Source organism: Candidatus Accumulibacter cognatus, assembly GCF_000584975.1.
Taxonomy (GTDB): domain Bacteria; phylum Pseudomonadota; class Gammaproteobacteria; order Burkholderiales; family Rhodocyclaceae; genus Accumulibacter; species Accumulibacter cognatus.
On record NZ_JDST02000018.1, the window covers coordinates 1 to 57,671 of the forward strand.

General features: G+C 60.2%; 43 protein-coding genes (1 of these 43 running past the window's edge). 16 read left to right on the plus strand and 27 right to left on the minus strand.

What is annotated here, in order from left to right; genetic code table 11:
- The coding region (locus AW06_RS04185) for an SdrD B-like domain-containing protein (protein WP_034946066.1) at nt 1-2,349 on the plus strand (2,349 nt) is incomplete at its 5' end.
- Nucleotides 2,350-2,493: 144 nt separating this feature from the next.
- Here the strand turns inward: AW06_RS04185 and selD are convergent.
- The 4 genes from selD to AW06_RS04205 all read right to left on the minus strand — a co-directional run bounded on the left by selD (nt 2,494) and on the right by AW06_RS04205 (nt 6,867).
- The gene (selD, locus tag AW06_RS04190) at nt 2,494-3,606 is read right to left on the minus strand and encodes a selenide, water dikinase SelD (protein ID WP_046536734.1); all 1,113 of its coding nucleotides are present in this window, start codon (nt 3,604-3,606) and stop codon (nt 2,494-2,496) included.
- A 98-nt stretch (nt 3,607-3,704) separates the two neighbouring features.
- Nucleotides 3,705-3,911, minus strand: a complete 207-nt coding sequence (locus AW06_RS04195) for a cation transporter (protein ID WP_034946069.1) — start codon at nt 3,909-3,911, stop codon at nt 3,705-3,707.
- A complete protein-coding gene (locus AW06_RS04200; protein ID WP_273704368.1) occupies nt 3,911-6,187 on the minus strand; it encodes a heavy metal translocating P-type ATPase in 2,277 nt (758 codons plus the stop codon). The genes AW06_RS04195 and AW06_RS04200 overlap by 1 nt, the downstream gene beginning before the upstream one ends.
- Complete coding sequence (locus tag AW06_RS04205; RefSeq protein ID WP_034946072.1) at nt 6,184-6,867, minus strand: sulfite exporter TauE/SafE family protein; 684 nt, start codon at nt 6,865-6,867, stop codon at nt 6,184-6,186. Before AW06_RS04205 ends, AW06_RS04200 begins: the two co-directional genes overlap by 4 nt.
- Before the next feature lie 497 nt (nt 6,868-7,364).
- Between AW06_RS04205 and AW06_RS04210 the strand changes: the two genes are divergently transcribed.
- Nucleotides 7,365-8,786 (plus strand): ATP-binding protein, encoded by a 1,422-nt coding sequence (locus AW06_RS04210; protein WP_273704369.1) that lies wholly within the window; start codon nt 7,365-7,367, stop codon nt 8,784-8,786.
- An 18-nt stretch (nt 8,787-8,804) separates the two neighbouring features.
- On the opposite strand, the gene AW06_RS19875 is transcribed toward AW06_RS04210, so the two are convergent.
- The 12 genes from AW06_RS19875 to AW06_RS04270 form a co-directional block, all read right to left on the minus strand.
- A complete protein-coding gene (locus AW06_RS19875; RefSeq protein ID WP_273704370.1) occupies nt 8,805-9,524 on the minus strand; it encodes an energy transducer TonB in 720 nt (239 codons plus the stop codon).
- Between the two features lie 37 nt (nt 9,525-9,561).
- Nucleotides 9,562-14,958 carry a PilC/PilY family type IV pilus protein gene (locus AW06_RS04220; RefSeq protein WP_034946076.1) on the minus strand — a complete coding sequence of 1,799 codons (5,397 nt, stop codon included), beginning with the start codon at nt 14,956-14,958 and terminating at the stop codon, nt 9,562-9,564.
- Nucleotides 14,959-14,992: 34 nt separating this feature from the next.
- Nucleotides 14,993-15,469: a hypothetical protein gene (locus AW06_RS04225; RefSeq protein ID WP_138677731.1), complete on the minus strand. Its 477-nt coding sequence runs from the start codon at nt 15,467-15,469 to the stop codon at nt 14,993-14,995.
- Nucleotides 15,470-15,477: 8 nt separating this feature from the next.
- Nucleotides 15,478-16,524: a PilW family protein gene (locus tag AW06_RS04230; protein WP_273704371.1), complete on the minus strand. Its 1,047-nt coding sequence runs from the start codon at nt 16,522-16,524 to the stop codon at nt 15,478-15,480.
- Nucleotides 16,521-17,159 (minus strand): type IV pilus modification protein PilV, encoded by a 639-nt coding sequence (pilV, locus tag AW06_RS04235; protein WP_046535847.1) that lies wholly within the window; start codon nt 17,157-17,159, stop codon nt 16,521-16,523. The genes AW06_RS04230 and pilV overlap by 4 nt, the downstream gene beginning before the upstream one ends.
- Before the next feature lie 9 nt (nt 17,160-17,168).
- Entirely contained in the window at nt 17,169-17,726 is a 558-nt protein-coding gene (locus tag AW06_RS19880; protein WP_138677733.1) for a GspH/FimT family pseudopilin, read from the minus strand.
- A complete protein-coding gene (locus AW06_RS04245; RefSeq protein ID WP_046535848.1) occupies nt 17,720-18,184 on the minus strand; it encodes a type IV pilin protein in 465 nt (154 codons plus the stop codon). The genes AW06_RS19880 and AW06_RS04245 overlap by 7 nt, the downstream gene beginning before the upstream one ends.
- A 285-nt stretch (nt 18,185-18,469) precedes the next feature.
- Nucleotides 18,470-19,390: a 4-hydroxy-3-methylbut-2-enyl diphosphate reductase gene (gene ispH / locus AW06_RS04250; protein ID WP_034946085.1), complete on the minus strand. Its 921-nt coding sequence runs from the start codon at nt 19,388-19,390 to the stop codon at nt 18,470-18,472.
- A gap of 8 nt (nt 19,391-19,398) precedes the next feature.
- A complete protein-coding gene (locus AW06_RS04255; RefSeq protein ID WP_246148467.1) occupies nt 19,399-19,869 on the minus strand; it encodes an FKBP-type peptidyl-prolyl cis-trans isomerase in 471 nt (156 codons plus the stop codon).
- On the minus strand, nt 19,866-20,378 hold the full coding sequence (gene lspA / locus AW06_RS04260) for a signal peptidase II (RefSeq protein ID WP_034946088.1): 513 nt from the start codon (nt 20,376-20,378) through the stop codon (nt 19,866-19,868). The genes AW06_RS04255 and lspA overlap by 4 nt, the downstream gene beginning before the upstream one ends.
- Nucleotides 20,365-23,193 carry an isoleucine--tRNA ligase gene (gene ileS / locus AW06_RS04265; RefSeq protein WP_034946091.1) on the minus strand — a complete coding sequence of 943 codons (2,829 nt, stop codon included), beginning with the start codon at nt 23,191-23,193 and terminating at the stop codon, nt 20,365-20,367. Before ileS ends, lspA begins: the two co-directional genes overlap by 14 nt.
- Nucleotides 23,194-23,201: 8 nt before the next feature.
- On the minus strand, nt 23,202-24,125 hold the full coding sequence (locus AW06_RS04270) for a bifunctional riboflavin kinase/FAD synthetase (RefSeq protein ID WP_034946094.1): 924 nt from the start codon (nt 24,123-24,125) through the stop codon (nt 23,202-23,204).
- A 74-nt stretch (nt 24,126-24,199) separates the two neighbouring features.
- Here AW06_RS04270 and AW06_RS04275 point away from each other — a divergent pair, with 74 nt between their 5' ends.
- From AW06_RS04275 to AW06_RS04315, 9 genes are all read left to right on the plus strand, one after another.
- Nucleotides 24,200-26,656 (plus strand): heavy metal translocating P-type ATPase, encoded by a 2,457-nt coding sequence (locus AW06_RS04275; protein ID WP_273704372.1) that lies wholly within the window; start codon nt 24,200-24,202, stop codon nt 26,654-26,656.
- A 6-nt stretch (nt 26,657-26,662) separates the two neighbouring features.
- On the plus strand, nt 26,663-26,917 hold the full coding sequence (gene ccoS / locus AW06_RS04280) for a cbb3-type cytochrome oxidase assembly protein CcoS (RefSeq protein WP_273704383.1): 255 nt from the start codon (nt 26,663-26,665) through the stop codon (nt 26,915-26,917).
- 292 nt (nt 26,918-27,209) lie between these two features.
- The gene (gene ccoN / locus AW06_RS04285; RefSeq protein ID WP_034946300.1) at nt 27,210-28,640 is read left to right on the plus strand and encodes a cytochrome-c oxidase, cbb3-type subunit I; all 1,431 of its coding nucleotides are present in this window, start codon (nt 27,210-27,212) and stop codon (nt 28,638-28,640) included.
- A gap of 13 nt (nt 28,641-28,653) precedes the next feature.
- Nucleotides 28,654-29,268, plus strand: a complete 615-nt coding sequence (gene ccoO / locus AW06_RS04290; protein ID WP_034908591.1) for a cytochrome-c oxidase, cbb3-type subunit II — start codon at nt 28,654-28,656, stop codon at nt 29,266-29,268.
- Nucleotides 29,269-29,275: 7 nt separating this feature from the next.
- Complete coding sequence (locus tag AW06_RS04295; RefSeq protein ID WP_034946103.1) at nt 29,276-29,470, plus strand: CcoQ/FixQ family Cbb3-type cytochrome c oxidase assembly chaperone; 195 nt, start codon at nt 29,276-29,278, stop codon at nt 29,468-29,470.
- Nucleotides 29,467-30,366, plus strand: coding sequence for a cytochrome-c oxidase, cbb3-type subunit III (ccoP, locus tag AW06_RS04300; protein ID WP_034946106.1), 900 nt, complete (start codon nt 29,467-29,469; stop codon nt 30,364-30,366). Before AW06_RS04295 ends, ccoP begins: the two co-directional genes overlap by 4 nt.
- A gap of 179 nt (nt 30,367-30,545) precedes the next feature.
- Nucleotides 30,546-31,964 (plus strand): cytochrome c oxidase accessory protein CcoG, encoded by a 1,419-nt coding sequence (gene ccoG, locus AW06_RS04305; protein ID WP_034946109.1) that lies wholly within the window; start codon nt 30,546-30,548, stop codon nt 31,962-31,964.
- Nucleotides 31,961-32,515 (plus strand): FixH family protein, encoded by a 555-nt coding sequence (locus tag AW06_RS04310; RefSeq protein ID WP_034946111.1) that lies wholly within the window; start codon nt 31,961-31,963, stop codon nt 32,513-32,515. Before ccoG ends, AW06_RS04310 begins: the two co-directional genes overlap by 4 nt.
- A gap of 98 nt (nt 32,516-32,613) precedes the next feature.
- The gene (locus AW06_RS04315) at nt 32,614-33,294 is read left to right on the plus strand and encodes a TonB family protein (RefSeq protein ID WP_273704373.1); all 681 of its coding nucleotides are present in this window, start codon (nt 32,614-32,616) and stop codon (nt 33,292-33,294) included.
- On the opposite strand, the gene AW06_RS04320 is transcribed toward AW06_RS04315, so the two are convergent.
- Nucleotides 33,272-33,841 carry an NUDIX hydrolase gene (locus AW06_RS04320; protein WP_034946115.1) on the minus strand — a complete coding sequence of 190 codons (570 nt, stop codon included), beginning with the start codon at nt 33,839-33,841 and terminating at the stop codon, nt 33,272-33,274. The genes AW06_RS04315 and AW06_RS04320 overlap by 23 nt on opposite strands.
- Before the next feature lie 287 nt (nt 33,842-34,128).
- Between AW06_RS04320 and motA the strand changes: the two genes are divergently transcribed.
- Entirely contained in the window at nt 34,129-34,986 is an 858-nt protein-coding gene (gene motA / locus AW06_RS04325) for a flagellar motor stator protein MotA (protein ID WP_034946118.1), read from the plus strand.
- Nucleotides 34,987-35,018: 32 nt separating this feature from the next.
- Nucleotides 35,019-35,984, plus strand: a complete 966-nt coding sequence (gene motB, locus AW06_RS04330) for a flagellar motor protein MotB (protein ID WP_034946121.1) — start codon at nt 35,019-35,021, stop codon at nt 35,982-35,984.
- A 21-nt stretch (nt 35,985-36,005) separates the two neighbouring features.
- On the opposite strand, the gene AW06_RS04335 is transcribed toward motB, so the two are convergent.
- Nucleotides 36,006-36,614, minus strand: a complete 609-nt coding sequence (locus tag AW06_RS04335) for a glutathione S-transferase (protein ID WP_034946124.1) — start codon at nt 36,612-36,614, stop codon at nt 36,006-36,008.
- A 122-nt stretch (nt 36,615-36,736) separates the two neighbouring features.
- Here AW06_RS04335 and purB point away from each other — a divergent pair, with 122 nt between their 5' ends.
- Entirely contained in the window at nt 36,737-38,104 is a 1,368-nt protein-coding gene (purB, locus tag AW06_RS04340) for an adenylosuccinate lyase (RefSeq protein ID WP_034946127.1), read from the plus strand.
- Nucleotides 38,104-38,433: a hypothetical protein gene (locus AW06_RS04345; protein WP_034946130.1), complete on the plus strand. Its 330-nt coding sequence runs from the start codon at nt 38,104-38,106 to the stop codon at nt 38,431-38,433. The genes purB and AW06_RS04345 overlap by 1 nt, the downstream gene beginning before the upstream one ends.
- A gap of 95 nt (nt 38,434-38,528) precedes the next feature.
- Here AW06_RS04345 and AW06_RS04350 read toward each other — a convergent pair whose 3' ends face one another.
- Nucleotides 38,529-40,010 carry a DUF3999 family protein gene (locus AW06_RS04350; protein WP_171047259.1) on the minus strand — a complete coding sequence of 494 codons (1,482 nt, stop codon included), beginning with the start codon at nt 40,008-40,010 and terminating at the stop codon, nt 38,529-38,531.
- Between the two features lie 5 nt (nt 40,011-40,015).
- A complete protein-coding gene (locus tag AW06_RS04355) occupies nt 40,016-43,324 on the minus strand; it encodes a DUF2339 domain-containing protein (RefSeq protein ID WP_273704374.1) in 3,309 nt (1,102 codons plus the stop codon).
- A 200-nt stretch (nt 43,325-43,524) separates the two neighbouring features.
- Here AW06_RS04355 and AW06_RS04360 point away from each other — a divergent pair, with 200 nt between their 5' ends.
- Entirely contained in the window at nt 43,525-44,685 is a 1,161-nt protein-coding gene (locus AW06_RS04360) for an acyl-CoA dehydrogenase family protein (protein WP_034946133.1), read from the plus strand.
- Between the two features lie 74 nt (nt 44,686-44,759).
- On the opposite strand, the gene AW06_RS04365 is transcribed toward AW06_RS04360, so the two are convergent.
- The 7 genes from AW06_RS04365 to AW06_RS04395 form a co-directional block, all read right to left on the minus strand.
- Nucleotides 44,760-45,581, minus strand: coding sequence for a DUF547 domain-containing protein (locus tag AW06_RS04365; RefSeq protein WP_034946136.1), 822 nt, complete (start codon nt 45,579-45,581; stop codon nt 44,760-44,762).
- 65 nt (nt 45,582-45,646) lie between these two features.
- Nucleotides 45,647-47,794 (minus strand): bifunctional TVP38/TMEM64 family protein/FAD-dependent oxidoreductase, encoded by a 2,148-nt coding sequence (locus AW06_RS04370; RefSeq protein WP_034946139.1) that lies wholly within the window; start codon nt 47,792-47,794, stop codon nt 45,647-45,649.
- 160 nt (nt 47,795-47,954) lie between these two features.
- Nucleotides 47,955-49,526 (minus strand): methyl-accepting chemotaxis protein, encoded by a 1,572-nt coding sequence (locus AW06_RS04375; RefSeq protein WP_273704375.1) that lies wholly within the window; start codon nt 49,524-49,526, stop codon nt 47,955-47,957.
- 77 nt (nt 49,527-49,603) lie between these two features.
- On the minus strand, nt 49,604-53,857 hold the full coding sequence (locus AW06_RS04380) for a PAS domain S-box protein (protein ID WP_273704376.1): 4,254 nt from the start codon (nt 53,855-53,857) through the stop codon (nt 49,604-49,606).
- An 8-nt stretch (nt 53,858-53,865) separates the two neighbouring features.
- Nucleotides 53,866-55,071, minus strand: a complete 1,206-nt coding sequence (locus AW06_RS04385; RefSeq protein WP_034946142.1) for a PAS domain S-box protein — start codon at nt 55,069-55,071, stop codon at nt 53,866-53,868.
- Nucleotides 55,068-57,032: a PAS domain-containing protein gene (locus AW06_RS04390; RefSeq protein ID WP_034946145.1), complete on the minus strand. Its 1,965-nt coding sequence runs from the start codon at nt 57,030-57,032 to the stop codon at nt 55,068-55,070. The genes AW06_RS04385 and AW06_RS04390 overlap by 4 nt, the downstream gene beginning before the upstream one ends.
- Before the next feature lie 334 nt (nt 57,033-57,366).
- A protein-coding gene (locus tag AW06_RS04395; protein WP_273704377.1) for an indolepyruvate ferredoxin oxidoreductase family protein crosses the window boundary here: on the minus strand, nt 57,367-57,671 show its final stretch. It continues 3,250 nt past the right edge of the window; only the last 305 of its 3,555 coding nucleotides appear in the window; its start codon lies beyond the right edge, outside the window; its stop codon occupies nt 57,367-57,369.

The following is a 57,671-nucleotide window of genomic DNA, read 5'->3' on the forward strand; positions in this document are numbered from 1 at the left end:
CCGAAGATCGACATCGAGAAGACCACCAACGGGCCGAGCAACAGCAATGCGACTGCTCCCGACTACGACAACGAGGATGCTGCCAATGGCGCGGGGGTGCCGGTCCTGACACCCGGTTCGAGCGTCACCTGGACCTACAAGGTGACCAATACGGGCAACGTGGCGTTTGCGAAAAATGATGTGGCGATTGTCGACGACAACGGCACGACCGGGAACACAGCGGACGACCTCTCGGTGGCCAACGGCAAGATCACCTATCAATCGGGTGACACCAATACCAACAATCTGCTGGACCCGGGCGAGGCTTGGCTATACAAGGCGACCGGCACTGTCCAGAACCTTACGGCTGCGGGCGCCGCGACCACCTTCGACTTTTCGGGCAGCAGCGCTACGGACGGGAGCGACGGCAACGTTCGCACCTTCACCTCCGGTGCCCTGTCGGTCAAGACCAGCGCCTTCAGCCGCGATCAAAGCACCGGCACTTGGGCGCAAGCCTACCTCGGCAGCTACGGTGGCGGACTTGGCGTGACCGACAGCAGCGAGAGCGGCAGTGGCGACACGCATACGGTGGACAACCTGGGCGGGCGGGACAACTACGTGCTGTTCGAGTTCAATCAGAATGTGGTCGTCGATTCGGCCTTCCTGGGCTATGTCGTCGGCGATAGCGACATGTCGGTGTGGATCGGCACGCGCAGCGACCCGTTCAACAACCATGACACGATGCTCAGTGACGCCGATCTCACCGCGTTGGGATTCACCGAGGTCAATCTGACCGACCTCAGCTCGACCCGACTGGCCGACCTGAACGCGGGCAATGTATCCGGCAACGTGCTGGTAATTTCCGGCTGGACGGGCGATACCACGCCGGAGGATCGGTTCAAGATCGAGAATCTGACGGTTCGGCAATCCTCCCCGGGCGTTTATGAGAACAAGGCGACAGTGACGGCTCCGGGCGCTACTTCCGACTCCGACCTCAGCCATTACAAGAATCCGGCTGCGCAACCCATTCTGGCCTCGCTCGGCGACCGCGTCTGGGAGGATCTCAACGCCAACGGGGTTCAAGATACGGGCGAAAACGGGATCAGTGGGGTGACCGTCAAGTTGCTCAACTCGTCGGATGGCACTGTCGCTACGACCACCACCAATGCCAGCGGCAATTACCTATTCAGCAACCTCACTCCGGGTGACTACAAGGTACAGGTTGTCGCGCCGACGGGTTATTACGTTTCGCCGAAGGATCAGGGCGGAAATGATGCGACCGACTCCGATATCGATTCGACAACTGGCAAGACTGTTCTCACGACACTGATCAGCGGTGAAAACGACCTGAGCTGGGATGCGGGCCTCTACCGGAAGGCTTCGGTTGGCGACAAGGTCTGGGATGACATGGATCACGACAATGTCCAGGATGCCAGCGAACCCGGTATCAAAGGCATCACCGTCAAACTGATGAATGCCGCCGGCACCACGGTACTGGCCACGACCACCACCAATAGCAGCGGTAACTACCTGTTCAGCAACCTCGATCCAGGCACCTACGTCCTTCAGTTCGACAAGACCAATGTCCAGCACTATAACTACGGGCAGTGGAACAACATGAGCAACTGGAAGTGGGCGGTCAAGGACACGGGGAGCAATGACTCAATCGACTCCGACGTCGCCGGTGACGCCATAGCCACCACCAATGTCACCAAGACCAGCGCATTTACGTTGGTTTCCGGCCAGAATGACCTGACCCGTGACGCCGGCATCACGCCGATCGCCATCGACCTCGACGGCAATGGTATCCAGACCGTCAGCCGCGCCGATTCAGGTGGCAGTTTCGACCTTTTCGGCAATGGCGGTGCGGTCGCTTCGGGGTGGCTCTCGGGTGGCGACGGTTTCCTGGCGGTCGACAAGAACGGCAATGGCAAGGTCGACAGCATCAGCGAACTGTTCGGCGGCACAGCCAAGGGGGCGGGTTTTGCACAGCTCGCAGAATACGACAGCAATGGCGATGGTCTGGTCAATGCTGCCGACGCAGCCTTTGCCGATCTGAGGATCTGGCGGGACGCCAACGGCAACCACCAGACCGACGACGGTGAACTGATGACACTCGCCGAGGCCGGTGTGAGCGAGCTTGCCACCGCCTACACCGAGCTGCCGTTCCTGGACCGTCAGGGCAACGTGCACCTCGAGCGCAGCAGTGCCACGATGTCCGATGGGCAGACGGTGGACATGACCGACGTGTACTTCAGCGTGGCGGCTCAGGACGCTGCCGCTGCTGGCGTCACGCTGACCGGGATCGCCGAATTGCTGAACGCAAATGGTGGCCAAACGCCGGTCGACGCGGGGTGGTTGTTCTCATAGGCGCTGCAAGCTGCCAGCGCGCAGCCATCGCGCTGGCTAGCTGCATTCAAGCGGAGACAAGCGCGGGAGAATACCGCGGGCGTTTTTCCTTCGGCTGAAGTCGATGGGTTGCAAGGGGGGACACTGCAAGGTGTCCCCATTTTTTCAGCCGGCTTGGCTCTTGAGCACGGATACCTGCGGCTTGCCTTCGCAGATTTCTCCAATCACCGTGGCGTGGTCGAATCCCTCCTGCAGGAAAATCGCCAGGACTTCGGTGACCACTTCGGGCGCACAGGCGACCAGCAGGCCACCACTGGTCTGCGGGTCGGTCAGCAGTGCCTGTTCGGGGTCGCTGAATGATTTCTTCTGGAGACTGACGTGCTCGCCATAGCTCACCCAGTTGCGCCCGGAAGCGCCGGTGATACAGCCTTTTGCTGCGTAACCGAGCGCATTCGGCAACAAGGGCAGGGCCGTGAAATCGATCTTTGCCGCAACGCCCGAGGCCTTGCAGATTTCGACCAGGTGGCCGAGCAGGCCAAAACCGGTGACGTCGGTCATCGCGTGCACACCGGACAGGCAGGCGAGTGCACGACCCGGCGTGTTGAGCTGTGTCGTTGCGGCGATCATCGCGGTGTAGCAGGCGTGCGACAACAGTCCTTTCTTCAGCGCCGCGCTGAAGAAGCCCACCCCGAGTGCCTTGCCTAGAATCAGCTGGTCGCCAGGGCGGGCGCCGGAATTGCGTTTGAGGTTGTCCGGATGCACCAGACCAATGGCAACCAGGCCGTAAATCGGCTCGACAGAGTCGATGGTATGTCCGCCGGCAATTGGAATGCCCGCCCTGGTACAGATGGATTCACCGCCTTCGAGGATTCGTTTAATGGTGGCCAGCGGCAGCTTGTTGACCGGCATGCCAACGATTGCCAGGGCCAACAGCGGCACGCCTCCCATCGCATAGACATCGGAGAGTGCGTTGGTCGCGGCGATGCAGCCAAAGTCGAAAGGATCATCGACGATCGGCATGAAAAAGTCGGTGGTCGCCACCAGCGCCTGCTCGGCGCTGAGTTGATAGACGGCAGCGTCATCGCTGGTTTCGATACCCACCAGCAATTGCCGAGGCACGATCGCTGACGAGGTCTTGGCGAGGATCTGTTCGAGTACGCCGGGAGCGATCTTGCATCCGCAACCGCCGCCGTGCGAGAACTGCGTCAGTCTGAGCGCTGCGGTCGAGGGGACTTGCGGTGCAGCAGCTTCGTTGGTTCCGGTTTTTTTTCTGGACATTTTTCTTGACCACGCAGGGCGGATGTGCGGTGTCGCAGGCGATGGCGAAGACCATCTCTACGCGAAAACATTCATGAGTCGCTGAAGTGACTTTCCCATTAACTAGCGTCAAATCCCGCTTCTTCGACCACCTGCCGCAACTCCGCGGCGCTTACCAGCGCTGGGTCACAGGCGATGCTGGCTTGCCCAGAAGCGAGGGATACCTCTACCTGCTCGACACCGGGCAGCGCCTGGAGGGCTGCGGTGACACTCTGCACGCAACCCTGGCAACTCATTCCGGCTACCGCAATCACGATTTTTTCCATCAGACCTTCCGATTAGAGAGTCCGGCCACGGGCCTGTCTCCGGCGTGCCAGCGTTTGAGGAGCAGCGAGTTGGACACCACAGAGACCGAACTCATTGCCATCGCGGCGCCTGCGATCACCGGACTGAGCATTCCCAGCGCCGCCAGGGGAATGCCAAGCACATTGTAAATGAATGCGCAGAACAGATTTTGCCTGATTTTCCGTAGCGTCGCACGCGAAAGCAGGATGGCGTCGGCGATTCCGTTGAGATCGCTGCGCACCAGCGTCACGTCGGCTGCCGCGATGGCTGCATCGGAACCTGCGCCAATGGCGAAGCTGACGTCGGCAGCCGCCAGCGCCGGTGCGTCGTTGATCCCGTCGCCGACCATCGCCACCACAGCCTTGCCGGTCTTCAGCGCATTGACCGCTGCCGCTTTGTCCGCGGGCAGGATGCCGGCCTGGAAATCATCGATACCGGTCTCCTGGGCAATCGCCGTGGCGGTTCCAGGATGGTCACCGGTCAGCATCACGACGCGGATTCCCATGCCATGGAGGCGAGCCACGGCGGCACGCGAGGTCTCGCGCAGCGGGTCGGCGATGGCCAGGAGCGCTAGGGCCAGGGAGCCATCGTCCCCGGCACATGGGGTGCTGCGCTGCTCAGTCAGGACCACGACGGTCTTGCCGGTCCGTTGCAGAGTGTTGATCAGATCCTCGGGCAAAGCCAGGCCATGGCAGCTGTCCGGCGCAGCCAGCCGCAGCCAGCGCCCGGCGACCCGGCCTTCGACGCCACGACCGGGAATCGCCCGAAACTCGTCAAGTTCCGGCAAGATCGTCCCGGCGGCCTGAGCGTGCTGCAGGATTGCCCGCCCCAGCGGATGTTCCGATCCCTGTTCCAAGCCAGCAGCCAGCGCCAGCGCTTCCTCGGCAGACGTCGACAAAGGGACGAGATCGGTGACGACCGGTTCGCCTCGCGTCAGGGTCCCGGTCTTGTCGATTGCCAGTATGCTGACCTTCTCGGCGCGCTCGAGCGCTTCGGCATTCCTGACCAGGATGCCGGCTGCGGCGCCCTGACCGCTGGCGACCATGATCGCCGTCGGCGTGGCCAGTCCGAGGGCGCAGGGACAGGCAATCACCAGCACCGCCACGGCATTGACCAACGCGCTGCTGAAAACGCCGGAATAAGCCCACCAGGCGATCAAGGTAAGCAAGGCGATGGCGCAGACGACCGGTACGAATATTGCCGAAACCCGGTCAGCGAGTCTCTGCACCGGCGCTTTCGACCCCTGCGCTTCGGCCACCATGCGAATGATTCCGGCGAGCAGGGTGTGCTCGCCAACGCTGGTGGCCCGGCAACGCAGCATTCCCTCGCCGTTGGTGGTGGCGGCAAAGACGCGGTCGCCGCGGCGCTTGGCCAGCGGCATGCTTTCACCGGTGAGCATGGCTTCATTGACGTTCGACGAACCGTCGATCACCTCGCCGTCTACCGGCAGGCTTTCGCCGGGACGGACAATGAAGATGTCCCCTGGTACCAGCAGAGCGGCGTCGATGTCGAGCAGTTGTCCGTCGCGTTCGACACGGGCCATTCTCGGTTGCAGGCGGATCAGCGCCTCGATGGCCTCGCTGGTCTTTGCCTTGGCGCGTGCCTCGAGCAGCTTGCCGAGCAGCACCAGCGTGATCACTGCCGCCGAGGCCTCGAAGTAAACATGCAGGTCTGTAGCAAGCGACAGGGTGACGACCAGGCTGAAGCCGTAAGCCATGCTGGTACCGAGCGCGACCAGCACGTCCATATTGGCGCCGCCAGCGCGCAGGGCTTTCCAGGCGCTATCGTAAAAACGCCAGCCGATCCAGAATTGTACCGGTGTCGCCAGCAGCAGTTGCAGCCAGCGGGGCAGGAAATCCTGGTGGGCGTGAACGTCAGAATCGAACATGCTTAGCATTTGCGCGGCCAGCGGCAGCGTCAGTGCGGCCGAGATCCATAAACGACGCAATTCGGCCTGCTCGCTGGCGCGTTTTCTTGCCTTTTCTTCCGCCTGAGAACGATCATCGGCCAACCGGCCTGTGAAGCCGGCGCGCTTGACAGTGGCGATCAATAGCGCTGGCGCGACGACGCCGGGAAGGTAACGAACCGTCGCTTGCTCGGTCGCCAGATTGACCACTGCGTCTACCCCCGGCAGACGGTTGAGCATTTTTTCCAGCCGTGCCGAGCAGGCCGCGCAGCTCATGCCGGCGATGGCCAGCTCAAGAGTCTGCGGTGGCAGATCGCTGGGTAGCCGAGAATCGGAGCCTGATTCGCTCATCCGCTGCGGAGTACCCGTGGCGCCAGTCCCAGCACCCCGAGCAGTCCCCAGATGCCAAAACCGAGAATCAGCAGCCCGCAAGCCAGGCGAACCCCTCGTTTCATGGCATAGGCCTGGAGGCGGGCGGCGAGCAGGCCGGCGAGCAGCAAATTGGGCAGGGTGCCGACACCGAAGGCCAGCATCAGGCCGGCCCCATGCACCGCAGAACCGCTGGTGAGGGCAGTTGCCAGGGCACTATAGACCAGGCCGCAGGGTAGCCAACCCCATACCAGACCGAGCGGAAAGGCCTGCGCCACGCTGTGTGCAGGCAGATAGCGGCGGCTCAGCGGTTGCAGATGCCGCCACAGCTTCTGGCCGCAGCGCTCGCTGAATGCCAATACCCGGGTGACGCCCATCAGGTAGAGACCCAGCGCGATCAACATCCCGTTGGCAAGCAGATAAAGGACGGTGCGAACCGGCCATTGAGCGGAAAGGGCCATGCTGGCTTCACCGAGCGCACCAGCCATGGCACCGGCGGTGGCATAGCTGACGATGCGTCCGGTGTTGTATGCCATGTGCATGGAAAGGCTTGCCGGTGCACCCATCGACAGCGCGCCGACGATGCCGCCGCACATGCCGACACAGTGCGTACCTCCCAGCAGACCGATCAACAACAGGGCGAGATGGCTGGATTCAGGCATCAGTGTGAAAGTCGCATCAGCGACTCATGAATCTCCCCGCCTCACGCGCGGGAACGAAGGCGGGGTTTCGCGGAGCACTGCTCCGCGCCGCCGCAGCCAGCCCGCGACGCAGCGCGGGCCGTGGGAGGAGTAGGGGGTTGAGAGGAGAAATTCGCAGAGCATGCTCTGCGCCCATTGAACGATTCCGGCGTGCACATCGGAATGCGCCCTGAAAGGGAGGGAAAGAGTCATGACTTTCATGATCGGGAGTGCCTAACGTGCCTTCGATTGGCGCCAGAGTACGAAGTACGGAGGCGTCCGCTCCAACGACTGGTCGAACCAGGAGGTCATCATAAAATGGAAGCCTTGTTCTCAGCAAATTTTGATCGCAACTACCCGTTGCTTCTGCCGTACCTGCAGCGCGAGGGGCTGCAACCCAGGACCATAGAGGCTTACTCGCGCGCCATCCGCCGAGCCTGATCGTTGCAGCATGTGTCGATTGGCTCTACGATTGCGCCATGTCCAACCCTGAGTCATCCGCCGGGCGACCGCTGCGGCGTCCCTTGCTCACCCCTGACTCCCTGCCCGAGTTGCCTTCAGCTATTGAGGGCGTGGACGAGACGGTTTGGGTCGAGGTGATCCGCAAGATGGATGAGGTTTACAACGATCTCCTGCAATACGAGGTGGTCCTCGAACAGAAGAACGCCGCGCTCGAGGACTCGCAGCACTTCATCGAGAGCGTTCTGGCGTCGATGTCGGACATCCTGATCGTCTGTAACCGGCACGGTGCGATTCAGGAGGTTAACGATTCGCTGTGCCGCTTTATCGGGCAGGACGAGACCGTCTTGCGTGGGCAACCCCTCTGCAATCTTTTCGCCGATACCGCGTCGCAGCAACGTGCTCGCGATTTCTTCTCGCCGGCACGCCCGGCACCCGTTCAGGATTGCGAACTGCTGATCTGCGGCCGCGATGGCAGCCCACTTCCGGTCTCGCTGAATTGCACGCCACGTCTTTCGGGAACTGGCAAGCTGGTTGGGATGGTGCTCACCGGTCGCCCGGTCGGCGAGTTGCGGCGTGCCTATCACGCGCTGCAGCAGGCACACGACGATCTCAAGCGCACCCAGCAACAACTTCTGCAGGCAGAGAAAATGGCTTCACTCGGACGTCTGGTGGCTGGTGTCGCGCATGAGTTGAACAATCCGATCAGCTTTGTTCTCGGCAATGTTCTGGCCCTCCGGCGTTACACCGCGCGCTTGCAGACCTATCTGCAAGCGATGCACTCGGACCTTTGCACGCGCTCGACGAAACTCGAAGAATTGCGCCAGGAACTGCGCATTGACCGCATCATGGCCGACCTGCCGCCGCTGCTCGACGGTATGAGCGAAGGGGCCGAGCGTACGCGCGACATTGTCGATGGACTGAAGCGCTTTACGGCCATCGATCGCAGCGCTGCCGAGCCCTTCAACCTCGCTGAAGTCCTTGCGCGTGCGGTACGCTGGGTGACACGCGCGGATCCGCGCAATTTTCGGGTGACGATCGATCTGCCGCAGGAGTTGTCGGTCATGGGTTCTTCCGGCCAGATGCAGCAGGTGCTGATGAATCTCGTGCAGAACGCCCGTGACGCCTGCAGCAGCGGCGAATTACCCAGCCTCGAGATCAGCGCCGAGCAATGCGATGGCATGATCAGGGTGCACTTCGCGGACAACGGGCCAGGAATCACACCCGAGAATCTGTCGCGGCTGTTTGACCCTTTCTTCACGACCAAGCCGATCGGGCAGGGAACCGGGCTTGGCCTGTCGATCAGCTATGGCATTGTCGAACGCCACGGCGGTCGACTCGAAGCGGCCAACAGAGAGGAGGGCGGCGCTCGGTTCACCCTGACCTTGCCGCTAGCGAAGGCTGAAGCGACCAAGACCCTGGTCCACGGCCCGCAGTCATGATCCATGCATGGACGAAGACTATTCGAGTCTCGTTCCTTCGATTCCCGTGAGGGTGAAGTCAATCTTGACGATCATCCGACACTTCACTGCTTCTCCTCCTCGTTGCCCCGGTGAGAACGGTGTGATGCGGAAGGCTGCCCGGGCCGATTCTTCGAAAATGCCGGGGGGGTTGGCCTCCAGAATCTCCAGATGACGCAACTGGCCACTTTCATCGATCAATAACAATAAGCGAACCCACCCTTCAATGTTATGGACTTGAGCGTGCGGTGGATAGGCGGGTACCACGGAGATCAAGGGATACGGTTGTTCATCGAGTTCGGATGATTTGAAGAAATATTCCTTGATTGGGAGCGGAATCGTCGGGGAGGTATTGGGTGACCAGGCGGAATCCTGATTGCTGGCTTGAGCTATTTCCTGCGGAATCGATAGCGGGTCGTTTGCCTCTGTTTCTGTGAGTGGCGCTGGAAACCGAAGCTGAGTCTCAGGGGACGCACTGGGTGGGGCGGATAGCCACTGACCGTTGGCCTCGGCGATTGTGAACGGAGCTAATCGCGGGGCTGCTGTTTCAAAGGGTAGCGTTGGCTCGCTGCTTCCCGTCTTCGGGGAATTCTCGATTCGGATCTCCAGACGAGCGGGTGCTGTGGACAGGGTCGGGGCCCTTGCGGGCCCCAGGATGAAAAGCATCTCGGCATGCAGCAAGGCTGACAGCAGCAGCCAGCCTGCCAGTTGCCGTGTCATCGGCAGAGGCGCCTCCGGGATGGGAGCAGCTTACCGGTCATCTCTCGGGTTCCTGGAACCAGTAGGTACGCTGACCCACACCAAGCGTGCCGAGCAGATCGGCCTTGCAGTTGCCGTCACTGCAGGATTCACTAAAAATCTTCTTGTCATGGAAGATGGTGATGGTATCTGATGGAAAACCGCGTATCGCAAAATTGGAGGAAACGCGCGAATCGCTGCTGGTGATGCTACCGCTGTGGTCGGTATCAATCACCACGCTGCCTTCGAGAGCGTTCATGGCGTACGTCGTTCCTTTCCCAGGCGGCAGGCAGACAGATGCCGAAGCAAGCGGACTATAGGTTCCGAAACGCAGTACGTTGAAGAAGACCGTTGGGGCATTGACCACCTTCTCGCCGCCATCCACTCCGCCAGTTTCAAGTCTCATCACCCAGCCGAGTTTGTCGACAAGTGCAGTTTGCGCCACCGTCTGCTGTTCTGTGGTGCCAAACTGAATCAGGTTGTCAGTCAGATCATAGAAATCACTCGTGCTTGGGTCAGAAGAGTATTTGATGAGAGACCTCCCGGTCGTCGCCAAACCCGTATCGAAATCCTTGATCATGAACATCAGATCATGGTTATCGGTGCGCAAAGGATTTTCCTTGTCCCCAGTCCCGACGTATACCGCGTCAAAGCGCTGCCCCTGGTATTTCTGTTTCACTACGGCGGGAGGGAAGAAAATTCTTCGCCGCGGTGTTGCACCATTGGTCAGATCAGCAAACTTGGTGGCGGTCCAGCTTGACGGCGTGTCACTGTCGACATCGAAACGCCAGACGTTTCCACCCAAATCGCCAAGATACAATCGATCGGTATAACCATTTGAATCGAGATCGGTGTTGAGAGGAGCGGCATCCGAAGGAATGCTGAACAACATCCCGGACACCTGGGTGTTGGCTCCGGCACTGGCCGCCGGTGTGAAGCTCCTGATCAGTTCGCCGGTTCTGCCGTTCACAAAAAATACGCCGCGACCCATTGGTGTGCTCGTGCTCGTAATACTTTCGACCCTGACCGTGCCCGTCGGGGGCGTGTGTAATGAATCACTCACCGTATAGGTAAAGCTTCGGGCACCTGTGACCGTGATGGTTTTGGCGCCGTTATAGCCATCCGGCGTCGCGCCCGAGACCTGCACCGAATCACCCGTGGTGAAACCATGATCCACGGGGGTGGTGGCCGTTGCCGTCGTTCCCGATCGCGTGATCGTCACCGAGATCTGGTCATTGGCGACCGGATCATAACCGGCACCAAAAATCAGCACTGGGTCGGAACTTGCGCGCATCCTGGTGAAGGCCGGTGTGGACCAGGTTTCACCCAGTTCATTAAACCCGGAAGTACTATGGTCGATTTTCCACATGAACTTGGGTGCCGCACGGTCGGAAATGTCGAGAACGTAAACTGCACGGCCACCACGGCGCATGCCGAAGACCAGATAAGCCTTGTCGCTCGAGGTGATCTTGCCATCATCATCAAGATCCTCAAGGTAAATCCTCGGGCTGCCGTCGCCTGTGATGAGATGCTCGCCGACCGGGTTTTCATACATCGACTTGAGTTTCGGGATGTACTCTTCCGGCATGAAAGCCCATTGCTCCTTGCCCGTCGCCGTATCCACGGCATGCAACAGCCCATCATTGGACATGTAGAACATATCGGTGACCGGGGGAACGGTCGTGCCGTCGTATGTAAGGATGCTCGGGCTGGAATGCAGCACATCCCCATGTGGCCAGGTTCGCCATGTGGAGCAAACGGTTGTTGAATCGGCGTCCTTGCATCCTGCATTGGCTGGATCACCCCCACGGGCATGGTTGAGGATGGTTGCCCGCATTGCATCAGTCATCGAGGCGTCGCCCAGCAAATCCTTGGTGATTGTCGAATTGACTTCCGACATGGCATTGCTGGCGTTGGTCAGGAGTGGCTCGCTGCTGCTGGAGAGATGCGTGTAAAGCTTACGCGAAGAGGGCGTGGATCCGGACGCTGTCTTCAATACATATCCGGTTCCTCCCTGATTGGGTTTGCTACCGTCCGGAGCAGTCGTATCACTCCAGTAACTCACGGCCTCGTCCCGCACCCTGGCTATTTTCAGGATCCTGTCGAATTCCTCGATGTTTCTCAGGCCATCTGCGGTAAAGGTCGTTTGCCCGGTCAGGCAAAGCGGGATTTGAACGTTGTCGACGTCAAGACCACAAGCCGTGGCATTGCTGCTAAGCTTGAATTTCTTGACCGTACCTTCCCAGGACTGTTGCAGGCTGGGACGGAAGAAGGCCAGAAAAATGTCGTCCGAACTCTCGGAACGGTTGGTAGCCGAGATGGGCACGGTTGGCGCAGCAAGCGTCGGATTCCAGTCGCGGATAGTATCGATCGCTTTGGCCAGTGCAGTCGACAGTTCGCCACTGTCTTTTGCCTCGTAGAACGCGCCGCCGCCGCTCGTGGCGGCTTTTTCAAGGACAGGCGAGGAGCCACCGGCAAAACCCACCGTGTAGGTGGCGACTGATTGAATGCCCACAAGCGAGTCAGTGGCTGTGGCACCACCGGGAGACATGTCGCCATTGGCCATGAAATAGGTCAGCTCGTCCAGCCAGACATAATTGCTGGGGTAAGCAATATCTGTTGGGCCATACGGTAGGCCGGCATTTTCGAACTGCGTTGAGGGAGTGGCTTGCAGCGTCTTGATCGTGTCCGCCCGGTAAGGCGGGCCCTGGATGAGTGCCTGAACCTGGGTATCCGCCTGATTGTCGTTCTCGGGGCCGCCATCCGAAATCAGAACCACATAGTTCTTCTGGCAAACCGCAGGGGTCGAGCGATTCGGGTTGCTCATCATGGGCGAGTCGTATTTTCCTGCGACAATGGCTGAGGGGTCACTGTCGGCCGATACCGTGCCACCGCCGACGGCGGGGGTGGCATTGGTTCCGAACAGGGGGGGTTCTCCACGAAAGTACAGGTAAGCTTCGTACATCACTTCCGTCAGCGGGGTCGTGCCGGTGGCCACTACACTGTTGATTGCACGCGAGATGCTTACGCGATTGACATAATCGGAGTCCGTTTCGCTGGACCCCATGCGACGGATCGGATAGACGATATTGCCTCCCTGGCTACCTTGAGTGTTACGGATGGTAATGTCGTTGGGCAGTTTGTTGTAAACCATCAGGCCGAAGCGGATACCATTCGTTTTGGCGACCAGGTCAGTCAAGGCATCCTTGGCGATCTGCAAGCGTGTCTTGCGCCCGATCGGGGCACCTGTTGCCCCTTTCGCTCCGTATTTCCAGTTGAGGTAATTGACCGAGTACATGTCGACCGCATTGGGATAGCTCGCCGACGGGTCGGTTGGCGTATAGGCCGCCGTCGTTCCTGTGGCGGAGTTGGTGGCATTCCAGTCCTGGCCAAAAGTACGGTCGATGGCCGCAGTCATGAAGCTGTTGCCGGGATTGCCCGTCGTGCCGTTATCGGCCTTGCAGTCGTGCACAAGATGGTTGGTACCGGCAGCAAACGGATAGACGATGTAATCGGCTGAATCGCCTGGGGTGGTGGAAGATATGGTCTGATTGGTGCAGGCACTGGTGGGATTGGGGAGGTAGCGACATGCGGGAGAGCCTTCACGGACTTCGCAGGTGGTGGTGGTATCGGATTTGCTGGTGCACCCGACGCTGGTGCCATTCCCGCTGTTGAGTGCGGCATTGGGATAGACCGTGGAACCAATGGTGATATTACCCAAAGTCATGTCGCAGTAGTTGGGGCTGCTCCCGCCAGATGCACAGGCGCTGGCGCCCAGGACGTTGCCCTGACCAGTGCAAGAACCGCTGCAGGTGCCGCCATAGTAATAGGTGCCGGTCCCCTCAACCAGGATCGAGCTTCGGCCAGACCAACTGCAGCCATGGGGGTTGGCGGATGTGTAGGAATTGTTCAGGTTCTGTGGGGTACCGCAAGCGGCAGGCTCCGTGCTGCAATCGCTACCACTGGTGCCGGTGCTTTGGCAGGTGGCACCATTCTTGACCCAATACTTGATGGTGCCGGTGCCATCTTGCGGAGGGGTGCCCGAATCATGCGCCGAGTAAGCGCCCTGGTTACCATCCGTTCCTGGATCGGCATCGAGCACACAGGTACGCGTGCACAGCGTGGTGGTAATTGCGCCAGTCGCACTTAGCCTGAGCAGGGTCCCCGGCTGATCGTAATAGGCAGGAGTGCCGGTCATCTTACCGAAGGCCGGTGTTGGCGAGGCATCGCGATTGCCTTTCCAGGCCTTGTGCAAGGCCGTCGTGGTATCGGCGCTGATATCATAAAGTTTCAGCAATTCGACCACGACCGAATTCGTTGGCGACTCTCCTGCGAAATTCTGGAAATTGAACCCCCCCATGTCGGCCTTGAGATCAGTCCAGCCCGAACGCGAGGAGGTGCCTTGGGTGCGAATGGGTTGTCCCTGGTCGCCAATGTCGTCGCGACTGCTAAATGGCGCCGACCGCGGGTAACTGTCGCGTATTGGGTAGGGTGATCCGCCACCTGCGGTGCCCAGAAACTCGCTGCGTGCGCGGATTTTGCTGCCGATCGTGCCCACCACGCTGCCCGCCACGATCTCCACGGTAGCCGTCCGGGTGCCACCGAGGCTATTGGGGTAGGTGCTGTCGCCATTCATTACACGCCCGTTAATCAGGTCCAGATAGGGTTCCCAGCGTTGCCATGGCTGTTTTTCGTATTTCCCCGTATTGCGCGGATAGGGCGTTGGCGCAAAGACTGTCGAGGGGAGAAGCTTCTCCAGAGAATCATTACATTGGTTGTAGCTACGTGAATCAGCGAGCGGCCCATAGTCGATCCCCGCACGCACGTTGGCGGGAAAACCACTCTGCGCCACACCACCCAGCCAACGATTGAAGGAATTCGACCACAGTCGCTTGTCCGTTTCCGGGGTATCGGTTGGCAGCCAGTAGATCCATCCGGCATTTTTGTAGTTGCGATAGATATTGCGTACACCGGGATCGCCTGTTTCGGTGGCTTTGGAGTAAACCGAGGCGGCATCCTTCTGTCTTGCACGCTCAGCCGTATCCCCTGCCCAGTATCCGTATTTGGCGTTCACGTTGCCAGGATCCAATACGGTATCCGATATTTGGGAATCGATCATGTTGGAGTCGTTCCACAGATACTCCACATGCGAATCGTAGGCGCCGGGATACTCGCGCCATCCTTCCGGGGTGTTCATCGAGTCGGAAGTGTCGAGAAGCAGCAGTACCGCGGGTTCCGCGGTGCTGCCGGCGTAAGTCGTCGACAGATAGATGTCCGTATCTCGTGCCGAGGCAGTACTGGAGAACAGGGACAGTGGCAGCACGTTCAACGGGTTGGCCAATGCCGCAATCAGGGTCCACGCGACACGTCGTTGCCAGGGCCTGAGGGTATTCTGGGTCGGGTTGGGGGCTAGCATGATCGTGCCTCGCTTATCGTCATCTGGTGAATGATCAGGAGCAACCGCCGGGCGGCAAGATGCCGCGAATCCCCTGATTGACAATGGTTCTGCCGGCAAAAACCGGGTCTCTGGCATCCGCCCGAACGTCGAAATAGACGGCCTGCAGGGCGCTTGGACCCAGCATGTTGCCGCTGCCCACCCCGGCAAAGTCGGTGCACGCCACTTCGTTGGCGGTCAAGGTGACATTCGTCAGGTGGCTGAATTGTCGGGAAGTAAAATCGAAGTCATCGCTCAGATTGACGTCCAGGACGGCGCCATGGAAGAAATTTCCTCGGTTCCTGTTCATGAAATCCCAGATGGCGGCCTCTGCATTGGCCAGGTTCTGGGCCGAAATCTGGCTGGCGCCACCGATTCTCAGTTCGATGACGCCGGTGCGCAGCATGGAGATCACCAGCAGCGTCATGATCACCATCATGATCAGGCTGAACATCAATACCACGCCGGCTTGTGATTGAGCGGTTGTTTTCATGGGGATGGTCATGATGAGGGTAAAAATGCAAGCCGTTGAGCGATGTTGCGAACCTGAAAGGATTGCGTGAAGACATGTCGATGATAGTTGCAGGGCAGACCGTCCTCCTGGCAGTTCACTTCGGCAGTCCCGTCACCATCCAGATCGTAGGAGCGGCTGCGATCGTCATAGTCGTTGCTCGGCTTGGGCGAGCGAACCAACAGGGAGATCCTCGCTGTCACCACCCGCTCCGCAAACTGTGCGGCCGTCGGTGTCTCGGTGTAGGTCACCGGCGCACCCGTGCCGCCGGTGCCGAGACCATAGAGAATCCGTACCGCTTCGATACCTTCCGCGATAGCGACCTCGGACATGGTCGTGCCGGCAAGTTCCTGCCGTACCAATGTGGGAATTGGCTGGTTGCCGTCATCGGAGGCAAGACAGGCTCCGCCCGTACCGGTAGGACGACTGCAGGGGCGAAGATAGTATGCCCTGGCCTGATAGGGATAGATTGGCGCCTCGGTTCCACCCAGAAAAAGTCGTTTGGGCGGTGTCCCTAAACCGGCATATTGGTCGCCCCGGAACAGGATCCCGCCGCTTGGATCCGACTGCACATACAATGTCCCGGCGTTCAGGGCGGCAGGCAGCACCGCGATTCCCGTGGCTCCGCGCACCACGAGAATGAAGCTGCCAGTGAGGAAATTGGCCGAATTGATGCAGGACATGCCGGCAAGCGTGTCCGTACCGAGCGCTTGCGCGAAATTGATGGCCCAGTTGGTGCCACAATCGTTGGTAATGGCAATGGCCACCGGAATGGTCAGGTCGTTCGTGGCCATGTGGCCATAGAAGCCCGCCATACGAAGGTCGGCGCCAATGGTATTGAGTGCATAGGCGCCGTTCTCCTGCATGCGGGAGAATTCGTCATTGACCTTGAACACGCGGGTGGAATTGGCGAATAGACCGCCCAGGGCGAGCAGCAGGATGATGCCGATCGTCATGGCGACCATGACTTCGACCAAGGTCATACCGCGTTGTCGCGCATGTGCTGTGGGCCGAATGAACTTGCGCATGATCATCATGAACATCCCCAGGGTGCGGCGGCGTTCAACTGGCAGGTGACAACCGTGAGGGTGACCAAGCGGCGGCGCGCAGCAGTTCCGTAAAGTCCCGCGCCGCATGCCGAGGCCGTTGTGGCGTCAGGGGCGACGGTATCGCTCTCACCCTGCCATGCCACGCTGACCAGGAATACTGGTTGAGTGGCGGCGGGTCTCTCGATACATCCCCTGGCTCCGATGATGCCGCCAACACGATTGGTCGCAGCATCCTTGATTTCCGATTCACCAGCAAGCACGCCGTCCCAGGTGGCGAGGTGATTCTGCGCAATCTGCTGGCTGGTGCAGCTGGGACCGCTCAAACACTTGGCGTCGCTGGCAAGCGCCTTGTACGTTGCGAACAAGCCTCCTCGTCCAGGCATGCCCGTCCCTTCGGTGACCCCCGTCACGTAGAACGGGGCTCCGCCCTGATTGGCGCGAATTTTTTCGGCCATTTCCTGTGCCATGGCCAGCGCCTGTTGGCGTTGATAGGCCTCAAACCCAGCGCGCTGCCCCTTGAGCATGAGGGCTGCAATGCCGAGCAAAGCAATCATGAGGATGAGCAGGGAAATCAGCACCTCAAGAAGGGTGAATCCGCGCGTGGCCTGCTGAAAGAATTTCATGGCGCGTCCTCAAGGGCAACCGGCAACGCCGCTGACAGTCGTGACACGACCCGTCGGGCTGAACTCCAGCAGGCGTGCCGGTACGCTCGGGGAAATGAGCGTGGAACTGACGGTGATCCCCCGAATCCCCGTTTTTTCGGCGCCGGCATTATAGGTACGCACCCGGCCGTCTCCTCCAAAGCTCAGAACGTCGATCGAATTGTCCACATTCGTACCAACGCTGCAGACTCTGACGGTATTGTCGAGGGCCGGTCGGGAGATGAGGACTCCTTCACCTGCGTCCCACACCCCGTCGCGGTCGGCATCGTCAAAGACCTGCCAGCCACCAATCCACTGGGACGTAGTACGCGTGATGCCGACGCGGGTGCCGCGCTTGATCGCTTCGATGCGCGCCAGAGCCAGGTCAGCCGTGAGGTCCGAAGTCACTGTCCTGAGGCGTTGATTGGCGATCATTTCCTGAAAGGGAAGCGTGGCCATGCTCATCAGAATCCCGAGGATGACAATGACGACGATCAGTTCAATCAGGCTGAAGCCGTGATTCAGCCCTGGTTTGCTGGCCGTTACCATGGCTTGTCCGTGCCTGCCGTGTAGACATTATCTCCATCGGTGTCTCGCCACTTCAGGGTTCTGTTGTTGATCACCAGATTTCCGTCCCCAGCCATTCTGGCGCCTGCCTTCGGGGCCATGAACAGCAGGAAGGCAGGAGGCGTGGCCGCATTATTCACGCCGGTAAAATCGGGGTCGGCGTAGTCTGTGGCAACGTCTGTCGGAGTGCTCATGCCCAGTCCGCCAGCGCCGACACCGAGCAGGGTTGCGTATTGCCGATTGTCAAGCAGATACTGCTCCTGACGCTGCGCAACATCGAGCAAGAATTGCTGGGCGGCGGCACGATGGGCTCGACGGATATACTCGTTGTAGGCCGGTACGGCAATCGCCAGCAAAATGCTGATGATCGCCACAACCATCATTAATTCAATCAGCGTAAAGCCGGAACTGTTGGGTTCTCTTGGATGATTGATCATCATTTTGCCTGGGAGGTAACGTGTTGGGCATGGCCTCAAGCGGGTCGGGCGGGGCCCAGACACAGCTCATCATAGTCGAGGGTGGGCTGCGAGCAAGCACGGCACGATATACGGCGGCTTGTGGGAGATGAGTGGTGCGGGGGGTATCGTTCGGCTGAGATCGAAGGGCTGGCAGTGGTCGAACCAGGCATTTTTCGAGATCATATCCGACGTATTTAATGGCAAGAAAATCGTCAGCCGCCATCCCAATGAGCGAACCACCGGGTAGTAGTTCGCCCGGGGTGATGACTACTGTAGTTCGCGCGGCAGGGCGAAGGTCACGTTTTCTTCAGTGCCGTCGAGTTGGCCTACCTTGGCCGGGTCGCCACCCGACAGGCGATCAACGACCTCCTGGACCAGCACCTCCGGGGCGGAGGCGCCGGCGGTGACGCCAACCCGGCTGGCGCCAGCGAGCCAGGCCGGGTCAATCTGTTCGGCCTGGTCGATGAGATAAGCGCGGCTGCCAATCAGTTCAGCGACTTCACGCAGGCGGTTGGAATTGGAACTCGACCGACTGCCGATGACGAGGATGACTTCGGTGGATCTGGCTAGCTGCTTGACCGAATCCTGTCGGTTCTGCGTGGCGTAGCAGATGTCGTCCTTCTTCGGGCCGATGATCTCGGGAAAACGCGCCTTCAAGGCCGCCACTACCTGGGCGGCGTCGTCGACCGACAGGGTGGTCTGTGTAACGTACGCCAGGCGGGCCGGCGCGTTGACCTGCAACTGGCGCGCGTCGACGACTGTCTCGACGAGATACATGCCATCAGGGCTTTGTCCCATGGTTCCCTCGACCTCAGGATGCCCCTTGTGGCCAATCATCACGATCTCGCGGCCCTCCTTGCGCATCTTGGCGACTTCGGCATGCACCTTGGTGACCAGTGGACAGGTGGCATCGAAGACCTTGAGGCCGAGTGCTGCGGCCTCTTCACGGACTGCCTTCGAGACGCCGTGGGCACTGAATATGACTGTACTGCCGGCGGGTGCCTGAGCCAGTTCGTCAATGAAGATGGCGCCCTTGGCACGCAGATCGTCACAGACGAACTGGTTATGCACCACTTCATGGCGGACGTAGATCGGTGCACCGAGGGTTTCGATGGCGCGTTCGACGATGGCGATGGCGCGCTCGACACCAGCGCAGAAACCACGTGGATTGGCAAGAATGACTTGCATGCGGGGCCTCACATGATGGCGATGATTTCGACTTCGAAACGGATCGGCTTGCCGGCAAGTGGATGGTTGAAATCGAAGAGCGCACCGCTGTCGGTCAGCTCGCGCAGAAAACCGGCAAAGCTGGTTGACCCGTTCGGGGAGCTGAACTCGATCAGAGAGTTGACCCGAAGTTCGATTTCCGGCGGCAACGCACTACGGGCGATGCGTTCGACGAGGCGTGGGTTGTGGGATCCAAAGGCGTCCAGACCGGCAAGATGGAAAACGTGACGCTTGCCGGCGGCAAGGCCGAGCAGGCAGCTTTCGAGCGAGTCGGCAAGCTGGCCACTGCCCATCTGGAGAGTGGCCGGCGAGAGGTCGAAAGTGCTGACGTAATCTCCGCCGTCATCGGCAGAGAGGCGGTAGTGCAGCGTCAGGAAGCTGTCGGACCTCACTGTAGCGACGGCAGCAGGCAGTGAGTCGGCGTTTGGTATGTCGATCAAGACGGCTCCTGGTGGCGGGTGTGCATGGAATCGGGTGTGCCCGGTTTGCGCGCAAACTGGTCCCAAGCCATCAGCAGCGCACCGATACAGATGGCCGAGTCGGCGATGTTGAAGGCTGGCCAGTAGAAACCCGCAGCGTGCCATTGAATGAAGTCAACCACGGCGCCGAAGCGCAGGCGGTCGATGACGTTTCCCAGCGCACCGCCGAGGATCAGGGTGAGGGCCAGCGAGAGTCTGAACTCACCGCTGTGACGCGGCAGGATGCTGACGATCCAGACCGAGATGCACAGCGCCAGGACCGTGAAAAACCAGCGTTGCCAACCGCCGGCGTCGGACAGGAAACTGAAGGCGGCACCGGGGTTGAAGGTTAGTACCCAGTTGAAGAAAGGTGCGAAGTAGATCGAGTCGCCAGGTTGCAGCCATGCGAGAACCAGCCACTTGCTGATCTGGTCGACGCCGACAATGATGCCGGCTAGCCACAGCCAGCGGTCGATATTACGCGAAGGCACGGGTCTCGCCCTCACCATACAGGTTTTCGATGCAGCGACCGCAGAGGCCGGGGTGATCGGGGTGAACCCCTACATCCGGGCGCAGGTGCCAGCAGCGCTCGCATTTGGCATGGGCCAGTGGCGCACAGAGAAGCCGGTCATTGGCGTCGCGAATGACTTGGGTCTGCGAGCAGATCAGGACAAAGCGCAGGTCGTCCCCCAGTGAAGAAAGAATCTCGTACTTCTCGCCATCGCAGTAGAGGCTCACCTCGGCCTGCAACGGTGAACCGATTTTGCCAGCGATGCGCAGTTCCTCGAGGGCGCGCATGACTTCGGCGCGATAATTACGGATTTTGTACCATTTTTCGAGCAGTTCGCCTTCAGACGCCGGTGACGGCAGCGCTTGCCAGGTGTGCAGCATCACCGACTGTTCGCGGTCACCAGTCTGTAGTTGCCAGATCTCTTCGGCAGTGAAGCAGAGGATCGGTGCCATCGCCTTGGTCAGGCTTTGCAGGATGTGCCACAGAGCGTTCTGCGCCGAGCGGCGCGCCGGGGAAGCAGTGGCCGTGGTGTATAGGCGGTCCTTGAGGATATCGAGGTAGAAGCCGCCGAGATCCTCGGAACAGAAGGTCTGTAGCGACTGCACGACGCGGTGGAACTCGAAGCGTTCGTAGTCGGCTTCGCATTGCGCTTGCATTTGCCTGGTCATGGCCAGGGCGTAACGGTCGATCTCCAGCCATTCCTCAATCGGCAGTCCGTCGCGGCTGGCATCGAAGTCCGAGGTGTTGGCGAGCAGAAAGCGCAGCGTGTTGCGAATGCGGCGGTAGGCTTCGACGACGCGTTTGAGAATCTCGTCGGAGATCGACAGTTCTCCCGAGTAGTCGGTAGCCGCGACCCACAGGCGAAGGATCTCGGCGCCGAGGGTATCGGCAATCTTCTGTGGTGCGATCACATTGCCTTTTGATTTCGACATCTTCAGGCCCTTGCCGTCAACGACGAAGCCATGCGTCAGCAAGGCCTTGTATGGCGCGCGGCCGTCCAGCGCGCAGCCGATCAGCAGCGAACTCTGGAACCAGCCGCGATGCTGATCCGAGCCTTCCAGATAGAGGTCGGCCGGATAAGCCAGTTGGCTGCGATGCGAGCCGCGCAGGACACTCGAGTGTGTCGACCCGGAGTCGAACCAGACGTCGAGGGTGTCGCTCATCTTGCGATACTCGCTGGCTTCGGTGCCGAGCAGTTCGCTGGCGTCGAGCGCGAACCACGCTTCGATACCGGCTTTTTCGACGCGTTGTGCGACGGCTTCGATGAGTTCGCCGGTGCGTGGATGCAGCGCCGCCGTTTCCCGATGCAGGAAGAAGGGCAGGGGAACCCCCCAGTTGCGCTGCCGTGAAACGCACCAGTCGGGGCGTGTGCGCATCATCGCTTCGAGGCGCGCACGACCCCAGGATGGGAAGAACTGCGTTTCGTCGACCGCACGCTCGGCACACCAGCGTAGTGTCGGCTGCTCATCACCAGGCGGGGCCGAAGTCGTGCCGGGTGAGTTGGGGCGGTGCTCCATGCCGATGAACCACTGTGTTGTGGCACGGAAAATGATCGGAGTCTTGTGGCGCCAGCAGTGAGGGTAGCTGTGCTGGATTTTTTCGGACTTGAGCAGGTGACCGTTGCTGGCGAGTTCCTGCAGGATGAGCGGGTTGGCCTCCCAGACCGTCTTCCCTGCAAGTTCGCCAACGGCCAGCGCTGGCGTGCCGGCAACGAAGCGCCCGTCATCACCGACCGGATTGTTAACCGGCAGACCGTAGACCTTGCCGATCAGGTAGTCGTCGGTGCCGTGCGCTGGTGCGGTGTGTACCAGACCGGTACCGGCTTCGATGGTGACATGCAGGCCGCAGATGATTGCCACGTCGCGCGGCTGGAACGGGTGTTTGAGCAGCACCTGCTTGAGCGCGACGCCCTTCGCAGCGCCGATCACCGTGCCGGTCAACCCATAACGCTGCAGGCAGGCTTCGGCGAGCTCACGCACGAGGATCAGCGTACCTTTTGGGGTATCGATCAACTGGTAGTCGAATTCCGGGTGCGCACAGACAGCCTCGTTGGCTGGCAGCGTCCACGGCGTCGTCGTCCAGATCACCGCGAAAGCCGGCCCGCGCAGGTGCGTCAGACCGAAAGCCCTGGCCACCTTGTCGGAATGATTCGGATGTACTTCAAAGGCGACGTCGATCGCAGCCGAAGTCTTATCTTCGTATTCGACCTCGGCTTCGGCCAGTGCGGAACCGCAATCGAGACACCAGTTGACCGGCTTCAGACCCTGATAAAGGTAGCCCTTCTCGAGAATCCTGCCGAGCGCGCGAATCTCGTCGGCCTCGGTCTTGAAGTTCATTGTCAGATAAGGCTGGTCCCATTCTCCGAGAATGCCAAGGCGGATGAAATCCTTCTTCTGGCGCTCGATCTGTTCATTGGCGAAGGCCCTGCACAGCTCGCGTACACGGTCGGCTGGGACATGCTTGCCGTGCAGTTTTTCGATCTGGTGTTCGATTGGCAGGCCATGGCAGTCCCAGCCTGGGACATAGGGCGCGTCGAAGCCGGCCAGCGTCCTGGCGCGGACGATCATGTCCTTGAGGATCTTGTTGACCGCATGGCCAATGTGAATGTCGCCGTTGGCGTAGGGGGGGCCATCGTGCAGGACGAAGCGCGGGCGCCCCTGCGAGACCTCGCGGATGCGCTCGTAGAGCCGGGTCTGTTGCCAGGCGGCAACCCATTGCGGCTCGCGGCGTGCGAGGTCGCCACGCATCGGGAAGGGCGTATCGGTGAGATTGAGGGTTTTCTTGTAGTCGGCCATGTTGGTTCTCACAACTGGAAGTACTGTTTCACGGCGGCAACATCGCTGGCGATCTGCGCCTTGAGAGCGCCATAGTCAGGAAATTTCATTTCATCCCGCAACTTGTGCAGGAAGCGGACGTTCAGATGGGCGCCATAGATGTCGGCGCAGAAATCAAGAAGATGCACTTCAAGCAGTGGCCGTACCACTTGCTGGGCACTCGGCCGGTAGCCGAGGTTGGCGGCGCCTCGGTGTGGGCCACCTGGCAGGCCTTTGACTTCGACCGCAAAGACTCCTTGCAGCGGTGGTCGTTCGTGTTTGATGCGAATGTTCGCAGTGTGAAAACCGAGTTGTCGTCCGATCTGATCGCCGTGCATGACGCGTCCGTCGATCGAATAGGGACGGCCGAGCAGACGCGCCGCGTGTTCAAGCCGCCCGGACTGCAGGGCGTTGCGAACAGCCGAACTCGAAGCGCGCTCGCCATCGAGAGTGATGCTTTCCATGGACTCGACCTGAAAACCGAGCCTGGCGCCGGCGTTGCGCAGCGTTGCAAAGTCGCCGGCGCGCCCAGCGCCGAAGCGAAAATCGTCGCCGACAATCAGATGCCGGACGCGCAGCGCGTCAACCAGCACCCGTTCGATGAATTCTTCGGCGCTCAAGGCGGCGAAACGAGCATTGAAATGGCAGACGTGCACCATGTTGACGCCGTCGTCGGCGAGTAATTCAAGCTTCTCACGTAGTGTGGACAACCTTGATGGTGCCGATTCGGGTACAAAGAATTCGCGCGGATGTGGTTCAAAGGTGAGCACTGCTGCCGGTAGGCCGAAGCTTTTCGCCGCCGCCGTCAGACGAGCGAGCAGTGCGCGATGGCCAAGGTGCACGCCGTCGAAGTTGCCAACGGTCAGGACGGTGGCACTGGGCGCTATCTGTGAAAAACCGCGATAGACGAGCATCAGGAGCGAGTGGGAGCGGACAAAACATGCGATTATAACCAGTTTTGTCTTCTTCTCCTTGTTTAAGGTCGGCGATGAAGGTCAGCAATTGCTACCATTGCGGTCAGCCCATACCCACTTCAGTAGATCTTGCGGTCAACATCGACGGGCAGCCGCGCGCCATGTGCTGCGGTGGATGCCAGGCAGTGGCACAGACTATAGTAGACAACGGACTGACCGACTACTACCGTCATCGCGATACCTTGCCGAATGCGCCACACGAAGCTCTGCCGGAGATCGTCGAGAGCCTGCGATTCTACGATCACGCCGATTTCCAGAAGGGCTTTGTACGGGACCTCGACGGCGGTCCCGACAGTAGCGAGCGCGAGGCCTCGCTGATTCTCGAGGGGATCACCTGTTCAGCGTGCATCTGGCTCAACGAGCAGCAGCTTTGCCGCCTCGCGGGGGTGACTGCAGTCGATATCAATTACGCGACGCGGCGTGCGCGAGTGCGTTGGGACGAGAGGCGGATCAAGCTGTCGGACATTCTCGCGGCAATATCGGCGATCGGATATCGAGCTTATCCCTACGACACCGCGAGAAGCGAGGAACTGGCGCGCCAGGAACGGCGCGGCGCGCTGTGGCGAGTGTTCGTCGCCGGTTTCGGCATGATGCAGGTGATGATGTACGCCGTGCCGGTATATTTCGCGGGGGCCGGCGAAATGATGCCGGCGGCTGAACAATTGTTGCGCTGGGCCAGTCTGGTCCTGACAGTGCCTGTGGTCTGCTATTCGGCCGCGCCCTTCTTTCGCAATGCCTGGCGCGATCTCCGGCTGCACCGTGCAGGAATGGATGTGCCGGTGGCACTGGGAGTTGGGGCTGCCTTCGCAGCCAGCGTCTGGGCGACGCTGACTGCAAGTGGCGAGGTCTATTTCGACTCGGTGACGATGTTCGTCTTCTTTCTGCTGAGCGGTCGATTCCTGGAAATGACCGCTCGCCAGCGCGCGGTCAGCGTCACCGAGGCACTGGCCCGGCTGATGCCGGTGGTGGCGGCGCGAGTATCGGCGTACCCGGCGAGTCGCGACTTCGAACAGGTGATGGCCGCCGATCTGCAGCGTGGTGATGTCGTCCTGGTCAGACCTGGCGAGACGATTCCGGCGGACGGGAAAGTCATTGAAGGCGAGAGTAGTGCCAGCGAGGCGTTGTTGACGGGGGAAAGTGCGCCGGTGCAGAAACGCCCGGGTGTATCGGTCACTGCTGGTGCGGTAAATATCGAGAGCCCGTTGCTGATCGAGGTGACGCAGGTCGGCGATGCGACTCGACTGTCGGCAATTGTCCGTCTGATGGAGCGCGCGGCCTCCGAGAAGCCGCGTATCGTTGAACTGGCGGACCGCATTGCCAGCCACTTCATCGTCACGCTGCTGTTTCTTGCTGCGGCGGTGGCTCTCGCCTGGTGGTTCATCGACCCTCGGCAGATGCTGTGGATCACAGTTTCGGTGCTGGTCGTCACCTGTCCCTGTGCCTTATCGCTGGCCACCCCGGTAGCGTTGACGGTGGCCAGTGGAGCAATGGCCAGGATCGGCCTGCTGGTGACGCACAGTCATGCCGTTGAATCCCTGGCGCAGGCCAGTCATTTCGTTTTCGACAAAACCGGGACGTTGACCACCGGCGAAATGCAGGTGCTTGAAATACTGCCTCTTGGCAGACTCGATCAGCAAGACAGTCTGGCGCTGGCGGCGGCTCTCGAGCAGGCGTCGGAGCATCCGATCGCCGCCGCCTTGCGGCAGGCCACCGGGGGCAAGTTGCTGCCGGCGGTCGACGAGCCGAGCAACGAGCCGGGGTCCGGCATGAACGCCCAGAATGCCGGACGGTCGGTGCGTCTCGGCCGCCCGGACTATGTTCAGGTGCTGCATGGCAAGCCCCTGCCGGACGCTGCACAGTCTCTGCTTACGAGTAGCGATACGGTGATCGCGCTCGGCGACGAGTCGGACTGGATTGCACTGTTTCGCCTTGGCGACAAAACACGGCCGGAAGCGGCGGCGATGGTCGCGGCACTGCGTGCCGGAGGGCGACAGGTGGCGCTGTTGACTGGTGACGCTGCACCGGCTGCCCATCGTGTTGCGCAGGCACTGGGTATCGACGAGGTGCTGGCGAACGCGTCACCACAGGCCAAGCACGACTATGTGCGCCACTTGCAGGCCAACGGGGCGGTGGTGGCGATGGTCGGTGACGGCGTCAATGATGCCCCGGTATTGGCGCAGGCGCAGGTTTCGGTAGCCATGGGGGGTGGGTCGCAATTGGCACGCACACAGGCCGATCTGGTGCTGCTTTCCGAAAACCTGGATCATCTCTGGCGCGGCGTGGTCGTTGCGCGGCGTACTTTGCACGTGATTCGGCAGAATCTGTTATGGTCTTTTGCCTATAACCTGGTTGCCTTGCCACTGGCGATGAGTGGCTTCATTACGCCGTGGATGGCCGGCATCGGCATGTCCGGGAGTTCATTGCTGGTGGTTGCCAATTCGTTACGGCTGCAGAAAGGCTGCAAGGGCTGATCGATGATGGAAACGCTGTACTTGCTGATTCCGATTTCCGTGGCGCTGGTCTTCCTGATCGCCATTGCCTTTTGGTGGTCACTGCGCAACGGCCAGTTCGATGACCTCGAAGGGCCGGCCTACCGCATTCTGATGGATGACGATCGCTCATCAGATCTGTCATCGCAAGCTTCGGAGAACGTTACCAAGGGGGGACCGGATGGGGTGCCCGCCTCGGATAGTTGTAGGCCAGGCCCGGCGGCCAATCTGTGCGACTCTTGACGCAAGTCAAGAGGATTCTCCAACGGCTTGGGATAATTTATCCGTCGATGGTGGGTTTGCTGATGGATCCAATGCGTAGGGGGATGAGGGATGTTGCTTTGTTGGGGTGGGGGGGTGCGTTGCAACGCCCCCTTTTTTGTGCGGCATGATTCGCTGGCGAAGGCCGTGGCGCTTGATCTGTGTCAAATTGGAGCCCGAAAGGTTAGAATAGCATCCATATAGTCAATGCTCGGCATAAGGGCATTCAGGGCGGTGAAAGCCGGTTTCTAGTCAAAAACGAGGTGAGTCCATGTTGGAAGCTCAGTCAACATACAACTACAAGGTGGTGCGGCAGTTTGCCGTGATGACCGTCATCTGGGGGATTGTCGGAATGCTGGTGGGGGTGATCATTGCCGCCCAACTGGTCTGGCCTGATCTCAACTTCGGGCCGTATCTGCATTTCGGTCGCCTGCGGCCATTGCATACCAACGCGGTTATTTTTGCCTTTGGTGGCTGCGCCTTGTTTGCGACCTCCTACTACGTTGTTCAACGCACCAGCCATGCGAGGATCTTTTCGGATGGTCTAGCGGCGTTCACCTTCTGGGGCTGGCAACTGATCATCGTCCTGGCCGCGATCACCCTGCCGTTGGGTTTCACGTCGGGCAAGGAATACGCCGAACTCGAATGGCCGATCGACATTCTGATCACCGTGGTCTGGGTCGCTTATGCGATCGTGTTCTTCGGTACCATTGCCAAGCGCAAGGTCACCCATATCTATGTGGCGAACTGGTTCTACGGCGGCTTCATTCTCGCCGTTGCTCTGCTGCACGTGGTCAACAGCGCCGCCATTCCGGTCTCGCTGACCAAATCCTATTCAGTCTATGCTGGTGTGCAGGACGCGATGGTGCAGTGGTGGTATGGCCATAACGCGGTTGGCTTCTTTCTTACGGCAGGCTTCCTGGGAATGATGTACTACTTTGTCCCGAAGCAGGCCGGTCGCCCGGTCTATTCATATCGCTTATCGGTGGTGCATTTCTGGGCGCTGATTTTCACCTATATGTGGGCCGGTCCGCACCATCTGCATTACACGGCACTGCCGGACTGGACCCAATCGGTGGGCATGCTTTTCTCGCTGATTCTGCTGGCCCCTTCGTGGGGAGGCATGATCAACGGGGTGATGACCCTCTCGGGTGCCTGGTACAAACTGCGTGACGACCCGATCCTCAAGTTTCTGATTACGTCTCTGTCATTCTACGGCATGTCAACCTTTGAGGGTCCGATGATGTCCATCAAGACGGTTAATGCGCTGTCGCACTACACCGACTGGACGATTGGTCACGTGCATTCGGGTGCGCTGGGCTGGGTGGCGATGATCTCGATCGGTGCGATCTACTATTTGTTGCCGCGCCTATATGGCAAGTCCGAAATGTTCAGCGTCAAGCTGATTACCGTGCACTTCTGGGTATCGACAATCGGCGTCGTTCTCTATATCGCCTCGATGTGGATTGCCGGGGTGATGCAGGGGCTGATGTGGCGTGCGGTCAATCTCGACGGAACCCTGACCTACAGCTTCGTGGAATCGGTCAAGGCTTCGTATCCGTTCTGGGCGATCCGTTTTCTCGGCGGCTTTCTCTTCCTGTTCGGCATGCTGATCATGGCATACAACATGGTCAAGACGATCGCCAGTGGCCGTTCGGTCGATGATGCACGCGTCGTCCTCGTGCCAGCCGCTCATCACGCCTGACCGGAGAAACAATATGAAACTTACGCATGATGCAATCGAACGCAATGTGACCTTGATGGTGGTACTCACCCTGTTGGTGGTCAGCATCGGCGGCTTGGCCGAAATCGTGCCGCTTTATTTCCAGAAGTCCACCACCGAGCCGGTGGCTGGGCTCAAGCCTTACGATCCGGTGCGTCTGACCGGTCGGGATGTATACATTCGCGAAGGTTGCTTCCTTTGTCATTCGCAAATGATTCGCCCGTTCCGTGCGGAAACCGAGCGTTATGGGCATTATTCGGTCGCCGGTGAGTTCGTTTACGACCATCCGTTCCAGTGGGGTTCGAAGCGTACCGGTCCAGACCTGCATCGGGTCGGGGGCCGCTATTCGGATGAATGGCACCGTGCGCACCTGATCAATCCGCGTGACCTGGTTCCCGAGTCCAACATGCCTGCCTTCGCTTTTCTCGAGAAGGCGCCTGCTGATGCGAACAGCATCGAGGCCAAGATGCACGCCTTGCGCAAGGTTGGAGTGCCCTATACCGATGATGAAATTGCCGGGGCCAGAAAACAGCTGGAAGGAAAGAGCGAACTGGACGTACTCATCGCTTATCTGCAGGGGATGGGCATCGAAATGAAGAACGTCAAGTAATCAGCGCATGGACATCAACGATCTGCGAGCCATCGTAACCGTCGTTTCCCTGCTGACTTTCCTTGGGATAGTCTGGTGGGCCTACGGCGTGAAGGGCAACAAGAAGCGCTTTGAAGAAGCGGCAATGCTGCCGTTCGCCGATGAAGAGGCGGATCTGGCCGAATTGGGCCTGGACCGTAACGGACAAAGGAAAGCATCATGAACGATTTTGTGAATCAGTTTTGGAACTGGTACGTTATTCTCTTCGTGCTGGTCAGTATCATCGCTTGCGGTGTGCTGCTATGGATGCAAAGTGTTCCCACCGGTGGCAAGGGCGATACCACTGGGCATGTCTGGGACGAGACCCTGGAGGAATACAACAACCCGCTGCCAAAGTGGTGGATGTGGCTGTTCTACATTACTGTCATATTCGGACTGGTTTACTGCGCGTTCTATCCGGCGCTGGGCAGTTTCCAGGGCATGCTGGGCTGGTCGTCGAGTGGACAACTGACAAAAGAATTGGCCAAGGCGGATGAACAGACCAAACCACTCTACGACAAGTACATGAAAATGGACCTGCGGACACTGGCGGCCGATAAGGAAGGCAACGAGACCGGTAAGCGTCTGTATCTGACCTACTGCATGCAGTGTCATGGAGCCGACGCACGCGGCTCGAAGGGTTTCCCGAATCTGGCTGACCATGATTGGCAGTGGGGTGGCGAGCCGGAGGCCATTGTCCAGACGATCAGCGCCGGCCGGGTCGGAATGATGCCGCCACATGCCCAGATCGGGGCCGAAACCATCAAGGATCTTGCCAATTACGTGCGATCTCTGTCGGGGTTGCCTGCGGATTCACTGCGCGTGGCCAAGGGGCAGGAGGCTTTCAACAGCGTCGGATGTTCGGGCTGTCATGGTCCGGATGCAAAGGGCATGCAAGCCCTGGGTGCCCCGAATCTGACCGACAAGATCTGGCTCTACGGTAGCGCAGAATCGTCGATTATCGAGACCATTACCAAGGGCCGCACCAACCAGATGCCGGCCTGGAAGGATTTTCTCGGAGAAGAAAAGGTGCACGTCCTGGCCGCCTATGTGTTGAGTCTGAGCACAGGCAGCAAATAGTCAAGGTCGATCATCGCGGAGCGGCTCGGGCTGCTCCGCCCCTTTCTAGTTTGCGCTGCGCCGCTGCTTTGCTACAGAACCTGCAATGCGCTCTCCCTGATTCAAATCAACGCCATGTTCTCGCCAAAGAGGTAATATCAGCGTTCGATGTAATTCTGAAATAGATCGGAGCTGAGATCATGAACCAGATGGCCAGTGGCAAGGCCAAGGCAATTCCTGTCCAAGTTGATGGTTTGTATGAGAAACATCATACCGTTTATGCCCGGAGCGTAACCGGGTTTTTCAACAGTTGGCGGTGGGTGATGGTCTGCGTGACCCAGGCCTTGTTCTATGGGCTATGCTGGATCGAATGGGGCGGTCGGCAGGCGGTGCTCTTCCACATTACCGAACGCAAGTTTTACATTTTTGGCCTGGTTTTCTGGCCGCAAGATGTGATCTACCTGGCCGTACTACTGGTGATTTCTGCGTACGGGTTGTTCCTGGTGACGGCCGTGGGTGGTCGTCTGTTCTGCGGTTATGTCTGTCCGCAGACGGTCTACACTGAAATCCTGATGTGGATCGAACGTAAGATCGAGGGCGAACGCCCGGCGCGAATGAAGCTCGACTCGCAGCCGATGTCTCCGCGCAAGTTTCGTCTCAAGTTCATCAAACATTCGCTGTGGCTGCTGGTGGCCTTGTGGACAGGAATCACCTTTGTCGGCTATTTCACGCCGATCAAGGAATTGCTCAACGAAATCGCGGCTTTCGAACTGGGGCCATGGGAGGCTTTCTGGATATTGTTCTACATGGCTTTCCTCTATCTGATGGCCGGTTTCCTGCGCGAGCAGGTCTGCAAATACATGTGTCCGTATGCGCGCTTCCAGGGGGTGATGTTCGATCCGGATACTCTGATCATCAGCTATGATCCCGAACGAGGTGAGCCACGGGGGGGGCGTCGGAAAGGTACCGTAGCTTCCACAGCGAAGCCACTCGGCGACTGCGTGGACTGCAGCATCTGTGTTCAGGTTTGTCCAACCGGTATTGATATCCGTAATGGTCTGCAACTCGAATGTATTGCGTGTGCAGCCTGCATCGATGCCTGCGACCAGGTGATGGACAAGGTGGGTTCCCCGCGTGGACTGATCCGCTACTCGACCGAAAATGCCCTGGCCAAGCACTATACAGTCGGCGAGATGTTTTCCCACCTTCTGCGACCGCGGACGCTGCTGTACTCGAGCATCCTGCTGGCGATCGTTCTGGCAGCAGCGTGGAGTCTCGCCCACCGGGTGCCCTTGAAAGTGGATGTCCTGCGTGACCGTTCGACCTTGTCACGCGAGGCGGACGATGGACGCATCGAGAACGTGTTCAGATTGCACATTTCGAATACCGACGAAGCACCACATCGCTATTCGATCAACGTCAGCGGTATTGATGGTATCGATATTGTGGGTGAACGCAGCGTGGAACTCCCATCAGCTTCATCGAAGACGGTGGCGCTGTCTGCGCGTGTTGAGCCGGCGGCGGGCAAGAAGGGTTCGAATCCGATCTTCTTTGAAGTACGGGCCGAACAGAACGAAAAAATCGCCGTGCGTGAGAAGACGAGTTTCTTCCTGCCATGAACTCCAGACTGAATGTCGGCACCTCGGTGTGGTATCGCGAGCCGTGGCCGTGGATTTTGATGTTGGGTCCTCTGATCGTCATCGTCGCAGGTATTTTGACCACCTATCTGGCTGTGGTCAGCAGTGATGGCCTGGTAGAAGACGACTACTATAGGCAGGGCCTGACGGTCAATCAGCGCTTTGCACGCGATCATCGGGCTATCGAGCTGGGAATCGAGGCCGAATTGCTCATGGGTACCGATGGGAATCGGATTCGTGCGCTGCTACGCGGCAAGGACGGGGTCCGCCTACCGGAAACGCTGAAGCTGCGCATCGCTCACCCGACGCGTCAGGGTTTTGATCAGCAGGTGCTCCTACGTTCCTCCGGCGGAGGGGCGGTCTATACTGGAACCGTGAAGCCGTTTGCTGGCCGCTGGCACATTACGCTTGAGGACGACGGGCAGCAGTGGCGGTTGGTGGGCGAATGGATGGCCGAGAAGGAATCGGTTCTGCGATTGCCCGTGGCTGTCGTCGGAACGGGAACGGCAGCGACAAAGGGAAATTCCGATTAGAGTGGGAGGGTCAGAGCAGGTCGATGCTCGAATCGGCCCATTCTCGCTTGTGGTCTGCCTTGGTGGTGTCCGCTTTAGCACATGTGGGCTTGTTGACCATGGTCGTCGAAATTTTGCCATTGCGCCTTGCAGTGGCCACGAAGCCGATCCTGGCGGTGCTCAAGATGCCAAATCAGGCGCTGCCGGCGGATGTTGCCGTGCCGTTGCCTACCTCCATCCATTCGTCGGCGCGCCCCAGAACGGCGCCGCAGTCGATTCCTGTGCAACCTGTCCGCAAGGAAACGCGGGGGCGCCCGGTCGACCCGGCAGTACTGGCGTTCCCGGCGCACGGCAAAGCTGAGCGCTCGTCGCCATCGCCATCGCCATCGCCATCGCCATCGCCATCGCCATCGCCATCGCCATCGCCATCGCCGTCAGTGTCAGAGGGGGGAGCATCGCCCGCTGGTACGTCCAATGTACTGAGTGAAGGAGCCAGTGCCGACGACCTGCGCCAGTATCGTGTCGCGCTGGCGATCGCTGCACGCCGTTTCAAGCGATACCCGCCGGTGGCACGGGAGCGTGGCTGGGCAGGTCGGGTCGAGGTCGCGGTGAACCTGAGTTCGTGGCAGCCAAGCCCGCGATTCTCTCTGTCCCAGTCAAGTGGGCATTCCGAACTCGATGAACAGGCGCTTTCGATGATCGAACAAGCCTCGGCCATCACGACCTTGCCTGAAAGTCTCAGGGGTAAGGATTTCCGGGTATTGCTACCGATTGAATTCACCCTTTCGGATGATCGCTAACCCTGTGCCAATCTTGGTGAGGCTGCAGTGTTTCTTCATGGAACACGAACCGGCCCGCACTGCGATCGGAAAAATAGGCTTTCAGGCATAGGGTAACGCTCTGAAAGGCGAGATCCTGCCATGGAATGGCAACTTCCGAGAAGAGTGCTGTTTCGAGGGTTTCCAGGCCCGCAGAGAAACCGATATCGAGCAGTCGGGCACGGTAGAACAGGTGTACCTGGTTGATATGCGGCACATTGATCAGCGAAAAGAGTTGTCTGATATCGACCCGGGCACAGGCTTCCTCGAGCGTTTCACGGATGGCTGCCTGGGTCGTCGTTTCTCCGTTTTCCATAAACCCGGCAGGCAGGGTCCATAAGCCATAGCGAGGGGCAATCGAACGTCGGCACAGCAAAATTTGATCCTGCCATTCGGCAATACAGCCGACGACAAGCTTAGGGTTGAGGTAATGAATTGTCCCGCAGTGCTGGCAGACGTGGCGTGGCAGGTTATCGCCCTCCGGAATGATCAGGCTGACCGTTCGGCCGCACTGACTGCAGAATTTCATGGGTGGGACCCCTCTGGCGATGGTTTGATCATCCAGCAAGTTTATATGATTCGTACCGAGAAGGAATGCGTGCGCGAGTGGGTATTGCGCGGGAGCGGCGAGGACGCCTGAGAGATTGATCGTGCGGCAAGAACTGCCAGTCATGCGCCGAAGATGAGGTAGAGGTACCCCGAGAATTGGCTGCTGTGAGTGGTTCGCAATCTGGCTAGAATGCGGGACAATGACGGGCCTGGAGCTGCGACGTTCGCGGAACGTGCAATCACGAGAAGGACGGGAGGGGAGGGCGGATGTTTCTGATTGTTGGGTATGTGATCATTCTGGCGGCAGCACTGGGAACCTATTCGGTTCACGGCAGCCTGGCTGCCCTATGGGTACCGCTTGAATATGTCGCGATCGTTGGTCTGACGATCGGTGGCTTTGTCGCATCCAACGACATCAAGATCATCAAGACGACGGTGGGTGCATTGCCGGGGATCTTCAAGGGCTCGAAGTTTACCAAGGTGCTCTACGTCGATCTGTTGGCGATGCTCTTCGAGGTGCTGGCCAAGGTGCGCAAAGAAGGCCTGATGTCGATCGAAAGCGACGTCGAGAATCCGCAAAACAGCCCCATATTCAGCAAGTATCCGTCGCTTGTCGGTGATCATCATGTGATGGAATTCATTACCGATTACTTGCGGATGATGGTTGGCGGCAACCTCAATGCCATCGAGATCGAAAATCTGATGGATATAGAAATCGAGACGCACCACCACGAGGCCGAGACACCGGGGCATGTGGTATCCAAGGTCGCTGACGCCGTGCCGGCCTTTGGTATCGTCGTGGCGGTGATGGGGGTGGTCAACGTCATGGGCTCGGTGGGTGAGCCACCGGCCGTGCTCGGGAAGATGATCGGCGGAGCGCTGGTGGGGACCTTCCTCGGCATTCTCATTGCCTACGGTTTCGTTTCGCCGGTGGCCAACCTGCTTGAGCAGAAGGCACAGGACGGTGCGAAGATTTATCAGGTGATCAAGGTCGTCCTGCTGGCGTCGATGTCCGGTTATGCGCCGCAAGTGGCCGTCGAGTTCGGGCGCAAGACGCTGGTGGCCGGGGTTCGTCCGACTTTCAGCGAACTCGAGGAGGAACTCAAGAACCGCAAGGGCAAGTAAGCCATGCTATTGCAGATGTCCGGAGGAACTGAGTGAGCGACGATGTACGACCGATAGTCATCAAGCGCGTCAAAAAATTCGCGGCGGGTCACCACGGTGGTGCGTGGAAGATCGCCTATGCCGACTTCGTGACGGCGATGATGGCTTTTTTCCTGTTGATGTGGCTGCTGGGGTCGACTGCCAGTGGTGACTTGAAAGGGATCGCCGATTATTTTCAGAACCCGCTGAAGATCGCTTCCACGGGTGGTTCGGGGACGGGTGACAGTTCGAGTGTGCTCAAGGGCGGCGGCAAGGATTTGTCGCGCACCGCAGGACAGGTCAAGGGGGGTGACGTGGAGGCCAAGAGCAAGGCGGTGAACCTCAAGGAAACCAATGCCGAACTCGCGCGCAAGGAGTTCGAAGAGCGTGAAAAGATGATGCTCAGCGATCTCAAACAGAGTATCGAGAAATTGATCGAGAGCAATCCGGCGATCCAACAGTTCAAGAGTCAGCTTCTGATCGACATTACCAGTGAAGGTTTGCGAATTCAGATCGTCGATGAGCAGAATCGTCCGATGTTCGATACCAGCAGTGCCGAGCTGAAACCCTATACGCGGGTGATTCTGCGCGAGATCGGCAAGGCGCTGAATGCCGTACCGAACAAGCTGAGTCTGTCGGGTCATACCGACGCGGCGCAATTTGGTGGTGGCGAAAAGGGTTTCTCGAACTGGGAGCTTTCGGCGAATCGTGCGAACGCGTCCCGGCGCGAGATGATTCTCGGCGGGATGGATGAACACAAGGTGTTGCGCGTTGTTGGACTCGCGTCCACGGTATTGTTCGACAAGAACGACCCGCTCAGTTCGGTCAATCGCCGGATCAGCATCGTCGTTCTGAACAAAAGATCGGAAGAGTCGCTATTGCAGGAGGACGGCAAGGGTGACGCGGTCGAAGTCGGTACGCAGGGAATCGACAGCAAGAAGATGACGCCACCAGCCACCCCTGGCGGAAAACCCGGTTGATGCGCAGCAGCCAGTAGGCGGTCAGATTTGCGGAACAGTGTCCAGGAAAGCACGCCGCCGCATCAGCTTGTCGTAGAGACGCGCGAGGTTGGGATGCTTTTCCTGCCAGTCGATGTCGGGAAAACGGAATGCCAAGTAGCCGAGCGCACATCCGACAGCCACGTCAGCGAGCGAAAAATGGGTTCCCATGCACCAGGTATTGTCGGCCAGTTCGCCTGACATGAACTCCAGGCTGCGGATGATCTTGTCTTCCTGGCGTGCCACCCATTCGCTGCTCTGCAGCTCGCCAGGCCGCTTCTTTTCCAGAAAAACCAGTGCGGCCGCATCGCATACGCCGTCCGCCAAGGCTTCCCAACGTTTGACTTCAGTCCGTTCGCGATTTTGCCCCGGCATCAGCTTGTTGTTCGGCGCCACATTGTCCAGGTACTCGACAATCACCCGTGAATCGAACAGAACAGTATTGTCGTCGAGGACGAGTATCGGGATCTTTCCGAGCGGATTGACGTGGGCGACCTGATTTTCCGGTGTCCAAGGAGAGTCGAGTTCGAAATCGTAGTCGATCTTCTTCTCGGCCAGCACGACGCGCGTTTTGCGGACGTAGGGACTGGTCAGTGATCCGATAAGCTTCATTGGCTTCCTGAGGGTAATTGCTTGCACAAGATTATAGCATCGTGCCTGTATCCCGTTTACGGCTAAATCTCACTGACAGGTAGAATAGCAGGCTATCTGTGTACGCCTTAAGGAGTGCCTGCATGCCGGTGTTTTCCCTGACTTCTCTTTCCCCGCTGGACGGTCGTTATGCGGGCAGGCTTGATGCCCTGCGACCGCAGTTTTCCGAATACGGACTGATTCGGCGCCGCTTGCAGGTTGAACTGGCATGGCTCAAGGCGTTGGCCGCCGAGCCGCATTTTGCCGAGATTCCTGCTTTCTCACAGGGAACACTCGTCGAGCTGGATTCGTTGTTGGCCGATTTCGGCCCGCAGCAGGCTGGCGAGGTCAAAGAGATCGAGGCGGTGACCAATCACGATGTCAAGGCACTGGAGTACTGGATCCGGAAACGTCTGGCGAACAACGCTGAAGTCATGCGCGTTGCAGAGTTCATTCACTTTGCGTGTACCTCCGAGGATATCAACAATCTTGCGCACGCCCTGATGCTGCAGTCGGCGCGCGACGAAACGCTCCTGCCGATGCTTGACAGGGCGGTTGCCCGTCTCAGGGAACTTGCCCATGAGTTGGCTGACTTGCCGATGATGTCGCGTACGCATGGCCAGCCGGCAACACCGACGACACTCGGCAAGGAAATGGCAAACACGGCCTATCGCCTTGGCCGTGCCCGCTCGGCGATCGCCAGGGTGCAACTACTCGGCAAGATCAATGGGGCGGTCGGCAACTACAATGCGCATCTTGCGGCTTACCCGGACTTTGACTGGGAGAACTTTGCCAGAACTTTCGTTGAATCACTGGGACTGGAATTCAACCCTTACACGATTCAGATCGAGCCACACGACGCACTGGCGGAGTTGTTCGACGCCTTTGCGCGTGCTAACCTGGTTCTCATCGACCTGAACCGGGATGTCTGGGGCTACATCTCGCTGGGTTTCTTCAAGCAAAAACTCAAGGATGGCGAGATCGGTTCTTCGACGATGCCGCACAAGGTGAACCCAATCGACTTCGAGAACTCCGAGGGCAATCTTGGTCTGGCCAATGCCGTCTTGCGCCATCTTGCCGAGAAATTGCCGGTCTCGCGCTGGCAACGCGACCTGACCGATTCGACAGTGCTGCGCAATATGGGGGTCGCACTCGGCTATACGCTGCTCGCCTACGACTCGCTGTTACGCGGTTTGAACAAACTCGAAGCCGATACGGCCTGTCTGCATGCCGACCTCGATGCCAACTGGGAACTGTTGGCCGAACCCGTGCAGACGGTGATGCGTCGATATGGGGTTGCCAACCCCTACGAGAAGCTCAAGGAGCTGACCCGCGGCAAGCGGGTTTCGCGCGAGGACATGCGGCGCTTTGTCGAGTCTCTGGAAATACCGGCGAAGGCAAGGGCCGACCTGCTCGAACTGACACCATGGAATTACCTCGGGATGGCAGCCGAACTGGCGCGGAGGATCTGATGTCGCCTGCAGAAGGCCCCAGGAGTTTGGCAGAGCAAGCGCCAGCCGAAGTCGGCGAAAGGATTCTCTGCCCCAGTTGCGAGCGCCTGGTGCCTGCCGGTTCATCCTATTGCCCGTATTGCTGTGGCGAAGATGGTCGGCGTGGCGCAATCAAGCGTGGTGTGTTCATCGGCGGGGTCTTCGGCTTGCTGGCAGGTGGCCTGGCTGCCGCCGTCTGGTCTTCGATCGTCGGCCCCGAACAGACTACCGGCGAGCTGGTTCTGGCGATCACCCTGGCCTGCGGGGTGATCAGCAGCGTGCTTGGTGCGATACACAACCGCAATGGGTGAGCGATGCCAGTTTGCTGGGGGCTATTCTGCGTCGCACCCGACGCCGCTTGCTGAAGCGAAATTCGCAGGCCTGTCGATGTTCATCGTTGATCTCCTCAACGTTTCGACGCACTATTGTTCATCTGTCTGACAAGCCGCCACGCCATTCCGCCCAACACGAGCACGCCGAGCAGCAGAACGCCCCACAGGACGTAAGTGCGATTGCGCGCCGAGCGGCCGGCTTGCGCCGCGGCGCTTTCAGCAGCCGTGCCGGTGTTGCCGCTTTTTAGTTCGCCGACCTGAGCAGATTCCAGCTGGCCGAGTTCGTTTGCAGTAAAACCGGGTGCGACCTGGCTGAGCGGCTGGCTGGTCGGGCGGGCATCGGGGTGGCCAAAGTGCAGGCGATAGGGGGGCGTGCCGCCAGCGAGAAAAACCAGCGTCGCCGGTTGCCAGGTCAGGCCCAGTTCGGGCTGCGCCGTGGCCGCGGCATTCAGCGGACGGATCACCCACTCCTGCTGGTGGCCAGGGCGGATCGTCAGCGGACCGGAACGTCGGGTCTCGCCGTTCTGGGTGATCTGGTAGAAGGTGGCGCGAGCGCTCGGCTGAAAGACCCATTCCGTCGCCTTGCCGACTTGCCGGCTTGGCCGTTCGACGTAGGCCCCGAGCGCCATTGGGTAGACGATGTTGGCCTCGCTCAGCTTGACGCTGATCTGTTCGACTGGCATGGCGATGCTGGCCTTGTAGAGCAGATCCCCGGCCTGCTGTCCGGACACGGGCTTGAGCCAGAGGGTTTCGCGAAAAGGTTCGCTGCGTTGTCGGGTGACGACTTCAGCCTGGATGTCGGCAAAGAGGACAGGCTCGCCACGACGCCAGGTCAGGCGAGCGTAGCGGAATATCTGTGTACTCAATTCGAGACGGTCATGGGCCAGCATCTGGGCGTTGTCGTTGCTCAGCCAGCCAAGTTCGGCAGCGCCGATGGCGGACCATTGCCTCAGGTCGTTGCTGGTTTCCAGCCAGATCTGGGCGTTGTAATTGGCCCGCCCCTTCGGCGCACCGAAACGCAACGCTTCGATGTGCGCCGTAGCGGTTTCGTTGTCCTTGTCCTTGTCGTTGCCCTTTTCGACTGGGCCGAAATCGAGAATCAGGCTGTCGAGGACGGTACCGCCACGGTCATTCGCCTTGCCGGCATGCGCCTGTACTGACAGGACGCTCCCGTCAGAACGCGTCTGGATGTCGATATCGATGGCGGAAGAGCCCCCGGCTGCCATGCGCGTCTTCGAGTGAACGGGAAAAATTCTCGCCGCCAGCCAGGTCCGCAGCTCCAGTCGCTGCTCCGGCGGACGATGCAGGGCATGGGGCTGAGCAGTGCCCTGGGCATCGAAGACTCGCAGATCATCCAGGCCAGCAGTCCGGGCATGCAGATAGACCGACTGCGGCAGGCGCAGTGCAACCACGCCTTGTTTGCCGTTGACCTGCAAGGGCAAGGCATGAGAATAGTCGGCCGGCGTATCGCTTCCTGGCGGCGATGCAGCGCAACTCGAGGCCATGCACAGCAGGAACAGAAAGGCAGACGCGGTTTTGGCGGGAGCTTGATGCATGGTCGTCATTCGGTAGCGGTGGATTTTGCAGAGGGGAATGGCGCCAGGTAGCCGATGGCCAGCATGAGGATGCCCACACCGAGGAAGGAGATGATACGTTCGATGCCGCCCACGTTGGAGAGATCGACCATGAACAGTTTGAAGACCACCAGGGCCAGCAAGGCGGCACCGGCCATCCACAGCGCGCGCTGCCGCTGCCGCGCGGCAACACGCATCAGCACCAGCGCGCTGGTGCTCCACACCAGAGCCAGCATGGCCTGCACAAACTGCGAGTGGAACAGCGGCTCGGCACGATAGGGAATGGCGAGGAAGTGGGCGGCCGTACGCAGCAGCATCAGGTTGAACCAGGCGTAGGCGGCGACCATGAGCAGTTGCGGAAGGCGGGTTGTCAGTCTGGCCAGCGCACCACCCTCGGGTTTCCCGCGCAGCCGCCAGGCGGAAATGGCCAGCAGGGCGGCAAAGCCGGTGGTCAGATCGAGCGGATTCAGGATCGGCAGATAAGGTAGCGGAGCCATCACGCCATCCTGCGTCAGATTCCACACCACGACCAGCGCCAGCGAGTACAGCGCGCCGAGCGGCAGCAGCACGTCACGGTACCACCCGGCAACCGGCCACGTCGGCCAGCGTTCGTTGCGTGCGCGCGGAATCAGCAGGGCGAGGCAGGCCATCGCCACCCACGCCGGCAGATAGCGCGACCAGCCGATGGCAGCGGACCACCCCACCCCGGCCAGCAGTACGCCCTGTTCTGCCGAATCGATACGCAAACCAATCAGCACCAGGTTCTGCACCAGTGGCCAAAGAATCAGCCAGGGGCCGACCGTACGCAGGGTATGCAATGAACGCAGCACCTTGGGATGCTGAGCCGGCAGCAACCAGGACGCACGTTCACCGTCGCGCAGCAGCCATTCGCTGGCCAGCCACAAGGCGATCAAGACAATCCACACCGGCAGCCCCGGGATGTATGGCGGCGAGCCATGGAGCTGCTGGAATACGCCCAGCAGGACAAGCAACAAGGCCGGCCAGACGGCGGTGGCCAGCCAACGCAGGTCGGGCCATTCCTGACGGCGCGAAAGCCAGATAAAACCCGGCGTTCCGAGCGCCACCAGAACGCCATAAAGCGGATGGACACGCGGGTAGCCGGTCTCGACGAACAGGTTGTAGCGGGCCAGGATCTGCTCACCCCAGGCGTTGAAGATGCCGAGCACGAAAATAAACCAACAGAACGCGCTCCACCCGAGCAGCAGGCGGGAAATCCGAAGATGACTCGGGAGCGGCTGGCGATGAAAGACCAGACCGGTGCATGCCGCGCCGACAGCGATCAGCAGCGCGCCGAGAAAGTCGGTCTCGAACAGCTTGTTGCCCATTGGGCGGGATTCCCAGATCCGACCCGAATCCATCAGGACCAGGAAAGCGGCACCGACCAAGGCGTGCGGAACCAGCGAGAAAATGCGCGAAACACCCCAATCAAGCCGTCTGGCGATGACGAGAAGGAGACCAGCAACGGCCAGTGCGCTCAATACCAGCAGGTTGGTCATCTGCTTTCCGCCATGCAGCCAGATCTCGTTCCACGTACCGACGAGAAGCCAGATCGCGGCAAAGCCGAGAAAGATGGTGGATAGCCATGTCAGAATGACCATCGGCAGAATGGCATTCTTGCCCGCCGCTCCTTCGGTTTCCTCGAACACGCGGCTAGTCTCCTTGCGGAAACTGATCGCCATCAGGAAGGCGGTGATCGCAAGCAGCAGGAAACCAAGCCAGAGATTGGATTGGGCAGCGATTTCAGGCGCTAGCCCGTGCACCGAGCCAATGAAGGAGACCCAGGCGCCCAGCTGCACCAGCACGCCGAAAACCCAGGCCAGGGTCTGCTTTTGCCGCAACCCGACCCAGACGATGCCGGCCCCCTCGAGCGCCCAGGCGGCAGCCGTCCAGCGGCCATCGAGCGCAAACGGAATGGCCAGCGTGCCGAAGACAATGCCGAGCGCCAGGAACGATTCGACGAGCAGCTTGAGCGAATCAGCCCGCCGTCGCCAGAGCAGGAACGTCAGGCCGATGTAGAACAGCCCGAGCGCCAGCGCCGAGAAAGCCATCCCGAAAGCCGTTTCATGTACCAAGCCGTATTGCAGGCCGAAGGCCAGCAGCGGCGTGCCGAAGACCAGCGTCCCGTCGACATAGTGCCTGAGCCGTGGCGCCTGCCGGGTGGCGTAGAGAATGGCAATGGCGACATAGAAAACGAAGAACAGGACGAGAAAGGCCTGCACCGACAGGTAGTTCTCCGGCTGGTAGCGCAGCACCCCCCAGGTGGTGCCAACCAGGAAGGTAAACACGAAACCGAGCAGGTTGAGCAGGCGCCACGAGCGCTTGAGCGCAATCGCCAGGATACCGGCGTTGAGCAGGGCGTAGTAGGAGAACAGGGCGACGTGGCTGCCGTGCCCGGTCGAGGTCAGGATCGGCGCGGCGAAACCGCCAACGATGCCGAACACCGCCAGCCAGACGGCATCCTGCAGGACAGCCAGGAGACAGGTGAAAAAGGTCAGTAGCAACAGCAGGCCGAACGCCAGCCCCCCCGGAATCAGGTCGTAAAGCCGGAAGGCGGCAAAGGTGACGAGTATCAGGATGCCCATCGCTCCGCCCTGTACCGGCAGGCTGATCGATGGCCGCGAATGGCGAATGCGCCAGCCCCAGAGAAGCAGGCCGATGTCGGCCAGAACGATGCCGGCCAGTCGGAATTCGATCGGCACCGATACGCGCGCCGCGGCATACTTGAGCAGGAAACTGACGCCAAAGAAGAGGATCAGCAGACCGATCTTGGCCACCAGATTGCCGCCGAACAACCATTCCCGGGCCTTGGCCAGCCAGCGTGGCGGTGCGGGCAAGTCGCGCGCTTCGTCCTTGCACTGGTGGGTGGGCTCTGGTTCGGCAGGTGTGGCCTGGATCAGCGGCTCGGACTCGATGGCCGGCTCCTTGCCCCAACCCGGAAGGGGGGCGGAACCCGGGTCGGAGGCCGGATCGAATTCCATCTGGACGGCTGCGACGGGAGACTCAGCGGGAGCCGATGCGATCTTTGCTGCGCGTACGGGTTCGGAGGGTGCCATCCCGGCTTCGACCAGCGGCGTTTCGGAAACCTCGGGCGTCGCGGTCACAGCAGGCGAAATCCTGGCCTCTGCGTGCCGGTAGAGCCATTGCAGTTGTGCCTGAAGTTCCTTGACCTGGCGCTCCAGGGTCGCCAATCGGCTGCGCATGCCCAGGAGCAGAAACAACATGACGATCGGGCCGACCACGAAGAAGAGCGCGGCCATGACGAGCAGAGATTCCACGGACAGTTTCCGGTAACAACCTGCCCCGGATTATCACATAAGAATTAGGCCGCCTCTTCTTGGGCAAGGGGAATCCTGACAATCGCCGGCTTGCAAATCTGCAGGGCATTGCTACTCTCCGTCACGGGGTTCGCCTGCCGTGTGAACCGGGCGATAGAACCTCGGGTAAATACACGCCACGAAGACAGGAAAGGACTGCAATGCTCAACGCCCCAGACGAACACCAGGAAATTCGCGACGCCGTGCGCGACCTCTGCCGCCAGTTTCCCGACGAGTATTTCCGCCGCATCGACGAACAGCGCACGTATCCCGAGGCCTTCGTCGATGCGCTGATCGGCGCCGGCTGGCTATCGGCGATGATTCCCGAGGAATACGGTGGCTCCGGTCTCGGGCTGACGGCGGCGAGCGTGATCATGGAGGAAATCAACCGCAGCGGTGGTAACGCTGGCGCCGTGCATGGGCAGATGTACAACATGGGCACACTGCTGCGTAACGGCAGCCGGGCGCAGAAGGAAAAATACCTGCCGGGAATCGCCGCCGGCAGGCTGCGCATCCAGTCGATGGCAGTCACCGAGCCGACTACCGGCACCGATACGACCAAGATCAGGACCAGCGCCGTGAAGAAGGACGGCCGCTACCGGGTGAACGGCCAGAAGGTCTGGATCTCGCGCGTGCAGCACTCGGACCTGATGATCCTGCTGGCTCGCACGACGCCACTCGCCGAGGTGCAGAGAAAGTCCGAAGGCCTATCGATCTTCATCGTCGATCTGCACGACGCCATCGGCAACGGCCTCCGCGTGCGGCCGATCGCCAATATGGTCAATCACGAGACCAACGAACTGTTCTTCGACGATCTGGAGGTTCCTGAAGAGCAACTGATCGGCGAGGAAGGGCAGGGTTTCCGCTATCTCCTGGACGGACTCAATGCCGAACGGGCGCTGATCGCCGCCGAGTGCATCGGCGATGGCTACTGGTTCATCGAACGCGCCACACGCTATGCGAAGGAGCGGATCGTTTTCGATCGGCCGATCGGCCAGAACCAGGGCGTGCAGTTCCCGATCGCCGACGCACTGATCGAGATCGAGGCGGCGAACCTGATGCGCTTCAGAGCCTGCGCGCTGTTCGACGCGCTGCAACCCTGCGGCGCCGAGGCGAACATGGCCAAGTACCTTGCCGCCAAGGCCTCGTGGGAGGCGGCCAACGTCTGCCTGCAGACGCATGGCGGCTTTGGCTTCGCCAACGAATACGATATCGAGCGGAAGTTCCGCGAGACACGTCTCTACCAGGTCGCGCCGATCTCGACCAACCTGATCTACGCCTACGTGGCCGAGCACCTGCTCGGCCTGCCACGCTCGTTCTGAACACTCGGTGAGTTCCGCAGGCTGACTTCTGCGGCGCTGACTGGCGCGGAGCTTCTGCCCTGAGTGTTGCCAATTCAACCGGACTGGCGCGCGTCGTTCAGGCGCCAGTCGTAATCGAGAAACTCGATCTCGTAGTCGCCACTTGTGACTCTTTTGATGTCAGTCGCCGAGTCGGCAAGTACATTCGCATGGCGTGCCAGAGCCGCCTTGAGCGAAGTCATTCCCTGATGGCCCTGGGCAAAGTCCTTGCCGTACCAGTCGAAGATCCTCGAGATCTTCATTTTCCCGCTGGCGGCCTCGAAGCGATTGCGGCTGCGGTCGGAGAGGAAGCGACGCATGCCTTCTTCGAGCTGGGCATCCAGCTTTTCGGCGACGAAGGCGCTGGGTTGCAGCATGGGGCAGCCGATTGATGCGCAGACGACGGCGAAGTGGATTCTGGGTTCATCGAATTTTCCCGTGGCGCGAATCATGCCGTGTTCGACATCATCGAGACTGCGTTCCTGGTTTAGCAGGGTGAAAAACTTTTTCTTCCATGGGCTGCGAAAGGTGCTGCCAAGGTCCTTGATCGATTTCAGGTCGGGATACTTCTGCAGCACCAGTTCGACCGTCCAGGCGTTGTAGGCATTGATCAGGAAGGCCAGTTGTTGCCCTTTGCCCCAGCTTTCGTAGTCGCGTGGCGAAACCTCTTCCAGAGTCGTCAGATAGCGCTTGAGCGCTGCCCGGTCGGACTGCATTCCGGCGTAACGCACGGCCGACGAGTAGCCTTCCTTGCTGACCACCACATGCCGCACCAGGAGTTCGTTCCAGGATCGGTGAGTGTGATCGAAGGCCCGCACCGGCCCGGAAATGAACAGGGTTAGCCAGGCGGCCAGCCAGAGAAATCGTTTGCTCATCATGGCGCAATTCTCCAGTCTTTGCGATAGGGTTCAGGCCCGTATCCTGGTCAGCGGGAGCGGCAGGCTCAGCCTCCCCGTCGCCAGGCATGAAAACGTTCGACCCAGCGTAGCAGCGTCGCTGGTGCGTGCGCCTTTTTCCAGACGCCGGCGACGTACTTGTTGGCTTCGGCGAGGGTCGGGTAGATGTGGATGGTGCCGAGAATCTGGTTGAGGCCGATACCCTGTTTCATCGCCAGCACGTACTCGGCGATGAGGTCGCCGGCATGCTCGCCGACGATCGTCACGCCGAGGATACGATCCTTGCCGGGGACGGTCAGCACCTTGATGAAGCCATGGGCTTCACCATCGGCGATGGCGCGGTCGAGGTCATCGATATCGTAACGTGCGACCTCGTAGGCGATCCCTCTGTCCTGGGCTTCCTGTTCGTTGATTCCGACGCGGGCGACTTCCGGCTCGACGAAAGTCGACCAGGGAATCACCGAATAGTCGGCGCGGAATTTCCTGAAAGGTGCAAACAGCGCATTGACCGCAGCGTACCATGCCTGGTGCGCGGCCGTGTGGGTAAACTGAAAGGGTCCGGCGACATCGCCTGCGGCGTAGATGTTCGGGTAGCGTGTTTGCAGGAACTCGTTGATCTCGACCGTCCGTCCGCTCGGGATGCCCAGTTCTTCGAGGCCATAGCCCGTCAGATTGGCGCTACGACCGAGCGCCACCAGCAGGACGTCGAAGGCTATGCGCAGCTCTTTTCCCTCGTGCTCGGCGATCAGGATCTTCTCCCCCTGCTCGATGACGAAAGCCTTTGCCTGATGGTTCAGCAGCACTTGTACACCCTCCGCGCGAAAACGTTCGGCAACCATTGCCGACACTTCCGGGTCTTCACGCGGCATGATGCGCGGACCCCGTTCCACTTGCGTGACGCGCGCGCCGAGGCGGGCGAAGGTCTGCGTCAGCTCCGAGCCGATTGGCCCGCCACCGAGCACGAGCAGGCGGCGTGGCAGCTGGCGCAGATTCCAGACGGTGTCCGAAGTCAGATAGCCCATCTCTTCGATTCCCGGCATGGGCGGCACAAAGGGATGCGCGCCTGCCGCGATGACGATGCTGCGCGTACGAAGCGTCTGCATCGTGCCATCGTGGCAGATGACCTCGACCTGCCACGGCGAGACGATGCGTGCCGAACCCTCGACCACCTCGACCCCCAGTTCGCGGTAGCGTTCGACCGAGTCGTGCGGCTCGACGGTCTTGATGATCTTCTGTACGCGCTCCATCACCTCGGCAAAGTCGAAGCTCGCCTGCGCCGAGGCAATGCCGAACTCGCGCGCGCGGGCGATGTGCGACAGCAGCTTGGCCGAGCGGATCAGTGCCTTCGACGGCACACAGCCGGTGTTCAGGCAGTCGCCTCCCATGCGGTGCTTCTCGATCAGGGTCACTTTGGCCTTCACGGCCGCCGCGATGTAGGCGGTGACCAGACCGGCACTGCCGGCGCCGATGACCACCAGGTTGCGGTCGAAGCGTGCAGGCTTCTGCCAGCCGGCGTAGACCCGGCGCGCTTTCACCCCCTCAACGACTTTTCGGGCGATGAGCGGAAAGATTCCGAGCAGTGCGAACGAGGCGAGCAGAGCGGGCGAGACGATGCCGGCGAGCGAATCGATGCGCGCCAGTTGCGTGCCCGCATTGACGTAGACGACGGTGCCGGCGAGCATGCCGATTTGGCTGACCCCATAAAAGGTGCGGGCTTTCATCGCGGTCAGAGCGAGCAGGAGATTGACCAGGAAAAAGGGGAACACCGGGATCAGGCGCAAGGTAAACAAGTAGAAAGCGCCATCACGCCGGATGCCTTCGTCCACCGCCTTGAGGCGTTCTCCGAAACGTTCGCCGACCCAGTCGCGGAGCAGGAAGCGCGCGGCGAGAAAGGCCAGTGTCGCGCCGATCGACGAAGCAAAGGAGACGATGACGGTACCCCAGAGGAGACCGAAGATGGCCCCGCCGGCGAGCGTCATCGGCAAGGCGCCGGGCAGCGACAGCGCGGTCACTGCCACATAGGCGACGAAGTACAGTCCGGCGACCTGCCACGGGTGTTGCCGGTGGTAGTCGTCGAGTGCCGCCTGTTGTGCCTTGAGTGCATCGAGGTTCAGGTACTGACCGAGGCCGAACTGAAAGTAGGCGACTATGGCCAGTGCGATGAGGGCAAAGATGACGATCTTTTTTTTGTTCATGGCGATTCCAGGGCGATGGTTGCATCCAGGGCGCAGGTGGCCGCACCGATTTCTTGGCCGCTTGCCGTCGGCAGTGATTCGTCGGTGTACTGCCGAATAACTTACAGGCTGTCGCCGGAGCCGCGAGATCGGCAAGCCTGGCGGGTGCGGTCAGTCGCGGTCAGACTAAACCTGACCTGGCAGCGCTTCTCGGGGTAGCTGGAAGGTCAGATGGGGACGACGCACGGGATCGGGCGGCACGGTCGATTTTGAAAAAGGCTATGAGTTCCTGGAGCTGGCTGGCTTGTCCGGCCAGCTCTTCCGCCGTGGCCGCAAGTTCTTCGGATGCCGAGGCGTTCTGTTGTGTCGCCTGATTCAATTGTCCCAGGGCGCCGTTGATCTGCATCACCCCGCCGGATTGTTCCGAGGATGCTGCGGCGATCTCCTGCACCAAGATCGAAGTCTGGCGAATACTGGGCACCATCTGCGTCAGCAGGTTTCCGGCGAGATCGGCCTGTTTGACCGAAGATTTGGCCAGGTTGCCGATTTCCTGTGCAGCGACTTGCGAACGTTCCGCCAGCCTACGTACTTCCACGGCGACGACGGCAAAGCCCTTGCCGTGCTCGCCGGCACGGGCTGCCTCGATCGCGGCATTGAGGGCCAGCAGATTCGTCTGGTAGGCAATATCGTCGATGATGCCGATCTTGCCGGCAATGCACTTCATGTCATCGACCGTACAGCCGACTGCCGTGGCCCCTTCCGCCGCCTCACTGGCCGCCTGGGCGGCAAGTTTGCCGGTGAGTTTGGCGTTTTCCTGGTTCTGTGCGATGGACACGGTCATCTCCTCCATGGAGGCCGTGGTCTCCTCGACCGACGCGGCTTGCTCGCTGGACGAATGCGAGAGGGAACTGGCTGTCGCGGAGACCTGTCCCGCCGCATTGCTCAGGCTGTCGGCTGCGGTGTGCACTTCGCCGATCACCTGTGTCAGCTTACCCTGCATGTCAGCCAGCGCCCGCAGCAGATCCCCGGTCTCGTCCTGTCCGCCGGCTTTGATGACCATATTCAGATCGCCGCCGGCAATCGTGGTCGCCGTTCGCACGGCTTCGACCAGAGGGGCGACCATCCTGCCGGCCAATACCCATGCTATTGATACGGCTATGACCAGGCCCAGTAGAAACAGGCCGACGTTGGTGGCAATCAGATTCGACACGCGCCTGTTCGCTGCAGAAACCATCTCGTCCCCTTCGCTCTTCTGCTGATCGAGAAACTTGATGAGTGCAGCATCGATTTCCAGGAAGTGCTTGTCTGCCGTCTGCATCATGCCGGTACCCATGGCGATGTCGGATTGCGCCATGTCGATGGCCTGCGCCATGCTCTTGCGGTAACGCGCCAAGGGCTCTTCAAGTGCGGCCAGCGCCTTCTTTTCGTCCTCTTCGAGATCGCTGCGTTCGCGGAATTTCTTGAGTAACTGTATCGCACCATCTGCGTGACCCATGATGACAGCGCTGTCTTTGGCAATGCGCGCCTCGTCGAAGTTGACCAACATGGTGAGCAGGCGATAGGCCTCGACGTTCGCTTCGAGCAACTGGCTGCGGCTGTCATTGACGGCGGAGAAATGCTGCATCCCTTTCGCTATGACGGCATCCAGGGTTTGCTGCATCGAGCGCAAGCCAAGGTGGCAGACGACACCCAGAAGCAGCATCATGGTCAGTGGCACGAGTGAGGTAGCGACGATTCTTGTCTTGATCTTCATGATTATCTCCGTTATCTCCGCGAGAGAAAGCAGCTGGCCGGGCTGGGGCAGCACCAACTGCCCGGTTAGTTCAGGGGCTATGGCCTCCTGAGCGCCTGGCGCAACCCATTGATCAACTGTTCGAGTTCGTCGGCCAAAGCCATCACCTGGCTGTACAGATTGGGACGATGCTCTCGTAGATTGGTCATCAGGCTGGACGCCTTTCCGCTCAGGTGAAGCGCTCCGATATTGCCTGCGGTTCCCTTGAGGGCATGAACGAGTTGCCCCAGTGCTTCTTGGTCGTCCGAGCAAGCCAGCATGCGCAGACCCTCCGAATCAGGGGCGTGGCTATCGACAAACATCGAGAGCAGTCGTGCGTAGAATTCGATACGGCCTAGCGTAATCGATAGTCCTTGCTCGATGTCAAGACCTGCAACCCTGGCCAGGCGGCTGTACAAGTCAGCCGTTTCGGCGCGCGTTTCTGATTTACCGGCGTTCGCTGTACGAACTGAAGCTGGCAACCATTTGAGCAACGTGGTGTAGAGCTGATCTGGATCGATCGGCTTCGCGATGAAGTCGTTCATGCCCGCGAAGAGGCAGGCTCGACGGTCTTCTTCGAAGACATTGGCGGTCATGGCCAGGATCGGGACCCTGTCGCGCCCTGGCCAGCTCCGGATGGCGCGGGTGGCCTCGATGCCGTCCAGTTCCGGCATCTGCATGTCCATCAGGATCAGGTCGTAGTCGTGGCCGCGTGCCTTGTCAATGGCAATGCGTCCATTCTCTGCGCTGTCCACCTCGAGATCCACGGCGCGCAAAAGCTCGATGGCCACTTCGCGGTTAACCGCGTTGTCCTCCGCCAGGAGAATGCGTGCCCCACGACGGGAGCGAAGATTCGCCCCCGCATTCCGGATCTGCGCTCCCCCTGCTACGGGCACGACGCCATACCCATGTTCCAGCCGGGCCGTGAACCAGAAGCGGCTGCCCTGACCGGGCGTGCTTTCGGCTCCGGCATCACCTCCCATCATCTGGGCCAGACGTTTGGTAATGGCCAATCCGAGGCCGGTTCCACCGTACTGGCGGGTCGTCGAAACATCCGCCTGGGTGAATGCTTGAAATAGCCCGGCGAGCTTGTCGGCCGGGATCCCGATCCCGGTATCTTCCACCTCGAACCGCAGCAGCAAGCCTTGCGCATCCTCGGTCACGCGTTGGGCGCGCAGAACGATCCGTCCGTGTTCGGTGAATTTCACGGCATTGCTTGCGAAATTGAGCAAACCCTGACGCAGCCGCATTGGGTCGCCATGTAGCCAGCGGGGCGTGTGGCAAGCATCGATGTCCACCACCAGGTTCTTGGTCTTTGCAGCTTCCGCGATCAACACCCGGGTGTTCTCGAGGATGTCGCTAAGCGCGAAATCCATGCTTTCAAGCTGCATGCGGCCGGCTTCGATCTTGGACAGATCAAGGATGTCGTTGAGGATCGAGAGCAGGTGATAGGCGGCGGTGTCGACCTTGTGCAGGCGTTCGCGTTGCTCATCGGTCACCTGGGATCGCTGTAGCAAGTGCGTCAGTCCGATGATGGCATTCATCGGCGTGCGGATTTCATGGCTCATGTTGGCGAGGAAAGCGCTCTTTGCCTGATTTGCCGCATCGGCACGCAGGCGCGCCTCGACGAGTTCTGTGGTGCGCGTCGCGACCAGCTCCTCAAGGTGGTTCCGGTAGGTATCGAGCTCGATTGAAACCTGCTTTCTTTCGGTGATGTCCTCCTTGATGGCGACGTAATGAGTGATGGTCCCGTCCGGCTGCCGGATCGGCGTGACGATCGCGAACTCTATGAATTCGCTGCCATCCTTATGCCGGTTGTAGAACTCGCCCTTCCAGGTATCACCCCGTTTCAGGGCACGCCATAACGCCGCGAAATTCCCGGGCGGTGTCTTGCCCGAGTTCAGGAGGCGAGGGTTCTGGCCGATGACCTCAGTCCGGTCGTAGCCGCTCACCTTGATGAACGCATCATTAACGTATTCGATTGCCCCGGTCAGGTCCGTGATCACAATGCTTTCCGGGCTTTGCTCTACCGCCAGCGAGAGTTTGCGCACCGTTTCGAGGGCGGCCTCGGCGCGCGACCGTTCGCTTTGTGCATCCTCCATCAGGCTGAGCGCAGCCATCTGCGCCAGTCGCTGCTCTTCCATTGATTTTCGCAGCGCCTGCTCGGCCATCTTGCGCGACGTGATGTCGCGTACTTGACCGATGACCGTACCGTCCGGAAGCCTCATTCCGTTGATTTCAACATCGACGAGCGACTGGTCCTTGCGTCGCAATTGCGTCTCGAAGAACTGTGTCTGACCCTCGAGATTCAGACGGAAGCGCTCAAGCACTTCTCGATGGAGTTCGTCCGGGATGGTGTCGTCGATACATAGCTCGGCAAACTCGTCGCCGGAGTAACCGAGCAGCACTGCGGCCTGCCGGTTGTGGTAGAGAAATCGTCGATCGGCCGCGACGATGAACACGGCATCCGGGGAGAAATCGAGGATGTTGCGAAGTTTCTCTTCGCTGGCACGCACCGTTTCAGCCGCGGCCTTGCGAACCGTGATGTCTTCGGAAAAGATGACGATTCCACCGACAGAGCCGTCCGCGGTAGGCCACGGACGAACCTCCCAGCGTAACCATTGAACACGGCCATCGGCACGTTCAAAACGGTCCTCGTCGGCCGCCAGGGTTTCGCCAGCCATGCCGCGTTGATGGACCTTGCGCCAGGCCGCCGGGATCTCCGGAAAGATGTCGTAGTGCGAATGACCAAGCATCTCGCGCTCGCCCAGGGCATAGTCCTCTCGCCAGCGCCGACTCACGGCGAGGTAATGCATCTCGCGGTCGAACATGGCGAGCGCGGCGGGGGCATGGTCGATCAGCAATTGCAGGCGATTCTGGCTTTCCTGCAACGCCGCGGCCAAAGACTCTGCGCGCCGCAGGGCGGCGTTGGTGTCCTCGATCTGGTTGAGTGTGGCCAGCCGTGCCTTGCCCTGTTCGGCGAGTGTCGCCTCAAGCGCCTGCATGGCCTGCTTTTGTACGCTGATGTCGATGAACACGGCCAGCGAACCTTCAGGTTGGGGGAGCGAAGAGATCAGCATGTCGCGCGCCAGGCCATCCTTGCAGACCACCCGGTATGCACGCGGGGGAATGTCCTCGCCGCTGGCGGCTCGTTGCCAGGTCGACCGGGCTCGCTTCCGGAGCACCGGATCAGGATAGGCGCGTTCGAACCAGGTGTCGACCGTCGGCAGGTCTTCCGGCGTATAGCCGAACACGGCCTGGAATCTGGCGTTGAGGGTCAGGATCCGTCCGTCTTCGGTGACCAGGGCGAGCGGCAACGGGGCAAGATCGAACAGCCGGCGGAAGCGCTCCTCGCTGGCGTTTCGATCCGCATTCAAGGCGTTCATTTGCGACTGTGTGGCTGCAATCTCGGTGATTTCCAGTGGCGGTCCTGCACTGCCCGGCGGCATGGCCAGCGCCTTCACCTCCCGGCCGATCCGGAGGCTGGTGAGGGTGCCGCCGAGGATGGCGAACAGCGTGGCGAGCAGGATCGCCGCGGCGAGGATGCCACCGGATTTCATTTGTTCGGCTTGGTGGTTGCTGCGCGGAATTTCGACGACCACCGACCAGGCTGACTTTGCAAGGGCGACAACGAAGCGGTGATCCTCCGCCACGTCCCGCGCGGCGTCGAAGCCGGCCGGCGCCCTGCGCGCGAGATGGGCGCCGGTGCCATCGACCAGCGTCAGCGACCAGCCGTCCGGCAGCGCGACCTTGTCGAGGCGCTGTTGTAGTTGCGCCGTCTCGATCGTGGTAATCATCAGGTGGGCCACCTTGCCGTCTTGCACGCGGGGCACGACGATGGCGACCAGCGGCACCTGGGCGACTGGCCCGAAAAAAAGGTCGCCCACCTGCGGCTGGCCGGTTTCGAGCGCCAGCAGCGTGGCGCTGCGGCCCTTCGGTCTGGGCAGCATGGGCAACGGTGTGCCAAAGGGCGTGCGGGTGTTGAAGCGCATCTGCTGCGTGCTGGCAGCAAAGATGACGTGGGTGCCGAAACTTTTCTGGAAACCCAGCGCTTCGGCATACAGGTCCGGCCAGCGCCGCGGATCGTCGGCCAGCGGCGAGTCGGCCAGCATGCGCAGCGCGCCGATGCGCGTGTTCAGAAAATTGTCGTGAGCGATCGCCTGGTTTTGCGCAAGGTTGGCCCCTTCACGCAGGTGCCTGGCCTCCAGCTCCTGCAGGTTGTCCCAGGCCAGCCAGATGGCAAGCAGCAGCAGGGGGGCGATGCACAGCCAGATCAGCCGCGCGAGGAAGGAAGAGAGTGGACGCGCCTTCATGGTTCGCCTCAGGGCGGCAAGGTATCCGCGAAGGACAGGTCATAGGGTGGCTCGCGGCCAAGCTCGCGCGCCATCTCATTCACTTGCCGTTTCAGCACGATCATCTGAAGTTCGCGGTCGATCGAGGCGCGGTCGAAGCGGTCAAGTTCGGCATTGCGCTCCCGCAGTCGAGTCTCGGCCGCCTTGCGCTGCGAAATATCTACGGCCGCCAGCATCATCTCATCGCCCAGCCGCAGGCGGGACAACAGTACCGTCTTGCGGCTGCCATCGCGGCACAGGACCGACTGTTCGACCAGTTCCGCCGGTTGCTCCGCCGGCCACTTGCTGCTCCAGTCCCGCTCGGCCGCCGTGCGCTGCCCGGCATCCGGCAGCACCCGCGTGCGCCAATCGGCAACCGTCGGGATCTCCTCGATCCGGTAACCGAACAGGTCGATGAAGGCTTCGTTCATCAGGAGGAGGTTGCCGTCGCGGTCGCTCGTGGCCAGGGCGACAGGGGCCTGCTCGAACAATTGCCGGAAGCGCTGCTCGGCCAGCTTGCGGTCGGAGATGTTTTCGATCACCGCGATGAAGTAGTCCGGCGCACCGCTGGCCTTCCTGGCGAGGGAGACGGTCAGGTTGACCCAGACGATGCTGCCGTCCTTGCGGAAGTAGCGCTTCTCCATCGTGAAGGTGTCGATCTCTCCCGCCAGCACACGGCGTACATAAGCGAGGTCGGCGTCGAGGTCGTCCGGATGGGTGATGTCGTGGAAGGTTCTGGCCATCAGCTCTTCAGGCGCGTAGCCGACGATGGTGCTCAGTCGATGGTTGACGCGCAGGAAGCGGCCGTCGAGCGCCACCAGAGCGATGCCGACCGCCGCCTGTTCGAGGGTTGCCTCGAAGCGGCCTTCGGAGGAACTCAGCGCGCGCCGCAGCTTTTCGTGGAACCACGAGAACAGGCAGCCCATGCCGATAAACACCACGATTGGAAAGGCCGCAGAACTCTGCAAGGTGAAAGAAAGCGGTGGCGGGATGAAGACGTACCAGACCAGCAGCGCGCTGATCAGTGTGCTGCCGATGCCGCCCGCCAGGCCGCCGAGCCAGGCGCTGAAGAAGGCTACCGGGAAAAACAGGAACCAGACGTAAGGTTTGATCCAGTTCTCCCACAGCAGCCATTGCAGGCTGCCGGCGGCGATGGGCAACAGCAGAGCCAGGACAAGGCGCAGGCGTGGGATCATTGGGCCGATTTTCCGTCAGTTTGCTTCATGAACGCCAGCGGATAAGGGGGTTCGCGGCCGAGTTCCTGGGACAGCGCGTTGATCACCTTCTTCATCTCGATGACATCCATCTCGCGGCCAATCATGGCGCGGTTGAAGCGCTCGAGCTCCCGGTTTCGCGCGATCAATGACTGCTCGGCAGCCTTTCGCTCGGTCATGTCCCGGGCAATTCCGAGAACACCGATGAGCGTTCCCTGGCTATCACGATAAGGTGTCTTGACGGTGAGCAGGTGTTCCCGGTGTCCATCGCTGGCAAAAACGATCTCTTCCTCGTTTTCTACGGAGGTGTTCGCCGCGAGGGCCGCCCGATCTTTCTCGCGGAAGAATTCGGCCAATGCACTCGGCACGAAATCGAAATCGGTCTTGCCGACGATATCAGCCTCCGTGGCACCGAAGAACGCCTCAAAGCGTGAGTTGCAGGCCAGGTAGCGTCCCTCCAGATCCTTCAGCCAGATCAGATCGGGAATCGTGTTAATCACCACACGCAGCATATCCTTTGTGTTTCGGAGTTCCTGTTCGGCCATCTTTCGCGAGGTGATGTCCCGGTCGAGACCGCGATAACCGAGCAGGGTGCCATCGGAGGCGAGGATCGGCATGCCGTTGCTCCACACATGGCGCAGGCGGCCATCCTTGTGTACGCTGATGTGGTCGAGGTCGCGGAAGGGTTCCTTGCGCGCGGCGATGGCAGCAAATATCGCGCCGACCCGCGCCGCCTCGTCAGCTGGCATCAAGTCAAACGGGGTTCTGCCCAGAATTTCCGTGGACAGGTAGCCGAGCAGGCTTTCGACGCTATCGGACACATAAACGTAACGACCTTGGGCATCCACTTCCCAGACCCAGTCGGCGGAAGCCTCGACAATGTCATGGAAGCGCTTCTCGCTTTCTAGCAGAGACAGTTCGGCCAGCTTGCGATCGGTGATCTCCTCGGAAAAGATGACAATGCCACCGATGTTGCCGTCAAACTGAAACCATGGCCGCTGCGACCAGCGAAGCCACTGCACGCGACCATTGGCGCGGACGAAGCGGATGTCTTGAGGCAGGAAGACTTCTCCCGCCAGACCGCGCCGATGAATGTCCCTCTGGTCCTCCGCGATTTCGGGAAAAAGGTCGTAATGGGATCGGCCGACAATATTGCACTCGGTCACTCCAAAATCCATCAGCCAGCGCTTGCTTGCGATCAGGTAGCACATGTCGCGGTCGAACATGGCCACGGCCGCGGGAGAATGATCGACCAGGAGGCGCAACCGCTCGCCGGTATCATACAGGGAAATTTCCGCCCGTTTGCGCTCGGTAATGTCGCGCGAGATGCCAAAAATGCCCACAACCCTTCCGTCTGGAGTGCGCAATGGGCCCTTGGTGGCCAGGAAGATGCGCGGCCCCTGCGCGGTGTCGAGCGCTTCCTCGTTGGTCTCGGTACGCCCGCTGGCAATGACCCGGCGCCCGATGTCCATCAGCATCTTCGCCTGCTCGGCCGGAAAGAGGGCCAGATCGTCCCGGCCCAATATATCCGCTGCAGATTTGCCGACAAAGCCGCTGGCCGCCCGATTGAAAAGGATGTAGCGACCGTCCAGGTCCTTGGCGAAGATGGCATCCTCCGAGTGGTCGGAAATGGCCGCGAGAAGATCGAGAGACCGCTGCTTCTCCATCAGCAGACCCGTCTGGAGTCGGTGCGCTTCCTGAAGCTGGCGGACAAGACGTCCCACCAGAACATAGAGCAGCAACCCGGTAATCGCGACAAACAGCCAGCCCTTGATGATGCTGACTTGCGTCATCGTCACTGGGTCCTTGAAGACCAGACTTACCGCCTGATCGGAAAGCAGGATCCACAGCGCGGAAAAAACTGCATAAATCAGGGTAACGCGCAGCGCACCCTGTCGATTGGTCAAGTCGCCATTCTCTGCAGGCACTGCAGGCGGTTGCATATCAGATCCTCAAGGTGCCGTGGGGGTTCCGGTCGTTTGGGCGCGCGAATCAAAGTGTTGAGATGGACTAATATACTCCCCTCCCCCCTTGCGGGGGAGGGGTTGGGGGAGAGGGGGCATCCATGCTCGCAGAGGCCAGCAAAGCTGATTGACGGCCCTGACGATGCGCTTTCGCAAGGATTTGACGAATTCGTGTGCAACGATGGTTTCCTCTCCTCCGACCCCTTCCACGGCCCGCGCTGCATCGCGGGCCGGCTGCGGCGGCGCGGAGCAGTGCTCCGCGAAACCCCGCCTTCGCCATCGCGGGGGGGGCCGGGAAAAGAAGTCATGACGGTCAGGAGGCGTTTGCCAGGGCTTCCAATTGCGCACGCAGCATTGCCCGTCTGGCGCGCGCCGGCAGCACCGACGCCGCCTTGACATGACCATAGCCGCGAATCTGCTCGGGTACTTTCGCCAGTTCGATGGCAATTGCCTGGGTTTTCTCCTCGAGCCGCGTCAGCATCAGTTCGACGTCGGCTTCGTAATCGGCGAGCAGTTGCCGTTCCATCCGGCGTTCCTGGGTTTTCCCGAAGGGATCGAAGATCGTTCCGCGCAGGAACCTGAGTCTGCTCAGCCCCTTGAAGATAGACATCATCCATG

What these genes read in the sequence shown, in the direction of transcription:
- selD (WP_046536734.1), bottom strand. Translation starts at nt 3,606, where the DNA reads ATGTCCAGAAAAAAAACCGGAACCAACGAAGCTGCTGCACCGCAAGTC.
- AW06_RS04195 (WP_034946069.1), bottom strand. Translation starts at nt 3,911, where the DNA reads ATGGAAAAAATCGTGATTGCGGTAGCCGGAATGAGTTGCCAGGGTTGC.
- AW06_RS04200 (WP_273704368.1), bottom strand. Translation starts at nt 6,187, where the DNA reads ATGAGCGAATCAGGCTCCGATTCTCGGCTACCCAGCGATCTGCCACCG.
- AW06_RS04205 (WP_034946072.1), bottom strand. Translation starts at nt 6,867, where the DNA reads ATGCCTGAATCCAGCCATCTCGCCCTGTTGTTGATCGGTCTGCTGGGA.
- AW06_RS04210 (WP_273704369.1), top strand. Translation starts at nt 7,365, where the DNA reads ATGTCCAACCCTGAGTCATCCGCCGGGCGACCGCTGCGGCGTCCCTTG.
- AW06_RS19875 (WP_273704370.1), bottom strand. Translation starts at nt 9,524, where the DNA reads ATGACACGGCAACTGGCAGGCTGGCTGCTGCTGTCAGCCTTGCTGCAT.
- AW06_RS04220 (WP_034946076.1), bottom strand. Translation starts at nt 14,958, where the DNA reads ATGCTAGCCCCCAACCCGACCCAGAATACCCTCAGGCCCTGGCAACGA.
- AW06_RS04225 (WP_138677731.1), bottom strand. Translation starts at nt 15,469, where the DNA reads ATGAAAACAACCGCTCAATCACAAGCCGGCGTGGTATTGATGTTCAGC.
- AW06_RS04230 (WP_273704371.1), bottom strand. Translation starts at nt 16,524, where the DNA reads ATGATGATCATGCGCAAGTTCATTCGGCCCACAGCACATGCGCGACAA.
- pilV (WP_046535847.1), bottom strand. Translation starts at nt 17,159, where the DNA reads ATGAAATTCTTTCAGCAGGCCACGCGCGGATTCACCCTTCTTGAGGTG.
- AW06_RS19880 (WP_138677733.1), bottom strand. Translation starts at nt 17,726, where the DNA reads ATGGTAACGGCCAGCAAACCAGGGCTGAATCACGGCTTCAGCCTGATT.
- AW06_RS04245 (WP_046535848.1), bottom strand. Translation starts at nt 18,184, where the DNA reads ATGATGATCAATCATCCAAGAGAACCCAACAGTTCCGGCTTTACGCTG.
- ispH (WP_034946085.1), bottom strand. Translation starts at nt 19,390, where the DNA reads ATGCAAGTCATTCTTGCCAATCCACGTGGTTTCTGCGCTGGTGTCGAG.
- ileS (WP_034946091.1), bottom strand. Translation starts at nt 23,193, where the DNA reads ATGGCCGACTACAAGAAAACCCTCAATCTCACCGATACGCCCTTCCCG.
- AW06_RS04270 (WP_034946094.1), bottom strand. Translation starts at nt 24,125, where the DNA reads ATGCTCGTCTATCGCGGTTTTTCACAGATAGCGCCCAGTGCCACCGTC.
- AW06_RS04275 (WP_273704372.1), top strand. Translation starts at nt 24,200, where the DNA reads ATGAAGGTCAGCAATTGCTACCATTGCGGTCAGCCCATACCCACTTCA.
- ccoS (WP_273704383.1), top strand. Translation starts at nt 26,663, where the DNA reads ATGGAAACGCTGTACTTGCTGATTCCGATTTCCGTGGCGCTGGTCTTC.
- ccoO (WP_034908591.1), top strand. Translation starts at nt 28,654, where the DNA reads ATGAAACTTACGCATGATGCAATCGAACGCAATGTGACCTTGATGGTG.
- AW06_RS04295 (WP_034946103.1), top strand. Translation starts at nt 29,276, where the DNA reads ATGGACATCAACGATCTGCGAGCCATCGTAACCGTCGTTTCCCTGCTG.
- ccoP (WP_034946106.1), top strand. Translation starts at nt 29,467, where the DNA reads ATGAACGATTTTGTGAATCAGTTTTGGAACTGGTACGTTATTCTCTTC.
- ccoG (WP_034946109.1), top strand. Translation starts at nt 30,546, where the DNA reads ATGAACCAGATGGCCAGTGGCAAGGCCAAGGCAATTCCTGTCCAAGTT.
- AW06_RS04310 (WP_034946111.1), top strand. Translation starts at nt 31,961, where the DNA reads ATGAACTCCAGACTGAATGTCGGCACCTCGGTGTGGTATCGCGAGCCG.
- AW06_RS04315 (WP_273704373.1), top strand. Translation starts at nt 32,614, where the DNA reads ATGGTCGTCGAAATTTTGCCATTGCGCCTTGCAGTGGCCACGAAGCCG.
- AW06_RS04320 (WP_034946115.1), bottom strand. Translation starts at nt 33,841, where the DNA reads ATGAAATTCTGCAGTCAGTGCGGCCGAACGGTCAGCCTGATCATTCCG.
- motA (WP_034946118.1), top strand. Translation starts at nt 34,129, where the DNA reads ATGTTTCTGATTGTTGGGTATGTGATCATTCTGGCGGCAGCACTGGGA.
- AW06_RS04335 (WP_034946124.1), bottom strand. Translation starts at nt 36,614, where the DNA reads ATGAAGCTTATCGGATCACTGACCAGTCCCTACGTCCGCAAAACGCGC.
- purB (WP_034946127.1), top strand. Translation starts at nt 36,737, where the DNA reads ATGCCGGTGTTTTCCCTGACTTCTCTTTCCCCGCTGGACGGTCGTTAT.
- AW06_RS04345 (WP_034946130.1), top strand. Translation starts at nt 38,104, where the DNA reads ATGTCGCCTGCAGAAGGCCCCAGGAGTTTGGCAGAGCAAGCGCCAGCC.
- AW06_RS04350 (WP_171047259.1), bottom strand. Translation starts at nt 40,010, where the DNA reads ATGCATCAAGCTCCCGCCAAAACCGCGTCTGCCTTTCTGTTCCTGCTG.
- AW06_RS04360 (WP_034946133.1), top strand. Translation starts at nt 43,525, where the DNA reads ATGCTCAACGCCCCAGACGAACACCAGGAAATTCGCGACGCCGTGCGC.
- AW06_RS04365 (WP_034946136.1), bottom strand. Translation starts at nt 45,581, where the DNA reads ATGATGAGCAAACGATTTCTCTGGCTGGCCGCCTGGCTAACCCTGTTC.
- AW06_RS04370 (WP_034946139.1), bottom strand. Translation starts at nt 47,794, where the DNA reads ATGAACAAAAAAAAGATCGTCATCTTTGCCCTCATCGCACTGGCCATA.
- AW06_RS04375 (WP_273704375.1), bottom strand. Translation starts at nt 49,526, where the DNA reads ATGAAGATCAAGACAAGAATCGTCGCTACCTCACTCGTGCCACTGACC.
- AW06_RS04380 (WP_273704376.1), bottom strand. Translation starts at nt 53,857, where the DNA reads ATGAAGGCGCGTCCACTCTCTTCCTTCCTCGCGCGGCTGATCTGGCTG.
- AW06_RS04385 (WP_034946142.1), bottom strand. Translation starts at nt 55,071, where the DNA reads ATGATCCCACGCCTGCGCCTTGTCCTGGCTCTGCTGTTGCCCATCGCC.
- AW06_RS04390 (WP_034946145.1), bottom strand. Translation starts at nt 57,032, where the DNA reads ATGCAACCGCCTGCAGTGCCTGCAGAGAATGGCGACTTGACCAATCGA.